Annotated in this window: 58 protein-coding genes, 1 tRNA gene and 1 other RNA gene (1 of these 60 only partly in view); 17 read left to right on the forward strand and 43 right to left on the reverse strand. The window is 61.2% G+C overall.

Annotated elements, in window-relative coordinates:
• On the forward strand, positions 1 to 175 hold a 175-nt coding region (locus CSQ93_RS24550; RefSeq protein WP_158301350.1), incomplete at its 5' end, for an integrase core domain-containing protein.
• A 175-nt stretch (positions 176 to 350) separates the two neighbouring features.
• Here the strand turns inward: CSQ93_RS24550 and CSQ93_RS24555 are convergent.
• A complete protein-coding gene (locus CSQ93_RS24555; protein WP_199534502.1) occupies positions 351 to 1,268 on the reverse strand; it encodes a transglycosylase SLT domain-containing protein in 918 nt (305 codons plus the stop codon).
• A 478-nt stretch (positions 1,269 to 1,746) separates the two neighbouring features.
• Between CSQ93_RS24555 and ubiD the strand changes: the two genes are divergently transcribed.
• From ubiD to CSQ93_RS24590, 7 genes are all read left to right on the forward strand, one after another.
• Entirely contained in the window at positions 1,747 to 3,231 is a 1,485-nt protein-coding gene (gene ubiD, locus CSQ93_RS24560; protein ID WP_099380300.1) for a 4-hydroxy-3-polyprenylbenzoate decarboxylase, read from the forward strand.
• 76 nt (positions 3,232 to 3,307) lie between these two features.
• Positions 3,308 to 3,406: signal recognition particle sRNA small type (ffs, locus tag CSQ93_RS24565), an RNA gene on the forward strand.
• A 238-nt stretch (positions 3,407 to 3,644) separates the two neighbouring features.
• Positions 3,645 to 5,951: a DNA polymerase III subunit gamma/tau gene (gene dnaX, locus CSQ93_RS24570; RefSeq protein ID WP_099380301.1), complete on the forward strand. Its 2,307-nt coding sequence runs from the start codon at positions 3,645 to 3,647 to the stop codon at positions 5,949 to 5,951.
• 42 nt (positions 5,952 to 5,993) lie between these two features.
• Positions 5,994 to 6,320: a YbaB/EbfC family nucleoid-associated protein gene (locus CSQ93_RS24575; protein WP_034759121.1), complete on the forward strand. Its 327-nt coding sequence runs from the start codon at positions 5,994 to 5,996 to the stop codon at positions 6,318 to 6,320.
• A 47-nt stretch (positions 6,321 to 6,367) separates the two neighbouring features.
• Positions 6,368 to 6,958, forward strand: a complete 591-nt coding sequence (gene recR, locus CSQ93_RS24580) for a recombination mediator RecR (RefSeq protein ID WP_034786598.1) — start codon at positions 6,368 to 6,370, stop codon at positions 6,956 to 6,958.
• Positions 6,959 to 6,968: 10 nt separating this feature from the next.
• Positions 6,969 to 8,189, forward strand: coding sequence for a CaiB/BaiF CoA transferase family protein (locus CSQ93_RS24585; RefSeq protein WP_099380302.1), 1,221 nt, complete (start codon positions 6,969 to 6,971; stop codon positions 8,187 to 8,189).
• An 88-nt stretch (positions 8,190 to 8,277) separates the two neighbouring features.
• A complete protein-coding gene (locus CSQ93_RS24590) occupies positions 8,278 to 9,411 on the forward strand; it encodes an esterase-like activity of phytase family protein (RefSeq protein WP_099380303.1) in 1,134 nt (377 codons plus the stop codon).
• Here the strand turns inward: CSQ93_RS24590 and CSQ93_RS24595 are convergent.
• The 4 genes from CSQ93_RS24595 to CSQ93_RS24610 form a co-directional block, all read right to left on the reverse strand.
• Positions 9,380 to 11,539, reverse strand: a complete 2,160-nt coding sequence (locus CSQ93_RS24595) for a putative bifunctional diguanylate cyclase/phosphodiesterase (protein WP_099380304.1) — start codon at positions 11,537 to 11,539, stop codon at positions 9,380 to 9,382. The genes CSQ93_RS24590 and CSQ93_RS24595 overlap by 32 nt on opposite strands.
• Before the next feature lies 1 nt (position 11,540).
• Positions 11,541 to 14,381 carry a hybrid sensor histidine kinase/response regulator gene (locus tag CSQ93_RS24600; protein WP_099380305.1) on the reverse strand — a complete coding sequence of 947 codons (2,841 nt, stop codon included), beginning with the start codon at positions 14,379 to 14,381 and terminating at the stop codon, positions 11,541 to 11,543.
• Between the two features lie 188 nt (positions 14,382 to 14,569).
• The gene (locus CSQ93_RS24605) at positions 14,570 to 14,770 is read right to left on the reverse strand and encodes a YbdD/YjiX family protein (RefSeq protein ID WP_010396213.1); all 201 of its coding nucleotides are present in this window, start codon (positions 14,768 to 14,770) and stop codon (positions 14,570 to 14,572) included.
• On the reverse strand, positions 14,770 to 16,830 hold the full coding sequence (locus CSQ93_RS24610) for a carbon starvation CstA family protein (RefSeq protein WP_099380306.1): 2,061 nt from the start codon (positions 16,828 to 16,830) through the stop codon (positions 14,770 to 14,772). Before CSQ93_RS24610 ends, CSQ93_RS24605 begins: the two co-directional genes overlap by 1 nt.
• 242 nt (positions 16,831 to 17,072) lie before the next feature.
• Between CSQ93_RS24610 and CSQ93_RS24615 the strand changes: the two genes are divergently transcribed.
• The 5 genes from CSQ93_RS24615 to CSQ93_RS24635 all read left to right on the forward strand — a co-directional run bounded on the left by CSQ93_RS24615 (position 17,073) and on the right by CSQ93_RS24635 (position 22,775).
• Positions 17,073 to 18,443 carry a cache domain-containing protein gene (locus CSQ93_RS24615; RefSeq protein ID WP_099380307.1) on the forward strand — a complete coding sequence of 457 codons (1,371 nt, stop codon included), beginning with the start codon at positions 17,073 to 17,075 and terminating at the stop codon, positions 18,441 to 18,443.
• Between the two features lie 28 nt (positions 18,444 to 18,471).
• A complete protein-coding gene (locus tag CSQ93_RS24620) occupies positions 18,472 to 19,101 on the forward strand; it encodes a response regulator transcription factor (RefSeq protein WP_099380308.1) in 630 nt (209 codons plus the stop codon).
• Positions 19,102 to 19,367: 266 nt separating this feature from the next.
• A complete protein-coding gene (locus CSQ93_RS24625) occupies positions 19,368 to 20,492 on the forward strand; it encodes an EAL and HDOD domain-containing protein (protein WP_324847603.1) in 1,125 nt (374 codons plus the stop codon).
• Position 20,493: 1 nt separating this feature from the next.
• The gene (locus tag CSQ93_RS24630) at positions 20,494 to 22,539 is read left to right on the forward strand and encodes a putative bifunctional diguanylate cyclase/phosphodiesterase (RefSeq protein WP_099380310.1); all 2,046 of its coding nucleotides are present in this window, start codon (positions 20,494 to 20,496) and stop codon (positions 22,537 to 22,539) included.
• 146 nt (positions 22,540 to 22,685) lie between these two features.
• Positions 22,686 to 22,775 (forward strand) — tRNA-Ser (locus tag CSQ93_RS24635).
• A gap of 129 nt (positions 22,776 to 22,904) precedes the next feature.
• Here the strand turns inward: CSQ93_RS24635 and CSQ93_RS24640 are convergent.
• From CSQ93_RS24640 to CSQ93_RS29065, 13 genes are all read right to left on the reverse strand, one after another.
• Entirely contained in the window at positions 22,905 to 23,924 is a 1,020-nt protein-coding gene (locus CSQ93_RS24640) for a tyrosine-type recombinase/integrase (protein ID WP_199534503.1), read from the reverse strand.
• 52 nt (positions 23,925 to 23,976) lie between these two features.
• The gene (locus CSQ93_RS24645; RefSeq protein ID WP_046682344.1) at positions 23,977 to 24,228 is read right to left on the reverse strand and encodes a DUF4224 domain-containing protein; all 252 of its coding nucleotides are present in this window, start codon (positions 24,226 to 24,228) and stop codon (positions 23,977 to 23,979) included.
• Positions 24,229 to 24,389: 161 nt separating this feature from the next.
• The gene (locus CSQ93_RS24650) at positions 24,390 to 25,241 is read right to left on the reverse strand and encodes a phosphoadenosine phosphosulfate reductase domain-containing protein (protein ID WP_099380313.1); all 852 of its coding nucleotides are present in this window, start codon (positions 25,239 to 25,241) and stop codon (positions 24,390 to 24,392) included.
• The gene (locus CSQ93_RS24655; protein ID WP_199534504.1) at positions 25,238 to 25,852 is read right to left on the reverse strand and encodes a hypothetical protein; all 615 of its coding nucleotides are present in this window, start codon (positions 25,850 to 25,852) and stop codon (positions 25,238 to 25,240) included. The genes CSQ93_RS24650 and CSQ93_RS24655 overlap by 4 nt, the downstream gene beginning before the upstream one ends.
• Positions 25,849 to 26,088 carry a hypothetical protein gene (locus CSQ93_RS24660; protein WP_099380314.1) on the reverse strand — a complete coding sequence of 80 codons (240 nt, stop codon included), beginning with the start codon at positions 26,086 to 26,088 and terminating at the stop codon, positions 25,849 to 25,851. The genes CSQ93_RS24655 and CSQ93_RS24660 overlap by 4 nt, the downstream gene beginning before the upstream one ends.
• Positions 26,082 to 26,234, reverse strand: coding sequence for a hypothetical protein (locus tag CSQ93_RS29270; protein WP_199534505.1), 153 nt, complete (start codon positions 26,232 to 26,234; stop codon positions 26,082 to 26,084). Before CSQ93_RS29270 ends, CSQ93_RS24660 begins: the two co-directional genes overlap by 7 nt.
• Positions 26,231 to 28,066, reverse strand: a complete 1,836-nt coding sequence (locus CSQ93_RS24665; protein WP_099380315.1) for a replication endonuclease — start codon at positions 28,064 to 28,066, stop codon at positions 26,231 to 26,233. Before CSQ93_RS24665 ends, CSQ93_RS29270 begins: the two co-directional genes overlap by 4 nt.
• Complete coding sequence (locus CSQ93_RS29560; protein WP_035820917.1) at positions 28,056 to 28,409, reverse strand: hypothetical protein; 354 nt, start codon at positions 28,407 to 28,409, stop codon at positions 28,056 to 28,058. Before CSQ93_RS29560 ends, CSQ93_RS24665 begins: the two co-directional genes overlap by 11 nt.
• Before the next feature lie 101 nt (positions 28,410 to 28,510).
• Positions 28,511 to 28,906, reverse strand: coding sequence for a hypothetical protein (locus tag CSQ93_RS24675; RefSeq protein ID WP_099380316.1), 396 nt, complete (start codon positions 28,904 to 28,906; stop codon positions 28,511 to 28,513).
• 120 nt (positions 28,907 to 29,026) lie between these two features.
• Positions 29,027 to 29,377, reverse strand: coding sequence for an ogr/Delta-like zinc finger family protein (locus tag CSQ93_RS24680; RefSeq protein ID WP_324847611.1), 351 nt, complete (start codon positions 29,375 to 29,377; stop codon positions 29,027 to 29,029).
• Positions 29,287 to 29,475, reverse strand: coding sequence for a hypothetical protein (locus CSQ93_RS24685; RefSeq protein ID WP_096234259.1), 189 nt, complete (start codon positions 29,473 to 29,475; stop codon positions 29,287 to 29,289). The genes CSQ93_RS24680 and CSQ93_RS24685 overlap by 91 nt, the downstream gene beginning before the upstream one ends.
• Positions 29,476 to 29,512: 37 nt before the next feature.
• Positions 29,513 to 29,716 (reverse strand): hypothetical protein, encoded by a 204-nt coding sequence (locus CSQ93_RS24690; protein WP_035820909.1) that lies wholly within the window; start codon positions 29,714 to 29,716, stop codon positions 29,513 to 29,515.
• Between the two features lie 10 nt (positions 29,717 to 29,726).
• Positions 29,727 to 29,930, reverse strand: coding sequence for a hypothetical protein (locus tag CSQ93_RS29065; RefSeq protein WP_158301351.1), 204 nt, complete (start codon positions 29,928 to 29,930; stop codon positions 29,727 to 29,729).
• An 80-nt stretch (positions 29,931 to 30,010) separates the two neighbouring features.
• Between CSQ93_RS29065 and CSQ93_RS24700 the strand changes: the two genes are divergently transcribed.
• Both CSQ93_RS24700 and CSQ93_RS24705 read left to right on the forward strand, forming a co-directional pair.
• Positions 30,011 to 30,457, forward strand: coding sequence for a helix-turn-helix domain-containing protein (locus CSQ93_RS24700; RefSeq protein WP_099380319.1), 447 nt, complete (start codon positions 30,011 to 30,013; stop codon positions 30,455 to 30,457).
• Positions 30,458 to 31,066: 609 nt separating this feature from the next.
• Positions 31,067 to 32,458, forward strand: a complete 1,392-nt coding sequence (locus tag CSQ93_RS24705; RefSeq protein WP_099380320.1) for a serine/threonine protein kinase — start codon at positions 31,067 to 31,069, stop codon at positions 32,456 to 32,458.
• A 165-nt stretch (positions 32,459 to 32,623) separates the two neighbouring features.
• Here the strand turns inward: CSQ93_RS24705 and CSQ93_RS29070 are convergent, their stop codons facing one another.
• The 25 genes from CSQ93_RS29070 to CSQ93_RS24820 form a co-directional block, all read right to left on the reverse strand.
• A complete protein-coding gene (locus CSQ93_RS29070; protein WP_158301352.1) occupies positions 32,624 to 33,535 on the reverse strand; it encodes a hypothetical protein in 912 nt (303 codons plus the stop codon).
• A gap of 173 nt (positions 33,536 to 33,708) precedes the next feature.
• Positions 33,709 to 34,941 carry a phage late control D family protein gene (locus tag CSQ93_RS24710; protein WP_099380321.1) on the reverse strand — a complete coding sequence of 411 codons (1,233 nt, stop codon included), beginning with the start codon at positions 34,939 to 34,941 and terminating at the stop codon, positions 33,709 to 33,711.
• The gene (locus tag CSQ93_RS24715) at positions 34,938 to 35,546 is read right to left on the reverse strand and encodes a phage tail protein (protein WP_099380322.1); all 609 of its coding nucleotides are present in this window, start codon (positions 35,544 to 35,546) and stop codon (positions 34,938 to 34,940) included. The genes CSQ93_RS24710 and CSQ93_RS24715 overlap by 4 nt, the downstream gene beginning before the upstream one ends.
• 14 nt (positions 35,547 to 35,560) lie before the next feature.
• Positions 35,561 to 38,401 carry a phage tail tape measure protein gene (locus CSQ93_RS24720; protein WP_099380323.1) on the reverse strand — a complete coding sequence of 947 codons (2,841 nt, stop codon included), beginning with the start codon at positions 38,399 to 38,401 and terminating at the stop codon, positions 35,561 to 35,563.
• Between the two features lie 30 nt (positions 38,402 to 38,431).
• Entirely contained in the window at positions 38,432 to 38,545 is a 114-nt protein-coding gene (locus CSQ93_RS24725; protein WP_071650284.1) for a GpE family phage tail protein, read from the reverse strand.
• 8 nt (positions 38,546 to 38,553) lie between these two features.
• On the reverse strand, positions 38,554 to 38,862 hold the full coding sequence (locus tag CSQ93_RS24730) for a phage tail assembly protein (RefSeq protein ID WP_099380324.1): 309 nt from the start codon (positions 38,860 to 38,862) through the stop codon (positions 38,554 to 38,556).
• Between the two features lie 39 nt (positions 38,863 to 38,901).
• Positions 38,902 to 39,411 (reverse strand): phage major tail tube protein, encoded by a 510-nt coding sequence (locus CSQ93_RS24735; protein WP_099380325.1) that lies wholly within the window; start codon positions 39,409 to 39,411, stop codon positions 38,902 to 38,904.
• A gap of 50 nt (positions 39,412 to 39,461) precedes the next feature.
• The gene (locus CSQ93_RS24740; RefSeq protein WP_099380326.1) at positions 39,462 to 40,637 is read right to left on the reverse strand and encodes a phage tail sheath protein; all 1,176 of its coding nucleotides are present in this window, start codon (positions 40,635 to 40,637) and stop codon (positions 39,462 to 39,464) included.
• Between the two features lie 37 nt (positions 40,638 to 40,674).
• A complete protein-coding gene (locus tag CSQ93_RS24745; RefSeq protein WP_099380327.1) occupies positions 40,675 to 41,157 on the reverse strand; it encodes a hypothetical protein in 483 nt (160 codons plus the stop codon).
• A 2-nt stretch (positions 41,158 to 41,159) separates the two neighbouring features.
• Positions 41,160 to 42,719, reverse strand: coding sequence for a phage tail protein (locus CSQ93_RS24750; RefSeq protein WP_099380328.1), 1,560 nt, complete (start codon positions 42,717 to 42,719; stop codon positions 41,160 to 41,162).
• Positions 42,716 to 43,336: a phage tail protein I gene (locus CSQ93_RS24755; protein ID WP_099380329.1), complete on the reverse strand. Its 621-nt coding sequence runs from the start codon at positions 43,334 to 43,336 to the stop codon at positions 42,716 to 42,718. The genes CSQ93_RS24750 and CSQ93_RS24755 overlap by 4 nt, the downstream gene beginning before the upstream one ends.
• A complete protein-coding gene (locus CSQ93_RS24760) occupies positions 43,329 to 44,240 on the reverse strand; it encodes a baseplate assembly protein (protein WP_099380330.1) in 912 nt (303 codons plus the stop codon). Before CSQ93_RS24760 ends, CSQ93_RS24755 begins: the two co-directional genes overlap by 8 nt.
• The gene (locus CSQ93_RS24765) at positions 44,237 to 44,581 is read right to left on the reverse strand and encodes a GPW/gp25 family protein (RefSeq protein ID WP_099380331.1); all 345 of its coding nucleotides are present in this window, start codon (positions 44,579 to 44,581) and stop codon (positions 44,237 to 44,239) included. Before CSQ93_RS24765 ends, CSQ93_RS24760 begins: the two co-directional genes overlap by 4 nt.
• A complete protein-coding gene (locus tag CSQ93_RS24770; protein ID WP_099380332.1) occupies positions 44,578 to 45,222 on the reverse strand; it encodes a phage baseplate assembly protein V in 645 nt (214 codons plus the stop codon). Before CSQ93_RS24770 ends, CSQ93_RS24765 begins: the two co-directional genes overlap by 4 nt.
• Before the next feature lie 236 nt (positions 45,223 to 45,458).
• Complete coding sequence (locus CSQ93_RS29075) at positions 45,459 to 46,370, reverse strand: hypothetical protein (RefSeq protein WP_158301353.1); 912 nt, start codon at positions 46,368 to 46,370, stop codon at positions 45,459 to 45,461.
• A 121-nt stretch (positions 46,371 to 46,491) separates the two neighbouring features.
• Complete coding sequence (locus CSQ93_RS24775; RefSeq protein WP_099380358.1) at positions 46,492 to 46,959, reverse strand: phage virion morphogenesis protein; 468 nt, start codon at positions 46,957 to 46,959, stop codon at positions 46,492 to 46,494.
• Positions 46,956 to 47,444, reverse strand: coding sequence for a phage tail protein (locus CSQ93_RS24780; protein ID WP_099380333.1), 489 nt, complete (start codon positions 47,442 to 47,444; stop codon positions 46,956 to 46,958). Before CSQ93_RS24780 ends, CSQ93_RS24775 begins: the two co-directional genes overlap by 4 nt.
• Positions 47,428 to 47,940, reverse strand: coding sequence for a lysis system i-spanin subunit Rz (locus tag CSQ93_RS24785; RefSeq protein WP_099380334.1), 513 nt, complete (start codon positions 47,938 to 47,940; stop codon positions 47,428 to 47,430). Before CSQ93_RS24785 ends, CSQ93_RS24780 begins: the two co-directional genes overlap by 17 nt.
• Positions 47,937 to 48,497 carry a glycoside hydrolase family 108 protein gene (locus CSQ93_RS24790; protein ID WP_099380335.1) on the reverse strand — a complete coding sequence of 187 codons (561 nt, stop codon included), beginning with the start codon at positions 48,495 to 48,497 and terminating at the stop codon, positions 47,937 to 47,939. The genes CSQ93_RS24785 and CSQ93_RS24790 overlap by 4 nt, the downstream gene beginning before the upstream one ends.
• The gene (locus CSQ93_RS24795; protein WP_035820867.1) at positions 48,497 to 48,868 is read right to left on the reverse strand and encodes a hypothetical protein; all 372 of its coding nucleotides are present in this window, start codon (positions 48,866 to 48,868) and stop codon (positions 48,497 to 48,499) included. The genes CSQ93_RS24790 and CSQ93_RS24795 overlap by 1 nt, the downstream gene beginning before the upstream one ends.
• 65 nt (positions 48,869 to 48,933) lie before the next feature.
• Positions 48,934 to 49,143, reverse strand: a complete 210-nt coding sequence (locus CSQ93_RS24800; RefSeq protein ID WP_099380336.1) for a tail protein X — start codon at positions 49,141 to 49,143, stop codon at positions 48,934 to 48,936.
• Positions 49,143 to 49,646 carry a head completion/stabilization protein gene (locus tag CSQ93_RS24805; RefSeq protein WP_099380337.1) on the reverse strand — a complete coding sequence of 168 codons (504 nt, stop codon included), beginning with the start codon at positions 49,644 to 49,646 and terminating at the stop codon, positions 49,143 to 49,145. The genes CSQ93_RS24800 and CSQ93_RS24805 overlap by 1 nt, the downstream gene beginning before the upstream one ends.
• A gap of 106 nt (positions 49,647 to 49,752) precedes the next feature.
• On the reverse strand, positions 49,753 to 50,469 hold the full coding sequence (gene gpM, locus CSQ93_RS24810) for a phage terminase small subunit (protein WP_099380338.1): 717 nt from the start codon (positions 50,467 to 50,469) through the stop codon (positions 49,753 to 49,755).
• The gene (locus CSQ93_RS24815) at positions 50,469 to 51,488 is read right to left on the reverse strand and encodes a phage major capsid protein, P2 family (RefSeq protein WP_099380339.1); all 1,020 of its coding nucleotides are present in this window, start codon (positions 51,486 to 51,488) and stop codon (positions 50,469 to 50,471) included. The genes gpM and CSQ93_RS24815 overlap by 1 nt, the downstream gene beginning before the upstream one ends.
• Positions 51,489 to 51,535: 47 nt before the next feature.
• Positions 51,536 to 52,324 carry a GPO family capsid scaffolding protein gene (locus CSQ93_RS24820; protein WP_199534506.1) on the reverse strand — a complete coding sequence of 263 codons (789 nt, stop codon included), beginning with the start codon at positions 52,322 to 52,324 and terminating at the stop codon, positions 51,536 to 51,538.
• A 136-nt stretch (positions 52,325 to 52,460) separates the two neighbouring features.
• On the opposite strand from CSQ93_RS24820, the gene CSQ93_RS24825 reads away from it, so the two are divergent.
• Together CSQ93_RS24825 and CSQ93_RS24830 are read left to right on the forward strand one after the other, a co-directional pair.
• The gene (locus CSQ93_RS24825; RefSeq protein WP_099380359.1) at positions 52,461 to 54,260 is read left to right on the forward strand and encodes a terminase ATPase subunit family protein; all 1,800 of its coding nucleotides are present in this window, start codon (positions 52,461 to 52,463) and stop codon (positions 54,258 to 54,260) included.
• A gap of 14 nt (positions 54,261 to 54,274) precedes the next feature.
• Positions 54,275 to 54,612 carry the 5' end (the start) of a phage portal protein gene (locus tag CSQ93_RS24830; protein WP_099380340.1) on the forward strand. The gene runs 706 nt beyond the window's last position, so only the first 338 of its 1,044 coding nucleotides appear in the window; it begins with the start codon at positions 54,275 to 54,277; its stop codon lies beyond the right edge, outside the window.

The following is a 54,612-nucleotide window of genomic DNA, read 5'->3' on the forward strand; positions in this document are numbered from 1 at the left end:
CGAACGTATCAACGGCATTCTGAAAGGCGAGTTCCTGCTGAATCGACCTGCGGACCTGAAACAGGCGAGCAAAATGGTGGCGCAATCGGTGCGGATCTATAACCAGGAACGGCCGCATACGGCCCTGCAATACAAAACGCCCGATGCGGTGCATCGGGCGTTTCTACAGCAATAAATACTGTCAACCTATTTTAGGACTGGACACGGAGTGTTGCGCATTAACGCATCGGCGCCTCTTCAAGCCGTAGCGAGCAAGCCCGATGTCGGGTTGAGTAACGCAGCTGTACTGGAGTACAGCGAGTAACGCCGACCCGAGAGCGGGCTGCGCAGTAGGTTGGAAGAACGCGCTACTACAGGCCGGCGATCTCGTTGTGGGGCAGCACTTTGATGGTGATGCCGCTTTCCGGCGCTGGCGCTTTGGCTGGCGCTGGCGTGTTCGATGCCATCACTGGCGTCGTGGTTGGCACGCGCTGGCCGGCGGACACTTGTTTCAGGCGGCGATATTCGGCCAGCACGCGCGAGCCGTAGCCCGAGTCGGTGGCGAAGTTGGCGGCGCCGACATAGGTTTTCAAGCCCGCTTCGACGGAACCGCCACGCGTGACGTAGTCTTTCAGGATCAGGGAACCGACGCGGATGTTGGCGACCGGATTCAAGGCTGCTTGCACGCCGCCCATTTCCTGGAAGCGCTCATGGTGCACTTTCGACATGACCTGCATCAAGCCTTGCGCGCCGACGGGGCTTTCCGCAAACGGATTCAAGCCCGATTCGATGGCCATCACGGCCAGGATCAGCAGTGGGTCCAGCTTGATTTCACGGGCCGTCAGGTAAGCCGTCGAGACGAGCATATTGGTCGCGTCGTTGGCCACGCGGTAGCGCTTGGAAAGCCAGTTGGTGACCCATTGCTGCTGCTTTTGCGTGCCCAGCAAGGCTTTTTCTTCCTTGCTCAGCGGCGCGTCGCTGGCGGCGGCCGTTTGCACGGAAGCGGGAGCTTCCATCAGTGCCGACAGGGCCGGCGCTTCAACGGCTTGTGCCTCTGCCATCGGCAGCGGGAACAGGCTGTGCGTCAGTTGCTTGCCCAGGTCGGGGCGGAACATCAGCAGGGCGATCAGTGCCAGGGCGGAAATGCCGAAGACTGTCAGTGTGTGTTGTGCCGTGGTCAAAACGCCACGTGCCGAAATGGCTTGTGCGCGGGCGCGCAAACGCGCCAACGCTGGCTGGCCAGCCACGGTTGAAGCAGGCAATGCTGCTTCAGTGCTACGATGAGTCATAGAGTTCCCCGAAATGTCGCGTCAACAGGCAGTCCCTCCGCGGTGTCGCGGTGTTGTGGGTACTGCCAATGCCGTGCATCAGAAATATCATCGTTTCCGCCGCGTATGGATGCGTGCGAGAAACGCCGTCATTGCTTGCTTGAGCTGATCGGTCCCGTTTTGGTATTGGATCAGTCGCAATACAACTTTTACCGGGGGTAAGGCAGACGCCTTTTGAAAACACTCCTTAAAATGTCATGTGGAGCCCCGACTCCGTGAATGAAAGAGAAACGCTAAAATCAAGCTCTGGGCCGGCGTGCTCTTTCAAGTTGGGCGAATTGTAGAAGCCGTTTTATATCAAGTCAATACTAACGAATCGTTTCTTTATTACTTTTATGTCTTACTTTTTGACTTGCATTGTGCCAAAAGCCAATAAAATCAATTACTTGGCATAGATCCTTCAGCAACGGCGTCCGACGTCAAAAAAAATTAAAAACACATGAAATATTCAGATTTGCGAGATTTTATTTCTCAACTGCAACAAATGGGTGAACTTAAGCCCATTTCGACCCCCATTTCACCGATTTTGGAGATGACGGAAGTTTGCGACCGTACCTTGCGCGCAGGCGGGCCGGCCTTGCTGTTCAACAATCCGACGGGATACGACATGCCAGTGCTGGGCAATCTGTTCGGCACCACGCGCCGCGTGGCGCTGGGCATGGGCGCGGAAGATGTCAGCGAGTTGCGCAAGATCGGCCATGTGCTGGCGCGGCTGAAGGAACCGGAGCCGCCGAAGGATTTCAAGGACTTGCTGGGACTCGGTTCCCTGGTGAAATCCGTGTGGGACATGTCGCCGAAGGAGTTGCGCGGCGCGAAATGCCAGGAAATCGTCTGGGAAGGCAATGACGTCGACCTGGCGCGCCTGCCGATCCAGCATTGCTGGCCCGGCGATATCGCCCCCCTGATCACCTGGGGCCTGGTGATCACCAAGGGCCCGAACAAGAAGCGGCAAAACCTGGGCATCTACCGCCAGCAAGTGCTGGGGCGTAATAAGGTCATCATGCGCTGGCTGGCGCACCGGGGCGGGGCGCTGGACTTCCGCGAACACGCGATCCAGAGCAAGGGCAAGCCGTATCCGATCGCCGTCGCGCTGGGCGCCGATCCCGCTACTATATTAGGGGCCGTCACACCGGTGCCGGACAGCCTGTCCGAATACCAGTTCGCCGGCTTGCTGCGCGGCAGCCGCACGGAGCTGGTGAAAGCCATCGGCAGCGAGCTGCGCGTGCCTGCGTCGGCCGAGATCGTGCTCGAGGGCCATATCTACCCGGATGAAAACCATCCGAGCGGCTATGAGCACGCGCTGGAAGGGCCGTATGGCGACCACACGGGCTACTATAATGAGCAGGACAGTTTCCCCGTGTTTACCATCGACCGCATCACCATGCGCCGCGACCCGATTTACCACTCCACGTATACAGGCAAACCGCCGGACGAGCCGGCCGTGCTGGGCCTGGCCCTGAATGAAGTGTTCGTGCCGCTGCTGCAAAAGCAGTTCAGCGAAATCACGGACTTCTATCTGCCGCCCGAAGGCTGCAGCTACCGCATGGCCGTGGTGCAGATCAAGAAACAGTACGCGGGCCACGCCAAGCGCGTGATGTTCGGCGTGTGGAGCTTCCTGCGCCAGTTCATGTATACCAAGTTCATCGTGGTGGTCGATGAAGACGTGAATATTCGCGACTGGAAAGAAGTCATCTGGGCCATCACGACGCGTGTCGACCCGATCCGCGATACGACCCTGGTCGACAACACGCCGATCGATTACCTGGACTTTGCCTCGCCGGTCAGCGGCCTGGGCAGCAAGATGGGTATCGATGCGACGAATAAGTGGCCGGGCGAAACGACGCGCGAGTGGGGCACGACGATTGCCATGACGCCGGAAGTGAAGGCCAAGGTGGATGGGATCTGGCAAGAGCTGGGCTTGTAGGGCAAACCAGGGGCTGGGGGAGTCCGGTTTTTGCGTGACTTCCCCAATCTTGCGCAGGTCGGTTATAATTGTCCCCGGCGGGCCCCTGCGCATCGTGGCATGGCTAACCTGGTCAGGTCGGGAACGAAGCAGCCACGGCTATTAACCATGAGTGCCGCAGATCAGGCTCGCCTCCTTCGGGAATGTTTTATCAGGATCAACAATCAAGCTGCCATGGGCAGCTTTTTTGCTTTTACGGCCCCGTTTTCTTTCCGATCCGCAGCATTGCCGGACTTGCCGTGTTTTCCCTGTTTCTGCCGGGCCATGTTATACAATTGCTGCTTTGCCGCGTTTGCCATATTGGAATGGCCCGGCCATGAGGCTTGCGCCCGCCGCGCAGGATCACCCGCAAAATCGCATGGTAAAATCTCAGCATGTCCTATCAAGTCCTCGCCCGTAAATACCGCCCCAAGAATTTCGAGACGCTCGTCGGCCAGGAGCACGTCGTGCGCGCGCTCACGCATGCCTTGCACAGCGGCCGATTGCATCACGCCTACCTGTTCACGGGCACGCGCGGCGTCGGCAAGACGACCCTGTCGCGCATCCTGGCCAAGTCGCTCAATTGCATCGGCCCCGACGGCACGGGCGGCATCACGGCCCAGCCTTGCGGCGTGTGCGAAGCGTGCACGGCGATCGATGCGGGACGCTTTGTCGACTATATAGAGATGGATGCGGCGTCGAACCGCGGCGTCGATGAAATGGCGCAGCTGCTCGAGCAAGCCGTGTATGCGCCAAGCAATGCGCGCTTCAAGGTCTATATGATCGATGAGGTGCACATGCTGACGAACCACGCGTTCAATTCCATGCTGAAAACCCTGGAAGAACCGCCCGAGCACGTCAAGTTCATCCTGGCCACGACGGACCCGCAAAAAATTCCCGTGACCGTGCTGTCGCGCTGCCTGCAGTTCAATCTCAAGCAGATGCCGCCCGGCCACATCATCAGCCACCTGGACAATATCCTGGGACAAGAGGGCATCGCCTTTGAACAGCCGGCCTTGCGCCTGCTGGCCCAGGGCGCCCACGGTTCCATGCGCGACGCGCTGTCGCTGACGGACCAGGCCATCGCGTATGCGGCCGGTGAAGTCACGCTCGACGCCGTGCAAGGCATGCTGGGTGCGCTCGACCAGTCCTACCTGGTGCGCCTGCTTGACGCGCTGGCGCAGCAGGATGGCGCCGATTTGCTGGCCGTGGCCGACGAAATGGCCTCGCGCAGCCTGTCCTACAATGGCGCCTTGCAAGACTTGGGCACATTGCTGCACCGTATTGCGCTGGCGCAAACCGTGCCCGCCGCCTTGCCGCAGGATTTGCCGGAATACGCGGATATCGTGCGTCTGGCCGCCGCGTTTGACGCGGAAGAAGTGCAGCTGTTTTATCAGATCGCCGTGCATGGCCGCAATGAACTGGGCCTGGCGCCCGACGAATATGCGGGCTTTACCATGACCTTGCTGCGCATGCTGGCCTTTCGGCCCGGCATAGGCGGCGCCGATGGCGTGCCAGCGGCACCAGCCTCCGTGTCGGGCAATCGTCCCGCTGCCGTGGCCGCCGCGCGCGCCGCGGCAGGGGCATCGGCACCGGCAGCCCGCGCCGCCACGAACAGCGTGGCTAGCCACGCCGCCGTGACCCCGCCCGCCGTGGTCGCTGCCGCAGCCGCCAGCATGGCGCGCAGCGAAGCGCCGCCGCCACGCGCGGCTGCTCCGGCACCCGCACCGGCACCTGTAGCCGCCCCGGCGCCAGCACCAGTGCCGCCGCCTGCCGCTGCTCCCGCTGCGGCTGCCCCGGCAGCCTCGGGCGCTCCGATCAGTTCCGCCCGCGCCGCCATCAATGCGGCGCTGGAAGCGGCCCGCGCCGCCTCGAAAGGCCGTCCGGGCAGCGCGCCATCGGCGCCATCGTCGGCGCCCAAGCCAGCTGCACCGGCAGCGGAACCTGTCGCCGCGGCGCCAGCCCCGGCTGCACCCGTCCAGGCCGCGCCGCCACCGCCACCGCCCGCCGCCGCGAAAGCACCTGCGCCGTGGGACGATGCGCCACCGGTCGCCGTGATGGAAGCTCCCGTGCAGCAGGCGCGTCCCGCCGCCGCGCCGCCACAGCAGGCGCCCGCCGACGACGACTTGCCGCCGTGGGTCACCGAATTTTCCGACGACAGCGCCTCGGCTGCCGTGTCGGTGCCCGCCGCGCAAAGCAGCGAGCAGCCGGCCGTCATCATGCCGCAGCGTGCCGCCAAGCAAGCCGCACCCAGCGGGCCGTACGTGATCACGCCCGTGCCGGGCCTGGACTGGGACGGCAACTGGCCGGCCGTCGCTGCCGTGCTGCCCCTGCGCGGCATAGCCCAGCAATTGGCCGTGCAGGCCGAGCTGATCGAATGCCTGCACGACGGCCACAGCACCACCTTCCGCCTGCGCGTGCCGATCGATACGTGGCGCAGTCCGGCCAACGTGGAAAAACTGGCGGCCGTGCTCAGCGAGCGTTTCGGCCGCAAGGTCAATGTCGACACGGAACTGGGCGCCGTCTGGTACACGGCCAGCGCGGAAGCGCAGGCGCACCGCGAGGCGTGCCAGCTGCAAGCGGAAGAAACCATTGCCAGCGATCCCTTCGTGCTCGACATGAAGCGTGCATTCGACGCTTTTGTTGTGCCGGGAACGATTACCCCTGCACCGGCGGGCTCCGCCGCGCCGACCCTGCATTAATGATTAACAAAACTCACAAACTGAATTGAACGGAGCATTCTCATGATGAAAAATCAACTGGCTGGCCTGATGAAGCAGGCGCAAGCAATGCAAGACAACATGAAAAAAGCCCAGGAACAACTGGCGCTGGTGGAAGTGGAAGGCCAGTCCGGCGCCGGCCTCGTGAAAATCGTCATGACGTGCAAGAACGACGTCAAGCGCGTGTCCATCGACCCGTCGCTGCTGGCCGACGACAAGGACATGCTGGAAGATCTGGTCGCCGCCGCCTTCAACGACGCCGTGCGCAAGGCGGAAGCGACGTCCGCTGAAAAAATGGCAGGCTTGACTGGCGGCATGAACTTGCCAGCCGGCTTCAAAATGCCATTCTGATGCACTACCGCATGCGCTCGATCTGTGGCACGGGGCAGGGTTGATCCATGTCCAAGTCGCTTGAATTTTTGACCGAGGCGCTGCGGCGCCTGCCCGGCGTCGGCCCCAAGTCGGCGCAGCGGATGGCGTTTCATTTGTTGCAGCACGATAGGGAAGGCGCGGCCATGCTGTCGCGCGCCCTGTTCCAGGCCGTCGATGCCGTGCATCACTGCGGCCTGTGCAATACCTTTACCGAACACGAAGTGTGCGAGACCTGTCTCGACGAAGAGCGCGACAAGCGCTTGCTGTGCGTGGTGGAAACGCCCGCCGACCAGCTGATGATCGAGCAGACGCTCACCTACAAGGGCCTGTATTTCGTCCTCATGGGACGACTCTCTCCGCTGGACGGCATCGGCCCGAAAGATATCCACCTCGAAAAATTACTGAACCGCGCTAATGATGGCGTGGTCGGTGAAGTGGTGCTGGCCACCAACTTTACGAATGAAGGCGAAGCGACGGCCCATTACATCAGCGAAATGCTGAAGGCGCGCGGCTTGCGCGTGAGCCGCCTGGCCCGCGGCGTGCCCGTGGGCGGCGAACTGGAATACGTCGACGCGGGCACGATTGCCCGCGCGATGCTCGACCGCAGGGCAACCTGAACTGATCTCTATGACAGAATCCTCCGCGAATACTGGTCCTTTAAAAGGTATCAAAGTCCTTGAACTGGGCACCCTGATCGCGGGGCCGTTCTGTGCCCGCATGCTGGCCGAATTCGGCGCCGACGTGATCAAGATCGAAGCGCCCGATGGCGGCGACCCCATCCGTACCTGGCGGGTGCTGAAGGATGGCACCTCTTTGTGGTGGTCGGTGCAGGCGCGCAACAAGAAAAGTTTAACCCTGAACCTGAAGTCGCCCGAGGGCAGGGCGATTGCCCGCCAGCTGGCCCTGGAAGCGGACATCATCATCGAGAACTACCGCCCCGGCGTGCTGGAAAAGTGGGATCTCGGCTATGAACAGCTCAAGCAAATCAAACCGTCCCTGATCATGGTGCGCCTGTCCGGCTTTGGCCAGACGGGGCCGATGAAGGACTTGCCCGGTTTCGGCGCCATCGGCGAATCGATGGGTGGCTTGCGCTATGTCTCCGGCTTTGCCGACCGTCCGCCCGTCAGGGTCGGTGTGTCGATCGGCGACTCCGTGGCGGCCCTGCACGGCGTGATCGGCGCCATGATGGCCTTGCGCCACCGCGACGTGACGGGTGGGCGCGAACATGGGGAAGGGCAGATGGTCGACGTGGCCCTGTATGAATCCGTGTTCAACCTGATGGAGTCGCTGGTGCCCGAATACGACCAGGCGGGCGTCGTGCGCGAGCGCACGGGCGGCTCGCTGCCCGGCATCGTGCCCTCGAATACCTACACGACGTGTGATGGCGAAAATATCGTGATTGCCGGCAACGGCGACGCCATCTTCAAGCGATTGATGCTGGCCATGGGCCGCATCGACTTGGCGGGCGACCCGCAACTGGCGCGCAACGATGGCCGGGTGGCGCGCACGCAGGAAATCGACGACGCCATCGGCGCCTGGTGCGCCACGCACACGATCGACAGCGCGCTGGCCGTGCTGAAAGCGGCCGACGTGCCATCCGGCAAAATCTACTCCGTGCGCGACATGCTGAGCGATCCGCAATTCCTTGCCCGCAATATGTTCGAACAACACCATTTCGCCGACGGCACGCCCGTCAAATTGCCCGCCATCAGCCCGAAACTGTCCGCCACGCCGGGCAAGACGCAGTGGCTGGGACCGACCCTGGGCCAGCATAACGACGAGGTGCTGGCATCGCTCGGCTATGACGCTGCGGCCATCGCGCGGCTGAAGGCCGGTGGGGTGGTGTAATTCGCTATTAACCCACAGAATTAAAGCTGGGGTCAGACCCGGCGGGTCTGACCCCTGAATTTGCTTCCCGACTTACTTGATACCGATCATGCCTCCATTGTTCCGCACCGCGCTTGCCCTGGCGTCCGCCGCCATCCTTCTTTCCGCCTGTGCCAGCTTCCCGCACGATGCGCCGGTCGCGGGCCTGCGCCTGATCGGCGAACAGCGCATCGCCTTGAAGCATCCGTTCCAGGGCACCACAGTGGGCGGCCTGTCCGGCATCGATTACGATGCGGCCAACAACAGCTGGGTGATGGAAAGCGATGACCGCTCGGAAATCAATCCGGCCCGCTTCTACCGCGCCACGCTCGATTACGACAGCCGAGTATTTTCCGCCGTGACATTAAAAAGCGTGCATTTCTTCACGCAGCCCGACGGCAGCCGCTACCCGAACCTGGCGCACGCCAAGCTGGATCGGGGCGACCAGGTGCCCGACATCGAAACCATCCGCGTCGATCCGCAGGATGGCAGCCTGTGGTACGGCAGCGAAGGCAACCGCAAGGTGGGTCTGGATCCGTTCGTGCGCCACGCTGATAGCGGCGGCCATTACCTGAGCACCTTGCCCACGCCCGTCATGTTCAAGGTCTCGCAGGAAGCAACGGGCTCGCGCAACAACATGAGTTTTGAGGCGCTGTCGTTCTCGTCGGATGGCAAGAGCTTGTGGCTGGGCATGGAAGCGGCGCTGTACCAGGATGGCCCGCTGGCCACGCCCGATAACGGCTCCATCGTGCGCATCACGCGCCTGGACCGCGCCGGCACCGTGCTGGGCCAGTACGCGTATCCGATTGAGCCGGTGGCGTCGCGGCCGGCGCCGGGGAAGGAAGCGGACAATGGCGTGTCGGAAATCCTCGCCGTCAACGGTCACCAGTTGCTGGTAGTGGAGCGGGCCGGCGTGGAACACGCCGATGGCGTGTATACGAACCATGTGCGCATCTACGCGATGGAAACGGATGGCGCCACCGATATCCAGGCCATGCCGGCGCTGGCGGGCGCGGCCTATGTGCCAGCGCGCAAGCGCCTGCTGCTGGACCTGGAAAAGATCGGCCTGGCCAGGATCGACAATATCGAAGGCATCAGCTGGGGCCCGCGCCTGGAAAATGGCCGCCGCAGCCTGGTGATGATTTCCGACGACAATTTTAATCCGCAGCAAGTCACGCAAATCCTTGCCTTCGAAGTGCTCTAGTTTCCAGGCTGGCCAGCTGGCCCCTCTGCCTGGCCAGCATGGCCGTGATCGTGTCGTGCGGCGACGGGTGGCCTAAAAAGTAGCCCTGCGCCATGTCGCAGCCGTATTCTTCCAGCATCAGCAGCTGCTCGTCCGTTTCCACCCCCTCGGCCACTACCACCATCTTCAAGCCATGCGCCATGGCGATGATGGCGCGCGTGATGGCCGCGTTTTCCGTATCCTGCGGCAAGCCGGCGATAAAGCTCTTGTCGATTTTCAAGGCCCGCACGTCGAAGCGTTTCAGGTAATTCATCGACGAATACCCCGTGCCGAAGTCGTCGATGGAGAGATACACGCCGATGCCGCGCAATTGCTCCAGGGTCACCATGGTGGCGCGCGCATCGTCCATCAAGGTGCCTTCCGTCAATTCCAGTTCCAGCAGGCGCGCATCGAGGCCCGTGTCGGCCAGGACCGACAGCACGATCTGCATCAGGTTTTCATCCTTGAATTGCTTTGCCGACAGGTTGACGGCCATGCGGATGGCCCGTCCGCCATCGCTTTGCCACGCCTTGGCCTGGTTGCATGCCGTGCGCAGCACCCATTCGCCGATGGGCACGATCAGCCCCGTCTCTTCGGCCAGCGGGATGAATTCCGTGGGCGAGATGATGCCCCGCTCGGGATGGCGCCAGCGCACCAGCGCTTCCACGCCGACGATCTGCGTGCTGGGCACGTCGATCTGCGGCTGGTACAGCAAGTACAGCTCGTTGTTCTGCAAGGCTTTCCTCAAGCCGACTTCCATCTTGACGTGGCTCATGATTTCCATCGTCAGCGAAGAGCTGTACAGCTTGGCGTTGTTCTTGCCGCAATTCTTCGCGTGGTACATGGCCGTGTCCGCATATTTCAAGAGCGAATTGCAGTCCTCGCCATCTTCCGGATACAGCGAGATGCCGATGCTGGCCGTGACGAAAATCTCGTGTCCTTCGATCATGAAGGGCCGGCGCATGGCTTCCTTGACGCGGTGCGCCACGTTCAGCGCGTCTTCCACCCGCTCCAGGTCGGGTATCAAGATCGTGAATTCGTCGCCGCCCAGGCGCGCCAGGTTGCTGCCGCCGAAGGTGGCTTCAAACTCGTGTTCGGCGCGCAGCACCAGGTCGCTGGGGCGGATGGTTTCGCGCAGGCGCTCGGACACCACCTTGAGCAAATGGTCGCCCACGTCGTGGCCCAGGGTGTCGTTGATGCGCTTGAAGGCGTCCAGGTCCATGAACAGCACGGCGAATTTCTTGTCGTGTTCTTTCGAACGCAGCAGTTCGCGTTCCAGCGTTTCCAGGAACGCTTGCCGGTTGGGGATGCCCGTCAGGCTGTCACAATAGGCGAGGCGGCGGATCTGCTCCTCGGTGCGCTTGCGTTCGCTGATGTCGCGCACCAGCCCCAGTACCTCGTCGGCCCCCGTCGCCACCAGGCGCGCCTCGAAATGGCGCGTGCTGTCCTCGTGCGTGAGCGTGTAGTCGACCGAGCCGATATGCTGCGTGGCCAGCACGGCGTGCGCCTTGTCCAGCAGGCGCGCGGCGATTTCGGGCGGCAGCACGTCGCGGATATGGCTGCCCACGCAGTCGCTGAGGGAAAAACCGGCGCTGGCGTCGTGCCCCTGTTCGTAGTCGAGATAAAAGCCTTCGCGGTTCAGGCGGAAGAAGGTGTCGGGGATGGCGGCCAGCACGGCGCGGTTGTGCGCGTCGGCGATGCGCAAACGGGCGATGGCGTCGCTGGCGCGCAGCACGTACAGCACGCGGTGGCCGAGGATGGGCCAGTTGATGGGCTTGGAAATGAAGTCGGTGGCGCCCACCTCGTAGGCGCGCGTGACGGCTTCCAGTTCGTCGCCGCCCGTGACCATGATGATGGGCACGGTGCTGCCCACTTCCTGGTGGCGGATTTCGCGGCACACGGCAAAGCCGTCCATGGCCGGCATGTCGACGTCGAGCATGACCAGGTCCGGCCCGCTGTGCTTGTAGCTGGCCAGCGCCTGCACGCCGTCTTCGGCCTCGATCACGTCCAGGCCCACCTGCGTGAGCATCTGCCGCATCAGCAGGCGCATCACGGGATCGTCGTCGGCCACCAGCACCAGGCCGCGGGGAGGGGAGAGGGGCGCTGTCATGTCAGTGTTCCTTCACGAGGATGGCGTTCAGCGAGTCGCGTACGGACAGGAAGGCTTGCTGCATCTGCTGCAACAGGGGCGCCGCGCCCTCGGTGCTGCCGGCACGGCCCAGTTTTTCCATCTCCTTGCACAGCTGCGCCAGGCCGTCGGCGCCCACGTTGGCGCTGCTTGACTTCAGGCTGTGCGCCACCTTGCGCAGCGCTTCCGCATCCGCGCCGGCAATGGCTGCGCGCATGGCGCTCAACTGGCGCGGAGTCTCGCCGACGAAGGCCTGGATGACCCTTTCGAGCAGCGCATCGCCATCCGTGCCGGACAGGGCGCGGATGTTTTCCAGCGCCTGCCGGTTCAGCGGCAGGCCCGCTGGCGTGGGCTGCGGCGCGGGAGGCGTCTCTGGCGGCGCTTGTTGCTCTGGCACTTCGCTGTGGTGCATGGTGGCCGCGCGCGGCAGGGTGATCCAGCGCGCGATCGTGTGGCCCAGGTCTTGCTGCGTGAACGGTTTGCTCAGGTAATCGTCCATGCCGGCCGCCAGGCATGCTTCGCGGTCGCCCTGCAGCGCATTGGCCGTGATGGCGACGATGGGCAGCACGCGCGCGTGGCCGCAGTGCTGTTCGTGGCGGCGGATTTCCGCCGTGGCGGCAAAGCCATCCATCACGGGCATCTGGCAATCCATCAGGATCAGATCGAAATCCTCGGCCTGTGCCGCCTGCAAGGCTTCTTCGCCATTGCGCGCGCAGACCACGTCCAGGCCCAGGCTATCGAGCATGGCCAGCGCCACTTCCACGTTGACGGGATTGTCCTCGGCCAGCAGCACGCGGCGGCGCTGGCGCCGGCCCACCTGACGGGGGGCGTGCGGCGGATGGATGCGCAGGCCCTCGCTGGCGCGCGGCGGCGTGACGATGCAGTCGAACAGGTCGCATTCGCGGGCCGGCTTGATCAGCTGGAAGGCCACGCCCGCCTCGCGCCGCTGCACGGGGTCGGCCGCCGCCTGTTCCGTACTCAGCAGCAATAATTTGAGGTCGGCCAGCAGCGGGTCGCTCTTGATGTTGGCGGCCAGGGCCAGGCCGCTGGTGCGCGGCAATTCCATGTCGAGCAGGGCCACGGCATATGGCGTGCCCGCCTGGGCGGCCGCGCGCAGCTTGCCCAGGCAGTCGCTGGCCGTGCCGGCGCTGTCGCTGACGATGTGCCAGCTGGCCAGTTGCCGCTCCAGCACGGCGCGCGTGGCCGGTGTGTGGTCGACGATCAAGGCGCGTAACCCTCGCGTGGTTTTCAGGTTGAAGGACGGGTCGTCGCTGTCGACCCGCCGCTTATCGAAATTTACTTCGAACCAGAAGATCGATCCTTGCGTTAAAGCATTATCAACGCCGATAGTGCCGCCCATCAGCTCCACCAGCTGTTTCGAGATCGTCAGCCCCAGGCCCGTGCCACCGTGCTTGCGCGTGGTCGAACCGTCCGCCTGCGAGAACGATTCGAAGATGCGCGTCTGCGCTTCGTTCGAGACGCCGATGCCCGTGTCGTGCACCTCGAAACGCAAGCCCACGCTGGGCGCGTCTTCGCTGCAGACGGTCACTTTCACGGTGACCTTGCCCGTTTCCGTGAACTTGATGGCATTGCCCAGCAGGTTGACGATGATCTGGCGCAAACGGTTCGGGTCGCCGCAGATGGCGATCGGGATGTCGTAGGCGACGTCGAATTCCAGGCTGATGTTTTTCGCTTCCGCCTGCGGCGCGAACACGTGTTCTATGTCGTCGAGCAATTCGCGGAAATTGAAGCGGATGTATTCCACGCTCAGCTTGCCCGCCTCGATCTTGGAAAAGTCGAGGATGTCGTTGATTATCACCAGCAAATTCTGTCCCGAACGCTGCACCATGCTCGTGTAGTGGCGCTGCTGCGGCGTCAGCTGGCTGGCCAGCAGCAGTTCCGTCATGCCCAGCACGCCATTCATCGGCGTGCGGATTTCATGGCTCATGGTGGCAAGAAACGCGCTTTTCGCCTGGCTGGCCGCCTCGGCCGCGTCCTTGGCCTTTTCCAGCTGTGCCGTGCGCACGCCCACCTGGCGCTCGAGCTGGTCGCGGTAGTTGGCCAGGGTGCTGTCGCGGCTGTCGATCTGCGCCAGCATGTCGTTGAAGCTGTCGATTAGCACGCCCAGTTCGTCGCTGCGCTGGTGCGCGATGCGGTGACTGTAGGTCTGGCTGCTCGACACTTTTTGCGCTGTATCGATCAGCTTGGTGATCGGTTCGGCGATCACGCTCTTGAAGCGCCGCGCCAGGAAGACGGCGATCAGGAAGGACAGCACGGTGGCGCCGCCGATGGCGCCCACGTGGCGGCCGATGTCGCGCCACATGTGGTTCAGGTCCGCCTCGATCAGCACGGCGCCGATGATCTGTTGCGGCTCGCCTGGCCGGTAGACGGGACGGTACAAGCGCATGGCCGGCGCCAGGGGCGTGCCCGAGCCTTGCGTGACGGGCTGCACGGCCATGTCTGCCAGCAAGGCGGGGTCCATGTCTTCCGGCGCCGCCAGGCCGTCCGCGTGCTGTGGCGCGCGGTACAGGGCGAACAAACGCCCGCCCTTGTCGAACAGGGCCGCCTGGGCCACCTCGTCGCGCGCGGCCAGCGCGGCCAGCACCTGTTCCGCCTGCGCCGATTTTCCCGCCAGCAAGGGCGCCGCGCTGGCCGCGCCGATCACGCCCGCCAGCGACAGCAGTTGCTTGTCTTCATCATTCTTGTGACTGAGCACGGACGTCAGCGCAAACGCCACGAACACCAGCAGCAGCGCGCAGCCCGACGACAGTACCGAAATCATGGTCAGCTTCTGGCTGATGCTGGAGCGTTGGAAATTGAACATGAATTCGCAGCTTCCCCGGTCGCCCGTTGACTGTTATTTAATTCCTATTGGAAAAATATAGACGCGAAGACACACCCTGATGTTGATGTGGGTCTAAGGGAAGAGAGGGGAGGGGAACTTACTGAAGATGAAACAACGAGGGCGCAACAATGGGGGCAGACCCGGCGGATCTGACCCCAGCACTTACATTAGCAACACCCTCCGCGTTTTCCTGCGCCACCGTAACGGGCTTCCTGCCGTTCGCGGAAGAACTCTTCATACGTCATCATCGGCTCGCCGGGATGGGTCACTTCCCGATGCGCCACATAGGTGTCGTACTCGGGCAAGCCGCACATGAGCCGCATGCTTTGCCCCAGATACCGTCCAGCCTTGATGATTTCGTCGATCATCATTGCACCGTGGGCATGGCCTGGAACGGCGTTTCCTTGGTGCTCGGCTTGCTGTCGGCGCGCGCCTTCAAAATCGTGCGGACGCCGAAGAACAGCACGCTGACGACGACGATGACGAAGAAGGCGGCCAGACCAGCGTCCAGGTAATCGTTGAAGATGATCTGCTGCATCTGCGCCACCGACTTGGCTGGCGCCAGCAGGGTGCCTTCATCGAGTGCCGCCGAGTATTTCTTGGCATGCGCGAGGAAGCCGACGCGCGGATTGGCGTCGAAAATCTTTTGCCAGCCCGCCGTCAGCGTGCACAGCAGCAGCCAGATGGTTGGCGTGATGGTGACCCATGCATACTGGCCACGCTTCATCTTGAACAGCACGCAGGTGCCGAGGATCAGCGCGATCGCGGCCAGCATCTGGTTGGCGATGCCGAACAACGGCCAGAGGGTGTTGATGCCGCCCAATGGATCGACCACGCCCTGGTACAGGAAGTAGCCCCAGGCCGCCACGCACAGGCCCGTGGCCAGCAGGTTGGCGATGACGTTTTCCGTTTTTTTCAGGCTAGGCACGAAGCTGCCCAGCAAGTCTTGCAGCATGAAGCGGCCGGCACGCGTGCCCGCATCGACGGCCGTCAGGATGAACAGCGCTTCGAACAGGATGGCGAAGTGGTACCAGAAAGCCATCATGGCCTTGCCGCCGATGGCGCCGGACAGGATCTGTGCCATGCCGACCGCCAGGGTCGGTGCGCCGCCGGCGCGCGAGATGATGCTGTGCTCGCCAACGTCCTTGGCCGTCTGCGTCAGCATTTCCGGCGTGACATAGAAGCCCCATTGCGAGATCGCCTGAGCGGCGGACTCGGCCGTGGTGCCGATCAGGGCGGCCGGGCTGTTCATGGCGAAATAGATGCCTGGCTCGATGGTCGAGGCGGCCACCAGGGCCATGATGGCAACAAACGATTCCATCAGCATGGCGCCATAGCCGATGAAGCGGGCGTGGCTTTCGTTTTCAATCATCTTCGGTGTGGTGCCCGAGGAAATCAGCGCGTGGAAGCCGGAGACGGCGCCGCAGGCGATCGTGATGAACAGGAAGGGGAACAGATTACCCGACCAGACAGGGCCGGAGCCGTCGATGAACTTGGTCATGGCCGGCATTTTCAGGTACGGCGCGACGACGATGATGCCGATGGCCAGGCCCAGGATGGTGCCGATTTTGAGAAAAGTAGACAGGTAATCGCGCGGCGCCAGCAGCAGCCACACGGGCAGCACGGACGCGATGAAGCCGTAGCCGATCAGCATCCACGTCAGTTCCGTGCCCGTGAACGTGAACATCGGACCGAGCACGGCGTGTTCCTGCACGTACTGGCCGCCGATGATGGCCAGCATCAGCAGCACGAAGCCGATGATGGAAATCTCGCCGATGCGGCCCACGCGGATGAAGCGCGAGTACACGCCCATGAACAGGGCGATGGGGATCGTCGCCATCACGGTGAAGCTGCCCCATGGGGAACCCGTCAGCGCCTTGACGACGATCAAGGCCAGCACGGCCAGGATGATGACCATGATCATGAAGCAGCCGAGCAAGGCGATCATGCCGGGAATTTCGCCCAGTTCAGCCTTGATCAGGTCGCCCAGCGAGCGGCCATCGCGGCGCATGGAAATGAACAGCACGATGAAATCCTGCACGGCGCCGGCAAACACGACGCCGGCGAGTATCCACAGCATGCCGGGCAGATAGCCCATCTGCGCGGCCAGCACGGGGCCGACCAGGGGGCCGGCGCCGGCAATCGCCGCGAAATGGTGGCCGAACAGCACATATTTGTTGGTCGGCACGTGGTCGAGGCCATCGTTGTGCTTGAAGGCAGGCGTCATGCGGCGGGCATCCAGGCCCAGCACCTTGTCGGCGATGAACAGGCTGTAGAAACGGTAGGCGATCAGGTAAACGCAGACGGCGGCGATGACGATCCAGATCGCGCTGATCGGTTCGCCACGTTGCAGGGCGACGACGCCCAGGGACCCGGCGCCTGCCAGCGCAAGCGCTGCCCAGCCGAGCTGTTTGAAAATGCGGTTCATGCTTCCTCCAGAGATTGACGGGCGCTGTGCCGTGCGATGATGTGTGCTGCCGAGCCTGGTCGTCGCCAGTTTGGGTGTGAATTGGTGTATCTGCAGCTTATGGCGAGTATTCAGGAATCGTATAATTGCCGCAAGCGCACGACTACGCAGTAACGCTCAGTATTACTACGCAGACTGATCGCCACGCCGCGACGTAAAATCACGCATTCCCACCAGCATCGACGCCGCCGGAGCGCCAGGACATGAAACTCAGACAGAAAGTCATCTTCCTGGCCCTCACGCCGCTGATCCTCGCCCTGTGCGCGATCGCGTTTGCCGTGCGGCACCAAGCCATCACCCTGGCCGAGCAGCAGCGCGCCACCATCCAGCAAGCGTACTTGGCCAGCAAGGAGGCCGAACTCAAGCATTACGTGACCCTGGCCAGCCATTCCATCGCTTCCCTGTACCAGTCGGGGCGCAAGGATGACGCCACGCAAGAGGAGGCCAAGCGCATCCTGTCCGCCCTCAGCTATGGCGACGATGGCTATTTCTTCATCTATGATTTGCAGGGCAAGTCGCTGATGCATCCGCGCCAGCCCGAGCTGGTGGGACAGAATCTGTGGCAATTGCGCGACGCCGAAGGCAATCTCACCATCCAGCGCCTGATGCAGCGGGCGCAGAGCGGCGGCGGCTTCGAGCGCTATAACTGGATCAAGCCGTCGACCAACAAGTCCGCACCCAAGCTCGGCTATGTGATCCTGATGCCGGAGTGGGGCTGGATGATGGGTACCGGCATCTACATGGATGACGTGGACCAGGCGCTGGCCAAGGTCGACGCCCAGCAATCGCGCAATATCCGCTCGACCATGGAACTGATCGCCGCCATCGCCATCCTCGGTTCCCTGCTGGTGGCCGCCTGCGGCCTCGTGCTGAACCTGCGCGAATTGCGCGTGGCCGACGCCAAGCTGAAAGTGCTGGCGCAACGCGTGGTCGAGTCGCAGGAAGAGGAGCGTGCGCGGCTGTCGCGCGACTTGCATGACGGCATTAGCCAGTGGCTGGTGTCGATCAAACTGCAGATCGAGGCGGGCATCGCGCGTCTGGCCGGCAATGCCGAGCAGAAAGACAAGGCGCCCGCCACCTTCGAACGGGCCGCCGAGCAGCTGAACAAGGTGCTGGGCGAAGTGCGGCGCATTTCGCACAACCTGCGCCCGGCCATTCTGGATGACCTGGGCCTGGCCGCCGCGCTCGACCACCTGGTGCATGAATTTAACGACAGCAGCAGCGCGCAAGCCAGTTTCACGGCCAGCCCGGCGGCGGCGGGCGAGGGCTTGCCCGACATGGTGAATACCGTGCTGTTCCGCATCGCCCAGGAAGCGCTGACCAATTGCGAGCGCCATGCCCACGCCCGCGGCGTGGAAGTGAGCCTGCACGAGGCAGGCAAGGCCGTCGAGTTGCGCATCCAGGATAATGGCGGCGGCTTCGATTTCGACGGCATCGCCCTGCATCCGCAGCGCGGCATCGGCCTGCGCAACATGACGGAACGGATGGAAGCCATCGGCGGCAGCCTGCACATCACTTCGTCTGCGGCCGGCACCCTGGTGCTGGCGCGGCTCGCCCTTCCACCGACACACTGATGAATAGATACCGAGAAGATACTGAGACATGAGCGAGAAGATCAACATCCTGCTGGTGGACGACCACCCCCTCGTGCGCGACGGCTTGCGCGCGCGCCTGGAAGCGGTGGCGCATTTTGACGTGGTGGCCGAGGCGGGCGGCGCCGATGAGGCGCTGTCACAGGCGCGCCTCCACCAGGTCGACCTCGTGTTGATGGATATCAATATGCGCGGCATCAACGGCATCGAAGCGACGGCGCTGTTCAAGCAGGCGTTTCCGCAGATTGCCGTGCTGATCCTGTCCATGCATGACAAGCTCGAATATGTGTCGCAAGCCATCGCCGCCGGCGCGCGCGGCTATGTGCTCAAAGATGCCCCTGGGAAAGATATCGTCTTCGCCATCGAGACGGTGATGTCCGGCGGCATTTATTACAGCGCGGCGCTGGCGCGGCAGCTATCGCGCCCGCAAGTCCACGATTCCTTCCTCACCACGCGCGAGCAGCAGGTGCTGCAGCACATCGCCGGGGGCCAGTCGAACAAGCAGATCGCCCGCGCGCTGGACCTGAGCGTGCGCACGGTGGAGACGCACCGGCTGAACATCAAGCGCAAGCTCGGCATCGAAGGGCAGGCTGAATTGATCAAATATGCGGTCGAGCACGCGCATGGCGGCAGCGCCTGAGCAGGCGCGCGCCGTGCCGGGTTTTTGTCACACCCGCATGACAGGCGGGTCTCGCGGGGGAATGTTCTTTTTGAATATTTATTGCCAAAATTAAACTGTTTCATGGGTGAGATTCGGATAGAATGATTCTCGCTGTCGAAATGGCATCCCTGACGGGCCAGGGTTGCCAATGCTGGTCAGTTTATTTACTATGGCGCCCTACCCACACTGAGATACCGATGTCAGCGTCTGAATCAAACCTGTTTCCGTTGGTGGGATTGCAAGCAGTGGCCAATGCTCATAACGAGTGGGTCGCTGTCACCTTGCATGTACCGCAGGCCTCGACGGCGCCGCTGCTGGCGGCGCTGGCCGCCGCCGATGCGTATGCCTTCCTGGCGCCGCTCGACTGCATCATTCCCCTGGCCGACCCGCATGACGTGGACGAGGCCGTGCTGGCGCAACTGGCGCCGCAACGCACCATCTTCCGTTTGCCGGCCCATCTAGCCGGCGATAAACATATCCAGAAAAAGTGCCAGCAATGGCGCGATGCCGGCTATCGCCTCATCCTCGATGGGGCCGAAGCCGGTCCCGTGACGGCGGCGCAAGTCGACGCGCGCGCGCTGAGCTTTGACGCGTCCGGCCCACGCCCGGCCCTGCACCAGTTGCTGCCCCTGGCGGGGCCGCACCTGGCCTACAACATCGCCGACGCGGGGCAGTTTGTTGCCTTGCAAGAACTTGGCATCAGCTGGTTTGCCGGCGACTACGCCCTGCACCATGCGCGCCAGCAAAGCGAGCCGGAAGACGCCACGTCGCGGCGCCGCCTGCTGGCGCTGCTGGGCTTGCTGGCCCGCGATGCCGACGCGCACGAGCTGGAAGTGCCGCTCAAGCAAGATCCATCGCTCAGCTATCATTTATTGAAACTGGTCAATTCAGCCGCCTTTGGTTTCACGGCGCCGATTACCAGTTTCAGCCAGGCCATCACTTTGCTGGGCCGGCGCCAGCTGCAGCGCTGGCTGCAGCTGCTGCTGTATGCGCGGCAACAGGACGACGGCAAGCTCCACGCGCTGCTGCCGCTGGCGGCCGTGCGCGCGGCGCAGATGGAAGCGCTGTGCCAGCTGCGCGGCGGCGACCGCGACGCGCAAGACCTGGCCTTCATGGCGGGTGTGTTCTCGCTGCTCGACGTCCTGCTGGGCATGCCGATGGAAGAGATCATCGCCACCCTGAACCTGGCGCCGGAAGTGAGCGTCGCCTTGCTCGAACGCAATGGCGAGCTGGGCACCTTGCTGGCGCTGGTCGAAAGCGCCACGCCGCCGCCCGAGGGCTTGCGCCGCGCCGGCATCGATGGAGAAACCTATTGGCGCAGCCTGCTGCAGGCCTACCAATGGGCGATCCAGGTCAGCCGGAACCTCTAGCATGACCCTGTTTCCGGTGTCGGATTTCCTTGGTGACAGTGCCGCCCTGTGCGACGCCGTCGTGCGTTTGCGCGGCCCCGCGCTGGTCGCTGAGCTGGGCCGTATCGCCAGCACCGTGATGGCCAGCCCGCACGGCCAGTTCCTGCCCGCGGCCAGCGCCGATGGCGGCGCTCCGCCCGCGCCTTTCCCCCGCGATACGCCTGCCTTGCTGCAGGAAATCAGTTTCGATGGCCATTGCTTCGGCCATTACAGCGTGGCGGGACGCAGTCTGTACAGCGACGCCGACCGCCGCCACCTGGCCAGCCTGGCATCGCTGACTGCCGGCGTCTTGCAAGTGCATTCGCTGGCGCAACGTTCCACGCATGCCTACGCGCAAGTGGAAGCCTTGCTGGCGCAGCAGACGCAAATCCTCGACCAGTTGCACGAATCCGTGCTGACGATGGACTTGACGGGCTACATCACCAGCTGGAACAAGGGCGCCGAGCGCCTGTTCGGCTACACCTCGGTGGAAGCCGTGGGGCGCAACATCCTGTTCCTGTACGACGATGAAGACACGGGTTTCCACGACGCCTTCCTGGAGCAGGGAGGGCGCCTGATGGAGGTGCGCCGCCGAAAGAAGTCAGGCGAGATATTCTGGGCCAGCCTGTCCCTGTCGCCGCTGCAAGACCTGGACGACAAGCCCATCGGACTCATCGCCTACCTGACGGACATCACCGAGCGCAAGCTGGCCGAAGAGCGCTTGCACCACCTGGCCTATTACGACCCGCTGACCAGCCTGCCCAACCGCACCCTGCTGGCCAAGCTGGTCGACCAGGCCCTCTCCGTGGCGCAGCGCAGCAAGATGCTCGGCTGCGTGCTGTTCATCGACCTGAACCGCTTTAAACTGATCAACGACACCCTGGGCCGGCGCATCGGCGACGAACTGCTGCGGCAAGTGTCGCTGCGTTTCCGCCATGCCTTGCGCGACCAAGACCTGGTGGCGCGCCTGGGCGGCGACGAGTTCGCCGTCGGCCTGTTCGATATCGGCCAGCACTTCGAGGCCAGCATGGTGGCGCAAAAGCTGCTCGCTTCCCTGGTGGAACCGTTTTTGATCGAAGGCCACGACTTGCGCGTGGGCGCCAGCATCGGCATCAGCGTGTATCCGCAAGACGGGCAGGATGCGGAAACCCTGCTGCGCCTGGCCGACATCGCCATGTACCGTGCCAAGCAGGACAGCGGCGGCGAAGCGGAAAGCGTGGCCTTCTACAGCCAGGACATGAACCTGGGCATGCAGGCGCGCATGCGCCTGGAAACCGGCTTGCGCCAGGCTTTGTCCGAGCAGCAACTGTTGCTGCACTACCAGCCGAAATACGCGCTGGGCAGCGGGCGCATCATCGGCGCCGAAGCGCTGGTGCGCTGGCACCACCCGCAGCACGGCATGATCCCGCCGGCCGAGTTCATCCCCCTGGCCGAATCGACGGGCCTGGTGGTGCAGGTGGGCGAATGGGTGCTGGAAGCGGCCTGCGCCCAGGCGCAGGCGTGGAAACTGGCCGGCCTGCCGCCGATCCGCCTGGCCGTGAACGTCTCCGCCCGCGAATTCACGGCAGCCTTGCCCGCCAGGGTGGCGGCGACCCTGTCCCGCTACGGCCTGGAAGCGGCCTGGCTGGAGCTGGAAATCACGGAAAGCACCCTGATGCACAACATCGAGCGCGTGATCGGCATCATGGACCGCATCACGGCGCTGGGCGTAGCCCTGTCCTTGGACGATTTCGGCACCGGCTACTCAAGCCTGTCCTATTTGAAACGCTTTCCCATCGACACGTTAAAAATCGACAGGTCCTTCACCACCGGCATCCCGACCGACGCCAGCGACTGCGCCATCGCCAGCACCATCATCAGCATCGCCCAGCAGCTGCACCATAAAGTGATCGCGGAAGGCGTGGAAACGGCCGAGCAACTGGCCTTCCTGAAGAGTTCTGGCTGCGACGAAGTGCAAGGCTATCTGTTCTCGCGCCCCTTGCCGGCAGGGGAGTTCGAGAAGGCGCTGCGGGAAAATTGGGGTCTGTAGGCTTAGCTTTGGTGTGTCAGCACAGATATTGAAGCTATAGGCGAAGAGCCGTGGGTGTTCTCCTGTCCGCTTCGCTGGGGGAAATAAGGCCACGGGAGTGCTAGCCATTGGTAAGCCACTGACCTTTATGTATAATGCTGCCATCTGGAAGCGTGGCCGAGTGGTTGAAGGCACTAGTCTTGAAAACTAGCGACGGGTTAAACTGTTCGTGAGTTCGAATCTCACCGCTTCCGCCAGAACTATGAAAATAAGCCCTTGATTATCAAGGGCTTATTTTTTTTGTGCCTTCGCCTAAAAAATCCCTGATGTAAAACTTCATTTTCAACTTAGCGCTAATTTGCGGAAATGGTTTCCGCAACTCGCCGCTAGCGGGTAGGGCGGACAGCCTGGCCAATGCGCCGATAGACCTTTTCCGTGATAACTTTTTCACTATGCCCCAGCAGAGAGCTGGCGGCGCCCAGGTCGGCAATGTCGCTGGCGGAGCGCGCCCGGATATCGCGGAACTGGAAGGCCTTGATGCGGCTGGCCAGCTCCTCGTCGCCAGCTTTTAGCGCCAGTTCCGCTGCAGCTTTCCGGGCGCCATCGAAGCGCAGGCGCAAATGCCACTTCTTGACCTGGCAACCATTCGGCAGCGCGACGATGAAGGTGGTGCGCGGCCGGTGCGGGCGCGCGTGGATGCGCTCGATGACCTTCGCCAGTTCGGACTTGATGCCCTCGTGCTCGAGCACGATGCGCAGCAGCTTGTTGCTCTTGCCCTGGCGCACCTGCAGCGCCCCGTCCTTCAAATCGCCGTCGCGCATCTTGAGCACGTCCGCAGGCCGCTGTCCGGTCAGGTAGTTCAGGTCCATGGCGTCCTGCAGCTCTTCACAGCCTGCGTTCCGTACCGCATCCCATACGGCCTTGTCGGCATAGAAGTCGCGCGGTATCTCCTTATTTTTGCGTACACCGCGGCATGGATTTTCGCGCTTCGTGTAGCCCCATTCCCTTGCCATATTGAACACATGCGACAGTAGCGCAATTTCGCGGTTGGCGCGTACCTTGGCGCTGCGCGCATCGCGGTAGCGGGCAATGTCCTGCGGCGTGATGGCATCGATGGGCGCACTGTCAAAGACCGGGCGCAGCTGGCTTAGTGAACTGGCGTTCTCTTTTTGCGTGCCTGGCGCCTTACCGGGCAGGACGTCTCGAATGTACTGCGCAAACACGTATTCCATAAGCGTGGCGTCGGTCGGAACTGGCTTGCACTCGTATTCCGCCCACAGGCGCTTGGCTTCGACCAAATCCGTGCCCAGCGGGTATTCCTTCCGGTTCCCGGCGTCGTCCCGGCCGTTGTAGTAGTAGCCAGTCCATGTTTCGCCCGATTTCAGCTTGCGCACGCGGCGCAGCATGCGCGGTGGAAGTTTGTAGCCAGTGCTCTTAGGTCGCATTGTTTTCTTTCTATTAACGTACTTTGGACAGGTCTGGCGCCCAGGCCGGCGTGCTCACCAGGCTGGCGGGATTGATGCCGCTCAAGCGCAACCTGGCGTACAGGCGCCCAATGATGGGTGCGCCGGCCCGGTTTTTGATGAAGGTCCAGCCGTTCTGCTGCAGCCATTTGATCTGATCCACCTTCCGGCAGCAGCCGGAAATGGTTTCCAGTTCTTCCGCAGTCAGGGTTTCGGACTGGATCGAATTGTCAAAAAGGTTATTCATTGGGGTGCCGCTTTCTTTATGGCCGGGCTGCATGCTTGGCATTTGTTCGTGGCCAAGGCGAACGCTTCTGCCTCCGTGTATTGAGGGACTTCGGCGCCAGGCTTGCGGTAATCGCGCAGCCGGCAGAATTCTTTGTACTGATCCATTTTTTTATGCCCCTTCTAGTCTGTGCAGCCGCAATCCGTCAGCGCATCATCGAACGGGAACAATTCACCGTGATTCATCGCCATGTCATACATCGCCTGATAGCTGGGCCTATCCTTGCGGAACCAGCCGCCAGCACCCGATCCGGCCGTTTGGGCGTTCTTTTCTTGCTGTATCCACCACAGCGCGCGGCTTGGCTTTTCGCGGATCAGGGATAGCACCTGGTTGCCGCCTTTCAGGAAGCACAGGTCGCAGTTGCCGTGCATCGTCTTGCCGCTCATATTCGGCAGGCCCAGGTCAAAATCTTGTCCCGCCCAAAACGCGCTGACATCGGCCACGGTCAGGCCGGCCGCCGCCAGCGGCGCCTCTTTCACTTCGTGCTTGCCATAATCCTGATTCGCCAGCCGCGCCACGCGCATGGGCTCGTCGGCGCGCATGCCGATAAACGTGGTCCACTCGACCAGGCCTATCGATTTCAAATAGCGCTGCATCGGGCGCACCTTGAGTTCCGCCGTGCAAAAACGCGCGACAGGGTTCGGCAGGAATTTCTTTTCGTCGTGCAGATCGGCGAACGGCTCGCCGCGGCGGCTGGCCGTTGCAAAGTCCACGACGGCAAATTCTTTGCCTCGCTCGGCATTGCGCGGCCGGTTTTCAATCCAGACGATGGGAACGCCCCAGCGCTCGCCGCAGTCGCGCACGAATTCAAGGGTTGCTTCCTCTTCTTTGCCGGTGTTGGCGAAGCACACCACGACGTCAGCCGGCAGCGTGCCGCCGTAGGCTTGAAGCGTCATCCACAGCATCATGCCGCTGGTACGGCCGCCGCTGAACGAAATGACGCCCGGGCCGTCGAACAGGAATGGACTGTTCATGCGGACACCATGCAGCGTCGCGCCAGGGCCACCAGCCAATGCGCCAGCTCGGGCGGCGTGTGCTCGCGTTCCGCCTTGCCGCATTCCGGCCGCCAGCCCGGATCGCCTTTTCGGCGCCGCTCGCCGGCGCGGTTGCGGCCGGACGGGGCGATCACATGCGAGGCGTCGCCCAGGACGATGGGCATGGCCGGTATTTGAGCCGGCGCACAGCCGACGATGTACAGCAAGGTGGCCTTTTCCGCGCGGTGGCCAAACGAGCTTTGGAAAATCGGCAGCGTCCAGCCGCCAAATTTGTCCCGCTCGCCGATCGCTGGCAAGCCGCAGTGTGGCCAGAGGGTAGAGCGCTTCGGGTGCTCGAGCACGCCGCCGAACTTGCGCACTTGGGCGACGGCCCACACCGCCAGTTCCTTTTCGTCCGGGCGCGGCTTGGCCAGATGGCGCAGCGTGCTCCAGGAGCGGCAAGGCGGATGCGCGACCACCGGCACGCCACCCGGCCAGGCGCGGGCGTCGCGCTCCGCGTCCCAGGCGTCCACCGCCGGCATGGCTTTGTAGATCGAATTGGCGCGCACGAACAGGGCCGCCACGGCCGGTAATGTGCGTTCCGCTGTCATGCTGGGCACCCGACAGGCGCGGCTGCTTTCTTGACCGCCTCGATGGCGGCCAGCGGTACGGCCCGGAACATGCCCGGCCACTGGTGGTCCAGTTCCACCCAAGCGTGCAGCTCGCCATTGCCCACGTCACGGCGCAGGTCGTTGACGGTGCCGGCCTGGTAGCCTTCATCGGTATCGAATGTCACGCGGTCGCCCAGGGCGATTTGCCGCGGCGAATTGGTCGAGGTGTTCAGCATTGCGGTGCTCCTTTCAGTTTGGCGGTAACGCCACACACGCCGAAGCGGTCGATGGCAGCGTCGATTACGTCGCCGCTGGACGCGGCATCATCAAAAAATTCAAAGCGTTCGGTTTGGGTGCGAACGATCACGGCAAAGGTTTTCATGTGGTAGCTCCTTCATGCGATGGGTTGTCGTGGACGATCAGCCGGGGATACGGGCAGGCGTTGACGGCCGCCCAGGCTGCAATCAGTGCTGTTTTTGCCTCGTCAGGCAGGTCAGGGATGGGCGCCGCCGGCGGCGTGGCCGGGGCAGGGCGGTCGGGGTGCGTACAGTTATTTACACGAGTCCGAGGAACGGCAACCCCGACAGCCACCCCGCGCCCGCCTGTGGCCTGTACCGGCGTCCACGTATGGCGCACGGACTTGAAGACCACGCCAATGAGGTCGCTGCAGCGCACGCCGTAGGGCATGTTGCGTTGCGTTTCGCCGTAGCGGCCGATGACGGTTTTTTCGTCCTTGGCCAAGGTGACGACCAGCTCCTTGCGCGGCACCAGTGCACCGCCCTGGGCGCGCAAGTATTCGGCCCAGCAGGCGCGCTTTTCGCCGTCGATCTTTTGCACGGCATCCCAGGCGCGGCGCATGGCGGCCGGCGCCTCATTGAGCATGTTTTCCTCGATGCGGCGCAGTTCGCGCCACACGGTAACGGGGGCGCCGCCCCATTGCTGGAATTGGCGGATGCCCCAGCACGCAGCCCAGGATTCGACGCGCGCCGACGGTGTCAGCTCGACATCGCCTTCGGTATCGGCCGTGACGACATAGCCTTCTTTCGTCTTGTGCTCGGCCACGCCGTCGATGTTCTTGGCCACGTACTTGGCGATATAGCCGGCGGCGCTGCCCTTGGCCCAGTCGATGCGTTTGACGTCCAGGCGGCGCGCGAAGGCGCCCGGTTCGCCACGGTCCACACGCCAGGCGTAGCGCTTCATGATGCGGATGGCGCGGCCCGCCACGTCCTGCAGGTGGGCCGTCTTGTATTTCGCGGTCGGGCGCACGAACAGCAGCAGATGCCAATGCGGACAGCCATCGTGATGCGGCTCGGCGATGCGGAAGCCATACAGGCCGATGCCACGGCGCGCCAGCGCGGAGCGGCACAGCGATGTCATCTTGCCCAGGTAAGCATTGGCCTCGCGCGGCGTGGAGCCGTCGAACTTGTCGTTCGGCTTGCCGCTGTGCTGCATGGCGTGGAAACGCGATGGGCACGTCCAAGTAATAAAAATGCCCTGGTCGCCGCACTCGCGGGCGATCTGTTCAAAGCCGTTGATGCGCAACATCAGCTCGCCGCGTCGGATGGCTTTATTCGCAGTGGTTTTCTCGGCCAGCTCGGCGATGCTGAATTGCTGGCCGTTCTCGTTTTGCACTAAGGTGGCGGCCAGTGCTGCCGCGTTGCGCCGATTTTGTGCCAGGCGCGACAGCACGGCGTCATTGCTGGCGTAAGGTTCGCCGCTGTATTTCACATAGCCCAGGTGGATATTGCCCGCTTCAAATGCGCGCTTGACGCGCTTGCGCAACTGGCGGCGCCACCAGCGGGCGTCCACCAGGCGAGCGATGGTGTCGGTCAGCGCTTCGAACTCGGGCAGCTCGATGCCATACGAAGCGCATTCGTCTTCCATGATCTGCAGGGCGTGCGTTTCAGATATGGCCATCCACAGCATTCTGGTGACGCCAGAGGCAGCGCGCTCAGCGGTGGCCACGATGTCGGCGTCGCTTTGCGACAGGTCGACGCCGGCCGGCACGTACTGCTCGGCGAACTCGCGCACAAAGCTTGTGGCGATGGATTCATAGACTCTGTACCAGGACGACCAGGCCATCTTGGCCATGGCGGCGGTGATGACGCGGTTGCGCCACTTGAACGGGATGCGGGCCAGCTCGGGTGCGAAGTACGGGGATCGCAAGAACGCCTCGTGGCGTTGGGCTGGCTTGAGAATTTCTTTAGATGGCATTCAACAGTCTTTCGTACACACGGATAGCGGCAGAGGTGGCGGCTCGTAGCTCGATGCGCTCTTCCTCGGTAAATGAATGAATGGGCGATTCCCAGCGGTCGGCGTCCAGGCCGGCGGCGATCAACACGGAACGGCGCGCGCCACGCGGCGACAATCCCCACGCCTGGGCCATGAAGGGCGCCAGATTGCGCGGCTTGATGCTGCGTAGCTGGGCCTTGGCTTCGGCGATGGCGGCCAGCGCATGCCCGGCGCCCGGTGGCGTCGGCATGTCCTTGTCGCGCGCGGCCAGAATCTCGGCGGCAGGCTGGAAGGACAGGTGATTGTCGATAAGGGACGCCGGCATGGTTCAGTCCTTGATGGCGCCGATGGCCCGCAGCACGTCAGGGGTAAGGACGATCAGGAGCGACAGCAGCCAGATGCCGCAGATTTTGGCCAGGCGCAGCATCAGCGTGCCCCACTCTTTGGGAAATACTTGGCCCAATCAGTCAGAGTTCTTGACGAGCTGATGTACGGCACGACGCCCGATTCGCTGGCAAACAAGTAGCGCAAATCGATTTCCAAGCCGCCGAGCAGAACACGTTGGTGCTCAGGAGTAAAAAAGCCCGCAACGCTCAAGGCTTGCGCATTGCTGACGATGAAGGTGAGATTGGTTGCACCATAGGCGTGATATGTCTTGGCAATTTCATGGATGTAGGCGGTCAGCCCCCCGATGTCGGCGTGGACGTGCAGCAGAAAGCAGGTCGGTGCCACAGGCTCGAAGCATTTTTGCAGGGCCTGTCGCGCGGTGTCGGTCGCAAGAGAGTTGTCGATATGACTAGTGGCGTGCAGCGTGTTTTCCATCGGTTTTCCTTATTTCAGGTTGAACGAATCCCGCACGCTCAAAAGGGAGCGCTGCAGGTCACAGCAAAAGAGGGGAGTTACAGCGGCCGGGTTACGGCGGCGCGAGGATCGGGATAGTCATCAGCAGCCCGCAGTCAGGTCCAGGGCCAGCTGGCTGGTGGCTGACGCGCGCGCATGCTGGGACATCGGGATGCGGATATCGGCCTTGGGCATGGCGGACAGCGAGAGGGTGCGCAGCACTTCCAGGCCTGCCACGAAGGAGTGCCCGCATTCGGGGTTCTGGCACATGTAGGTGATTTCCTTGAACATGGCGGACATCATGCGGCTCTTAACAGCGCGGACACGTTTATCGCAATGCGGGCAGGGCAGGCCGATGACTCTCATTTCAGCTTTCTTTCCACTTGGTACAGGGCGCGACCGCGACCTGTCATGTTTTTTGACTGCTTGCGTAAGCGCGACTTGACGAGCCATTCAGCCGCCTGATCGATACTTGCCAGCCCCTGGCGTTGGCGCACGAGTTCCAGCACCGCGCGCTCTTCGTCATTGAGGTGAATTTGATGGTCTGGCATTTTCTGTAACTTTAGAGTTGCTCAAAAGTGACTCGGTTTAAACGCTGCGACGCTGTACGCTGTCGATAGTGGCGTCATCCAAGGCGATCACGGCGAGGGCTTCACGCATCACGATCTGGCGCACCAGCACCGCAAGCTCTTCGCCTTGGTAATTGGCGATCGAGGAGACAAGCTGGTGCTCGTAATCGTCCAGGCGCAGCATGACGCGGTGGCTGCGGATACGTTTTGCATCGGGGTACATGACGTTGTCCTTAGTGGGTAGGTTTGGATGCGAGTTCGCGCTTGTAGTCGTTGAGGCCGCGCAGGATCAGGAAGCGGAGGAACCAGGCACGGGAGCGCTCGAGTTTCTTTGCATAGCCCTCGACCTCGTCTACCTCATTAGGCGTCAGGCGGACGCCGAGTGGCCGAGAAGTGATGCCCTTCGCAATACGTCCGACTTTTGACAAATTATTCATAATGTTATGATCTGTAATCGCTACGGAATGGCGTAAATATATCACTCATTTGAGTGATTTGGAAAGGTATTTGTACTCAAATGAAGTATTTTTTTGATCGTCTCAAGGAAGAACGAAAGCGCCTCGGCCTCAATCAGGATGAGTTTGCGGCTCTCGGTGGAGTAAAAAAGGGTGCCCAGTTCAACTATGAAAATGGCTCCCGCACGCCAGATTCAGACTATTTGGTGGCCGTTGCCGCGGCCGGGGTAGATGTGTTGTATTTGCTGACCGGGGAACATGCGCTCTCAGCGTTGCCTCCGGACGAGCATGAATTGTTGACTGGCTATCGCAAACTGGATATTCGTGCGAAAGCGCGGGTTCTTGGTGTAGTTGAGGGAAGTATTGAGCCTACAGCCGCCCCTGCATCCAGATCAGTCGAACGCAATACGCAAATGGTTTTCCACGGCAAGGTTGGCCAGCAAATCCATGGCGATGTTACGGCACCACAAACGATCAACGTTGGTCGCAAAAAAAAATCACCGTCGTAAAGCGGAGCGGAATGTGCTATTTTCGTTGCTAAAAAATGCCTGCAGATGGAAAGTTGCGGTTCTTGTTCCTTTGATTTTTGCTTGTTTCTGGTCGCAACAAAGATATGAAATGATGACCGCTATTGCGAACGGGTTCATTAGAAATTCCTGTTATTACGATGGGAAAGCTTATACCGTCGGTGTGGTTATCGAGTCGACACAAGGTGTCAAGTGCGAGTGTGCCACCGTAATTTCTGATGGTTTTCCTACATGGGTGAGGGGGAACTGGAGTTAACAACTTCCGCTACGGCCGATTACAGTTTCCTGTCCGACGGCAATGTCCGCCATCCGAGAGAAGCTTACTTCCGAAATGATTATATGTAATTATTTGGACGAAATATGAAATTCAAAGTTAGAGTTTTTATTTTCACCGAAAGCTGACCGAAGTTTGACACATAATCGTATTTATCAGAATGAATCGGGGCTTGGAGTAATTGGCGTGAAGTTACTAAGAATTAATAGACTCTGCTATCTTCGGGGCCTAGTTCCGTTGAAGGAAATTGCCAAGCGCTTCGACACCTCACGAAAAATATAATATCTCATAAATTCAGGTGAAACAGGAATAAGCTTATGAAACTTGAAGGTGCTAGTGTTTGGGAAGCCGTCGTTGGGGGAAGAATTTTTCGAGGAGGAAACAGCATTGTCTACGAAGTTCGTCGAGCGGGTGACGAGTCGCTATATGCTGCCAAGGTTTTTAACCGGGATGCCGATGAGCAATCACTTTCTCGGTTTAATAACGAAATAATACTTGTGAAGGGATTGGTTGATATAAAAGGATGCGTCAGTTATATAGATCATGGCATGATTGAGGAGAAACCTTTCTACATAATGCCGCTCATGGAAAATGGCACCTTCCGGACGAAATACATCACTAATACCAGTTCCATCGATATTGTTCAGATCATTGACGATTTTTCAGCTATTCTCGTGACCGTCGCTTCTATCCATGATTTGGGACTAGCAATCAGAGATATTAAACCTCAAAATATCCTCTTGGACGTTGAGGGACGCCCGGTGATCGCCGATTTTGGTCTCTCAATGTGGGCCGATACACCCGATGATGAGAGGCAAACAAGGATTGAGGAAGCTATCGGGTCACAGGGTTATAGACCACCTGAGTGGCATACAAAATATCCAAACCCGAATCACCGGTCCGGTGATATTTGGTCACTTGGTAGGACGCTATGGGCCATGGTGGCCAGAGAAAATGCTCCGAATAATTATGAGACCCTAGGTGGGGCAGGAAATCACCTGAAAAATTATCTTCCGAAAGAGCAGGCGTTAATCCTGCAAGGATTGATTACGTCATGTACTAGCCAGGAACCGGAAGGGCGGCCACCAATTGGCGAGTTGATTGATATGTGCGCAGATGTTAGAAAACAGATACTAGAGCTAAGCAATCCGCCAAGTCAGCGGCAAACACTTCAGGATATGCTCAAAAAGTTTTCTCAGAGTGTCGAAAACAGTGATGTATATATCGACATGGGACGGCGCGAATCAGAAAGAAACATTCTAGTACAAGAATTGGATGAGACCGTCGGTAGTCTCATTGAGATATTGCAGGAGAGGGCTAAATATATCAATGAACATACACCAAAAGGAATAGGAAATTGTCGTGTTTTGTCTCGGGGCGAAGGTGATCCATTTCTTGAAAAAAAGGATCTTAGATTCAAGCCGGTGGATAACGAAGCTCTAAAACGATATTTGGCGCTTCGATTTGATTATTCAGCAAGTATCATGCAGCACACTGGAGCCAGGTACGCACATTTGTATTTTTATATTGGTTTCACTCAATCGGGAAAATTTTTCTGGGTCGTACAGTTGAGTGACTATCCAGGCAAAAAGTCGGAAATTCTTGATTCTTTAGAGGTAAGAAGTTTGACGACAGTGGCTGGACAAAAAGTTATGCAGATTAATCAATTTATTCAGAGATTTCTCGAAACTATTCAAAGCCATTTTTAATTTTTCTAGAGTGCGCGCGAGTACCTGACGCCGGCTTGTTCCAAGAAGTAATCTATGCTGGCGACCAGGTTGGACTTTTATGGAAATATTTTTTTATGCAACATATTTTCTGCTAAACAGTCATTTGGAATATTTGAGCTGTTGTTAGTATGGCTTGAGGTAATCTTACCTACCATTTTGAGCGAACTCATAGGAAAATTCGACCAGTGTCTTACTCGTCATACTACTAGTTGCTGCATTTATCTTTACTATTTCACCGGTTCCAAATTCGCATGTAAATCCCGATGTTGGAGTAAGAAAGAAAGCGCTAAACGTCCCAAATAATTGAACACCCGTATAAATTTGTTTGCCTATATGAATGGAAAATATAAGATGTTCATGTTTCTCGACAGGTGTTTCGAAAGGAGGCGGAAGGTTGTTCAGGGAGCTGCCAATTATACCTGTTTCTATTATAGCCTCTGTATTGGGGGCAAGCATAGCAGCTCTAAAAATAGCTCCACTATCACTGTCAATGGCTACATCGCCAAAAACTCTTACTGACATCAGATATGCAGTTTTAATTAATTCTGCTCGTATTATGTGAAGATCACCAACGATGCTCATGTGGATCCAAGGACTTTGTTGGATCTGTACTTCTCCAATTTCTATAATTTTCCCTTTTTTTTCACTGTTCTTTTTAATTGTATTTGCTTGCTTTACCGCTTGTTCGCCGAATCCCCGAACTCCTTTTATTTCACCATTTTCAATATCTACTGGTTTAATAAATTTCAGATCGATTTTGTCACTACTGAATGATGCCTGAACTGATTCGCCGCTACCTTCAATCTTTCCATTTACCTCCGAACATACTGTTCCTGAGCGTCCCTTTACTCCAGCGGCCATAGCAATAAATCTTAAAAGTGGATCGTTTGATGCAGGGGAATCGATTAGCTCATTCATCCGAGAATTCTCTTCTTCGGTTGCCCGAACATAAAATGACTTTGGCGCTCCGAGGGCAACGGGTAAGATATGTTCATCATTGACGTTGTTGGTTTCTGTCAAGAGATTTGTAGTGTAAGGACATAATAATTGAATCATTCTTTCTCCTGTAATTTATTTGTCATTCTTGTTGGATTTTTATTGTTAATGTAGATTTTTTATGAATTTTTTTCTCAGAGATTGCAAATCTTTCTCTATTCGTGTTGGTGTAGTTGTTAATGTTAATACGTTTCTTACTTTCGGACCCCTTGGTTGAGTATATTATCTTAGATTTAATACTCCTCTCTATTTTCCCGGATGATTTCTCGCACCTCTTTGATATGTTGCCACGAATGCAGGGCCGCTCGCTTTGCGGCCTGCTTGCTGTTGTAAACATGGTCCAGCGTCTTGAGCGTGCCAGCGGCGCCAGCCTGTTCCTGCCCCGCCTTTTTCTTCTTCGCCGCCACATCCTTCCACTTGGCCACGACGCCCGTGATGCCTTCGTCCGGGTCTTTCTCGTCCTCGCGTTCTGCCTCGACAGCTTCCGTCTTCGTTTCAAACTCCACGCGCGTGGTAAAGCCGTTGCCGCCCAGGCTGTGCGTGACCTTGACCGATAGCCATTCGGTGGCGTCGATCTCGGGCTTGAAGCCTTGCACGGTCACGGGCGATTGCGGGAACACGGCCGGGTTGCCCAGGGCCAGGCTCATTTCGAAGGTGGCCAGGCCGCGCAGGATGCGCTGCCATTCGGCTACGGCCGCCGCGCGCGCGTCGGTTTCATTGGCGAAGGTGGTGCGCAGGCGCTTGCTGTTGCCCGGCACGCCGGCCACGACGCTGCGGCGGCGCGCATAGCGCTCGTCATGCCAGAAGGCGCGCACGCCTGTGTAGGCGTCGCTTTCGGCACTGTGGTAGCGGTGGCTGTCGCCCAGGGCGCGCGTGATGGGGGTGACGGGTAGCGCCTTGCCGCTGGCGGTGCGGCTCTGGTTGATGGGGATGAAGAGTAAGGTGTCGTTCTTGACGGTGGCCACCGCGTCGTATTTCCTGCCCAGCCGGCGCAGGAAGGCCGCATCGCTCTCGTGGGTCTGGTCGATGTGCTCGACGGCGGTGTCGCGCAGGCGCGCCGACACGCCCGACGCCAGCTCGTTGCGAAAGGCGATCGCCTCGATGATGGCGCCCAGGGTGGTCTTGTGAAAGCTGTGTTCCTGCTGCTGTTTAAACGTGTCGATCAGGTTGGCTGACCTGGCGCGCAGGGTGATGGTGTCGGGCGCGCCGCTGTGCTCCACCTCGTCGACGGTGAACTTGCCCATGTCCACCAGGCCGGACGATTGCCAGCCCAGCGCCAGGGCGATCTGCGCGCCGCGCGGCGGCATGGCCAGCTTGCCGTCGCTGTCATCGAGCGAAATGTCGAGCTGGTCGCTCTCGTCGCCACGGCACAGGGTCAACGTCAAATTGATCAGCCGCGGCGACACGATAGCCGTCAAATCCTTGTCCTCGATGCTGACCTTGAAGGCGGGGATATGCTCGCTCATTTGAACTTGTCCGCCGCGCTGCCGATGGCGCCGCTGATGCTGCCGCCGATCTTGTCTTTTATTTCGCTGACCACCCCGCCGTATTTCGAGGTGATGCCGCCGACCACATTGCCCACCACGGTGCCGACGGCATTCTTGGCTGCACCTGCAATGCTGCTGGTCATGCCATCGATGCTGAGCATGTTTTTCAGGTCGCCGATGTCGCCCAGGCCCACCATGGCCAGCACGCCGTCGTCGTCGCGCTTGAGCGCAATCGAGAACTCGACGCGGCGCGCACCGCCGCTGCCGCCCAGAATGCTGCGCCCCTCCGTCATGCTGGTGATGCGGTAGGAGCCGAGAATGCGGCCCGTGCCCTGGATCAGAATCCACGATTTACCGGTATCGGCCATCATGCGCAGCGCATCGAGCGAGTACAGGGAGCCGGTCAGTTCCGGCGCCACCCAGCCCGACAGGGTGATGGTGTCGTCGCCGGGCCCCACGTACTGGTGCGCGTCGCGCAGGCCCACGCGGGCCGTGCTGGCGTGCTTCCATTCCGTTTGTCGCTGCAGCTCGTGATAGGCCAGGGTGGGCAGGCTGAACACGAACATTCCTAAAATCATCATCATGGTGTGGTTCTTTCTTAATCGTGGTCGCGCAGGGACGAGCGGATGCGTGCCGCCTTTTCGCGGTCGCGCTGTTCTAACGCCACGCTTACCGCGCGCGCGATGGCCTGCGGATCGGTGCCGGCCTGCACGTGGAAGGTGATTTCAATCTTGTCGCCCTGAATCGTCATGCCGGCGCCGAACCCGCCTTGTGACAGTGACGCGCGCGTGTCGAAGGCGCTGGCGGGTAACGCCGTGGCCGTGCCGATGGCGATGCCGGCGCCCAACTGCGTCAGGCGCTGGGCCAGGCCCGATACCTTGGCAATCGGTGCGCCCTCGCTGCGGTTCAAGCCCACGGCCAGGCCTTGCATGGTGTAGTCGCCGAGCTGGGCAAACACGCGGCTGGGGCTGTGGATGCCCAGCTTTTCCTTGAACCAGGCAATAGTGCTGGAACCGGCATTGCTGATGGCGTCCTTGACGGCGCCCATGGAACCCGTGATGCCGTTGACCAGGCCGCGCAGGATGTTGGCGCCGAACTCCGTGAACTGGGCCGGCAGCTTGATGCCGAACCAGCTCATGACGCCCGCGAATGCCTGATAAAACACGCCGACCGGTGACCAGTTGATAATCAGGGCAGTGATACCGGCCATGCCGCCGCTGAAGGTGGTTCTCAGCTGCGACCACAGGCTGGCAATGAAGCCTGTCAACGGCGCCAGTCCCTCGACAATGCTGTGCCGGATAGTGGCGGCAAAGTCGGTGAACTTGGCCGGCAGCGCGATGCCGAACCAGCCCAGCACGCCCGCGAAGGCACGATAGAAGAGGCCCAGCGGCGACCAGTTGGCGATCAGGCTATTGATGCCGGTAAAGCCGCCGGAAAACGCCGTCTTGACGTCCGACCACAGGCCGCCAAAGAATGCCGTGATCGGCTCCCAGTATTTGTAGATCAGGAAGGCGGCGCCGGCGATGACCGTGACGGCGATGCCAATCGGGTTCATCAGAAGAGCGCGGCCCAGCCATAGTACGGCCCGGCCTGCCCACATGAAGGCGCGGCCCAGGTTGCGTAAGATGGGCGTGAGCACGCCGCCCGTCACGCCCATCTTTGCGAACATGACGTGCAGCATGGCATACGGGCCGATCACGGCGGCGATGCCCAGCATCAGGGGGCCGAGCACCAGCAGCAGGCCGGCCAGCACGGCAAAAGCTGTAATCATGACCTTGGCCACGGTCGGGTTGCGCTCCATGAAGCCATTCAGGCGCTGCACGGCGCTGATGGCCAGTTCCAGCCCCTGCGCGTACAGCGGCAGGATTTTTTCGCCCATGGTGAGTTTCAAGTTGGCCAGCTTGGACTGCGCCTCCAGTTCCTTGCCGGCGGCCGAGTCGCGCCCCAGTTTTTCCAGCTTGCCGATATCGGCGGCGCCACGGTTGAGCTTTTCATTCTTGTGGATCTGCACGCGCTGCAAATACATCTGCGAGTACAGGTTCGACGCCGTGCGGTTGGAAAAGATGCTGCCGATGGCGTCGAGCACCTGTTTCTTTTCCGTGATGCCCTTCTTGGCCAGTTGCGGCAACAGCACCTTTTCCAGCCATTCGAACTGGTTTTCGCGGAACAGTTCGGCGCCCAGCAGCGCACCGGGATCGAGGAATGAGACTTGCCCCGCCTTGTCGTGCTTGACCTTGCTCTTGTCGCCGATCAGGCCGAACTCTTCCAGTTTTCGGGCTGAACGCTTGGTGGTGCGGCCCTGGTACAAGTTCTGGTAGGCGCTCATCAGGGACGTGCCGACGCGGTTGCCGCTCATTTCCTGCACCAGCGGTTCCATCTGGTAGTAAAAGGCGTCATCTTTCAAACCCTTGGCCGCGATGCCGCCCGTCTTGATCATGTTCAGCCACTCATTCGGGCCGACGCGCCCGCCTGTGGCGGTGATGACTTGCTGCACGATATTGGCCTGGGCTTCAAACTTTTCCTTGCTCTCCAGACCGCCGCGCAGCTCGATCACCTTGAGCATGTCCATGAACTTGCGTTCGTTGTCGGCGCCTTCGGCCTCGCCAAAGAAGGCGTGATTGGCAAACTTCATCTTGGCCAGGGTAGGGGCGACCATTTCCGCGTGGTGGACGTCGGCAAAGGCGCTCATGCCGTCGCGCATGAGCTGCAGGTTGTCGAGCTGACTGGTGCCGTAGGTCTTCATGTTGCGCGCAAAGGCAACGGCCTCGGCTGACACTTTGTCGCCCAGGCCCAGGGCGTTGACGCGGCCCACTTCCGTTTGATAGTGCTTGGCCTCGTTCAGTCCCTTGACGACGGGCGCGCCGATGATGGCGCCCGTGGCGGTCGCCCCAGCGCCGGCCATGGCCATGTTGCCCGCCTTGTTGCGCAGCTTGTCGGCATGCTGGGTGGCGTTGGTGACGCGTTGCTGCTTGGCGGTTGACGCGGCCAGGCGCTTTTGTTGCGACGCCAGCTCAACGTTGGTCAACTGGATACTGTTCTTAAGCCACTCCTGGGCTTTGCCCAGTTGGCGCGTGTCAATGCCGGCTTCCTTGAGGCTGGTACGCAGGACGCGGAATTGCTGGCTCTGTTCTCGGCCTTTCAGTGTCAAGTCCTGCGTGACCTTCGTCGCCGCCTTCAAATCACGCGTCATGGCGCGTGTAGGAGACTCGGTCTGTTTTATGCTTGCGGCCAGCTCTTTTACTTTTTTTTGAGCTTCTTTCAGCTCAACCCCCGTTGTTCGAATACCGCTATGTAGTTCGCGGAATTTCCCAAGGTTCCTTTGCTGCGTGTTCAGGTCGCGCAAGCGGTCGCTGGTGGCCTTCAAGGCCTTGGCCGTGTCGCTGGAACCTCCCATGATTTTTTTCAGCGGGCCGGTGATCTTGTCCAGCGCTGCAAACACTACCTGTAACCTCAAATCCCGACCAGCCATCTATTCCGCTCCGCTTCGCTGCCGGGCGCGTTCGCGCCAGGCCATCAGTTCATCAATCGTAAAGCCGTCCATTGCTGCCGGCGTCCAGTGGAAGACGCCGGCGATGTCGGCCATGGCATCTTCTACTTCGCCGGGGATACCGAAAGGCGATCTGCTTTGCTCGCCAAAAAACCGGCGACCTCGGCGCCCACGGCCAGCAGGTCGGCCGGGTCCATGTTGGCGATGTCGTGCGAGGTCAAGGTCGGTTCGGTGATGCGCGGCAGCACGATCTGCAGGGCCGACACGTTCAGGTTGGCCAGCTCGATCAGGGAAATGCCGCGCAGCGCGCCCGCCTTGGGCTTGCGCACGGTCAGCGAGGTGATGAAGGTGTCGCCGCGCTTGATCGGCTCGTCCAGTTCGATGACGGCTTGATTGTTGTTTTCGGTGTTCATGGTGTTGTCCTTGTGTGTGGGTAGTGAATAAAAAAGGGATTACAGACCGCTGGCCTTGCGGATGGCGGCATTCGTGTCGACGCCGCCGATGTTCTCGATGCCGCTCATGAAGTCCAGTTCGATGACCGTGGCGCCGTCGATCATCAGCTTGTAATAGCTGCAGGCCATGGTGTATTTGTGCGTGGTGTCGTCGCCCATCTTGGCGCCGCCCATGTCGATTTCCTTGTAGCGGCCGCGCACGACAACCTCGACGGCAGCGACGTTGCCATCTTCGTCGTTCTGGTACGCGCCGGCGAAGCGCAGCATCACGGCACCGTGCGCATGCGCGCCGTATTGCTTCAAGGCTTCGGCGATCAGGCCGCCGCTGGTCCATTCCAGCGACAGTGCCTCGTTGCCGAAGTCGACGGACACGGGGCCGCTCATGCCGCCGGCGCGGTAATCTTCCATCTTGCGGCTCAGCTTGGGCAAGGTGATTTCGGGCACCATGCCCATGAACAGCACGCCGTTTTGAAATACGTTGAATTGCTTGAGTTTGTGGGGCATGCCCATAGCGTTCTCCAGTGGTCAGTTGCGCCCGCGCACGGCGGGCACGGGGTCGGTTAAGCGGCGATGCGTGAGGCGAAGTCGGCCAGATAGCGGTCGGTAATGCGTTGCTGGAAGCGCAGGTTTTCCAGCGGCGGCACGGGCGTGTAGTCGTAATCGATGGCCAGCTTGCCGTCTTTCAGCGCCGTCTTGTCGTTGTACTGCTCGTCATACCAGGCGTGGCCGTCGATGATGTAGCCCTGCAATTTCAGGTCGCGGAATTTGGCGTTGATGCTTTCCAGCAGGTCGCGGACCAGGGACGGGTGCAAGGGCACGTCGACATAGGCGAAGTGCGCCTCGGCGATGGTATCGGCCAGCACCTGGGCCGTGCGCGTGTAGCTTTCGAAATAGAAGAAGCCGCCCGGTTCCTCGCAGGTGCGCGAACCCCAGAAACGGTAACCGCCCATGTTAATCAGGGTGGTCACTTCCTTGGCGTTGAGCACGCCGGCATCGGTGGCCGGGTCTTGCAGGTCGAAAAATACATCCTTGGTGATGCCGGTCGGGCCGTTGACGACCACATTCGACAAAGTCTTGTGCCAGCCCGTTTCCTCGTCGATCTTGGCGCGCAGGCCCATGGCGTAAGCTACGGCGGAAATGCTGGCCTCTTCGTCGGTGGCGGTATTCCAGTTCACGAAGTCGGGCCAGATCATCATCACTTCCCGCTGGCCGAACTGGCCGCGATAGGTGGTGGCCGCCGGGACGGTGGCGCAGCCATAAGCGGACGCATACACGAAGCCGCGCAGGCGCTGTGCCACGCTGGCCAGGGCATTGGTGACGGCCTGGGTATCCAGTCCCGGCGCGCCCAGGATGCGCGGCTTCACGCCCAGCTTGCTTTGCGCGGCCAGCAGCGCCTGGGCACCCAGGTACTTGCCGTCCGGCGACACGCCGCCCACGGCATTGGTGGTGGTTTCCGCTTCTGTCTCACCCTCGGCCACGCGCACCACGACCGTCAGCGGTTTTGTCTGCGCCGCAATCGCCTCCAGCGCGCGGTACAAGGTGCCGGTCTTGCCGGCCTTGCCCATGGCGGCCAGCACGTTGGTAACGAGCACAGGTGTGTCGAGCGGGAAGGCGGCCGGGTCGGCATCGTCGGCCGTGGCGATCAGGCCCAGCACGGCGGTGGACACGGTGCGGATAGGGCGCGAACCCTCGTTGATTTCAATGACGCGCACGCCATGGTGGTAGTCGGTGGGCATTGCTGGCTCTCCTGGTAGGTAGTGAATGTCGGGGGTGTTACTGGGTGTTGCCTGCATCATCGAAGGCGCGCCGGGCCTCTTGCGGCAAGGCGTCGGCGATGCGCTGGAATTCGGCGCTGACGGCCGCTTGCAGGGCGTCCATATCCTGCGCGGCGACGACTGTCGGGCAGATGGTGATGTCGAGCAGGCAGGTGCGCGCCGTGGCGATGGCTTGCGCGGTTGCCGCATCGCCGCTGGCCATGGCAGCAAAGCCGATACCGGCTAGGCGGTTGAGGATGCCGTCACGGCGCGCGCGAACGGTATTGAGGTAGACGGCGCACACCTGGCCATAGGGAATGGCAGGGGCCGGCGTGATGCGCAGCGCCCCTTTGACAAACTTGAACGATCCGCCGGATGCGCGGGCGGTATGGGCGGCCAGGTGGTCCGCCTCGGATACCTCAAACACATCGGACGGGATGTCCTGGTACTCGATGTTGACGGGGTAAAAAAAACCTGTGCTCGGGGAATATCTGACGGGCATGATTAGTTTCCAATCGCAAAATAGGAGGGGGTGATGCCGGCCGAAAGCGCATTCCCGTTGTAGGTGTACAGGCGGAAGCCCGTTTTTGTCCTCATACCGGCGTTGATATTGCTGGGCAGACTGGACCCGCTTCCACCTTGCCCTTCATATCCAGTGAAGACGTGAAAACACGCGTTTGGAAACGGAATCGGAAAGATCACGTCGACATAGCCAGATTCCGGTGTCTGCGCTCCGCCGCCCCATTGCAGGATCATGCCGCCGGGTTGTTTCTGGTAGCCACTCGAAGACAACATTGCCGCAAAGTCGGCATTGCGCCACAGCTCGGCGGTCGATTCGATGACTTGCCAGACTTTTGGCCCGGTCGCCATGAGGGTCAGGAATTGCCCAGGCTTGATCGTGATGCTCGGCACACTGCCGACATCAAATCCAATGGTCACGCCTGGCGCGGCAAGAATGGTGCCGCTATTGAACAGCCCGAAGAACTTGACGCACTTGCCGGAATTGTTGGGAATGCCAAGCGATACCGGGTCGGGAATGGTGATGGCCTTGCCCGCAGTCGGGAAGTACAGGGCGCAGCCCATGTCTTCGGCGGTGAGTGAACGGCTTTCAGTGACGTCGGCATAGCGCACCATGTTTCCTTGCGCGCGCTGCACAAAGTCGGCATTGACCAGCTTGCTCGACGCGTCGAACTTCGGCAGTGTCGCCACTTCCTTCATGCTGTATTGCGGATGCGGATCTGCCGCCGCTGCGTGCTTGGCCAACTGCTGATCGCCATAGGTGCGTGTGCTGGTGTCCTGCTGATCGACGTAGGTGACTTTTGCCAGGAGCGGGTGCGGGTCGGCCGCCGCCTGGTGCTTGGCCAGTTGCTGATCGCCATAGGTGCGTGTACTGGTGTCCTGTTGATCGACGTAGGTGACCTTCGCCAGCAGTGGGTGCGGGTCAGCGGCGGCCTGGTGCTTGGCCAGTTGCTGATCGCCATAGGCGCGTGCGCTGGTGTCTTGCTGATCGACATAGGCGACCTTGGCCAGCAGCGGGTGCGGGTCAAGAGCCGCCAGGTGCTTGGCCAGTTGCGCATCGCTGTAGGCACGCACGGTAATGTCCTGGTCATCGACATACTTGCGCGTGGCCAGAACGATGGACGGGTCGATTTTCAGCTCGATAGCGGCCGTGCTGGCGACGATCAGCACGATGCGCACCACCTGCATGCGGCCGCTACCTTCCGCCATCAGTGGCTTGTAGCTGGGCGGGCAGTTGGCCACGGCGCACAGATCGCCAGCCTCGTCATAAATGCCGAGTTCGCGCATCCACCAGCCGCCCACGTTCTCTGGCAAGACTTGCTCGGCAATGATCTGGCTGGTGTTGTCCGGGTCTTTGTCCAACTTGTTCAGGTCGGCGCGGTGCACCTCGCGCACAAGCGCCCTTTGTCCTCGGTCGGGAACCGGTAAGGTGCCGTTACCGTCACCTACGCCCATTTTTTTGAGTTTCAGGGTTTGGCCCAGGGCGATGGCATTGGCCAGCTTGGCCTCTCCCACCTGCGTCAGAATTGCGAAATATGTGCTCATGGATAGATGGTCATGGTGTCGATGGTATGGGATGCGCCGGCCTGCAACAGCGTGCCGCGCACTTCGATGGTTTCCGCGATCCACGGATACACGGTCATGACGTCGCCGTGGTACGCGGCAACGCCGGTGTAAACCGTGCCGCGAGTTTCCAGATACAGCGCCAAGCCCGTCATGTGACGGCTAACGGGTTTGGCGTCGGCAATCAGGCGCTCCATTTCCTGAAACATGGCGTCCGTGATGCCCGTGTCCAGCACGCCCACGTCGAGGCGGAAAGTACCCGGCACGCCCGGTGGCGTGGTTTGCCACCATTCGGTAATGCGGATCAGATAGCCCAGGGACTCGACCACGCGGCGCACGGCGGCAATCGTGCCCTTGTGCTTGTGGATGAAGTAGGACGCCTTGATGGTGCCGCGCTTGGTCGATTCGGGCCAGACATCGTCCCAGCGGTCAACGGAACAGGCCCAGGCCAGAAACGGCAGCAGGGCAACCGGGCAGCGGTCGGCATTCCACAGGTCGCGCAGCGGCACGGGCACGTTGACCAGCTCGGCGCAGGCAACGGCAATGGCACGCTCCAGCGCCGTGGTGTTGGGCGGAAGGGTGGCCACGTGCTTATTCATCGAGCACCACCACATTCAACTTAATGGCCGTGCAGCGCGCGGCCTGGGTGGCGTTCAGTTCGATGTCCGCCGCCGGGCTGGTCAAGACGACCTTGCGCACGCCTTCAACGTGGACGGCGGCGCTGCAGGCGGATCGATAAATGCTGTGGCCCAGCGGGCGGCGCGGCTGCGAGACGCGCGCGGCGTTGGCGTGCGCGGCGTCCAGCAGAATCGGTACTTCCGGGCCGACGCCGATAAACAAGGTGGCCTCGATCTGGTAATCGATGACCTGGGCGGCCTGCACGCTCAAGCGGTCGCCCAGGGGGCGCACTTCCTCGGCATTGAGCGCGCGCGCCACAGTGGCCAGCAGCGCGGCGTCGGCGATGCCGGTGTCGTTGTTGGCCAGCACCGTGACGATGACATGCGCCGGCGCGGGGCTGGTGGCGCTGGCGTCCTTGACCTGGCCGTCCGCACTGCGGGCGTGAAATTCATACGACGCTTTCGGGCCGGCCACGGACAGTCCATCCGGCGCTTCCTGGATGCGCAGGCGGTAGGCGTCGTTGTCTTCCATGACGGCGGCCACGGGCGGCAGGGCGTTGGGATTTGCCGGCGTGATAACCAGGCGCGCCACGTTGACGTTGGCGCCCAGCTGGTCCAGGTCGCCATCGAGGGCAAACGCCAGCATGACGGCCTTGCCGGCCTCGTTGACGCGGTTGCGCAGGATGGTTTCCTGATACGCGTTTTCTTCCAGCAGCTTGGTGGCCGGTTCCGATTCCAGCTCCAGGAGGGCCGTGACAGCCGCGCGCTCGGCTTCCGGCAGCAGGCTGACCAGGTGCGCCTTGCGCTTGGCCAGAATGGCTTCGAAGTCGAGCACCTCGACCACGCTGGGCGCCGGCAATTGGGTCAGGTCGATGGGCGTGCTCATACGACGCCCCCTTGCTTGACGGGCACGGACAGGGTGATGCCCTGGCCGTTCGCCGTGCCATCGAGCAGCAGCGCGATGGCGCCGTCCGTGTCGCGCGTGAGCTGCACGCTGGACAGTTGCAAACGCGGCTCCCAGCGGCGCAGGGCAAAGGCGGTAGCCGCGTAGATGCGCAACTGCGTGGCGCTGTTCAGTGGCTGGTCGATCAGCTCGGGCACTTCGGAGCCATAGCGGCGGCGGCGGATGCGCGAACCCATGGGCGTGGTGAGAATGTCGGTCACGGACTGGCGCAGGTGGCCCAGGCCCGTCAGGCTGCGCCCGGTGGCGGCGTGCATGCCCATCATGCTTGCGGCCCGCCCGACTGGTCGCCGCCGGCCTTGACGCCGCCGTGCGGATGCTTGGCCAGGCTGATGGCGCCGGCCAGCACGTCGTCGCTGGCTTTGATCGTGCCTTGCACGGCCATGGCCACGCCGCCAGCGGCGCCGGCCTTGGCGTTCACGCCGCCGTTCAGGCCGGTGGCGCCGTTGACGATCAGGTTTTTCATCACGGTCAGGTCGCCCGTGCAAATGGTGCTGGGCGCGTTCGACGTCACCTTGTCGGCCGTGATGGTGGCGGTGCCGCCGGGGAGCGTCGCCGTCAGGGCATGGGCCGCGTGGTCGTACTGCACCACGGCGCCGTCAGGATAGTGCGTGGTGTGGATGCTGTCGCTGGTGTCGGGCGCGTCAAACGCCTGCGAGTACAGCGCCGGCACAATGATGCCGCGCGTCAGATCGCCGCCGGGGGAAAAGACGATCACTTGTTCGCCGACAGTCGGCGCCGACCAGGTGCGCGTGCTGCCGGCGCGTCGGGTGGCCCATTTCAGCCATTCGGTGGTGAGTGTCGGCCCCAGCCGCACGCGCGCCTTGGCCCCTTTGACCTCGGCGATGGTGCCAAGGCGGATCAGGTTTTGCAGCAAGCGGAGGAGGTCGGACAGGTCGGCGTTCATGCAGTGCATGTTGCCGAAGTCCGCGTGCGGATGCACGCGGGGGCGGGTTGATATAAAGCTTAGTGACTATGGAAGCCAGCGATACATAAATCCACATTTCCCAAGCAAGGTCAATCTGGCGCGTGACCGATTGAGTCCTCAGTCGACTTCAATTTCTTCCGTCTGACGCTCAATTCCATCGACGGGCTTTCATCCCTTGTATCTCTCAAATGCTGTATGTGGCTCGCCTAATTGTCTCAGCCGTCGATGGCATGCAGCCAGCTCGGTGGGGACTGTCCTGAAAATTGCGCAAAAAAACGGATGCCTGCCGCTTGAAGGATGTCAGGCAACTGCCCGGTTAACCTCAAGTTCTCACCAGTAGGGTTAATGCCCTGATTACCGCGGGGATCCGGATGTTGCCGCTGCATTAGATCGATCAATATGCCCTTTAATCCGTCCGGATGGTGCATTGGCTTACCAAATTTGCATTTCGAAAGGTTCCACAGCGCACTCCGGATTGAGGCTTTTTCGGGAAGTGGGATGACCGTATTTTCTGTCCATATACCATTTTCAGCAATGGTTGGACTAGCTACCGTGTAAGGCGGGTTGGGATAACCTGATGGCGTCACAAGGTTTCGGGCAAGTTCATGCAGAACGCATGTGCTGCCGTATTCGAGAAAGCCGTTAGCAGCAGTGAAGGGCGGTGCAGGCGGTCGCAAATCAATAAAGAACTCTATAATGGACAACTCATTGGCGACAGTCTTCCACCAGTGCTGTCGGCCTAATTGGTCGGCGAAGTGCGAGTGGGCTGGTGGTGGTGGGGTATTATATGACCAGATGGCCCTAGGTGTCGCTTTGGATTGTGCTCTATCCATTCCAATAGGTTTAAGAACTTTTGCCTCGAACAGCATCAGCTTGTACAAATCCAAAGAAGGATCATGTAGCGCGATCAAACCGTCGCAGCCAAACAAAGTTTCTTCGGATTTGTTCAGCGTTTGCAGGACGGTGAAAGCCGAACCTCCTAGCATTTGCCATTGGTTTTTTGTCGTAGTCAGCCAAGTACTGACGTAATCTTCTTCGCAGACTACTCGGCCATCAATTGCATCGAGGCGAGTAGCAACATCGGCTGCATATGCCATGTTCGGCAGCAGAAACAAAGGTAGTGTCATGCCCCTCCCTATATCGTTTATATTTCTTTTTGGATGACCGCAATTGGCCGGCTGCGATCGGTATCATGTGACTCTAACTCATTTGATAACTAATGTCAGGATAAGTTTGCATTGAAAAAAGTTAGCTTTTTTCTATAAAACGCAGCAGCGATTCGCGTATCAACGTCCGATCCGGCTCACTTAAGCCCAGTATCGGCCGTTCAGGGTACTTGTAGACGGTGCCTCTCTTGTTTATGCGATCTTCTTCCCCGAACTGGTGAACTCGCGCTATGCGGGCGACACGGCCAACGAAGCCAACTTCGATATGATTGCCGGTTGCCTTAATCTTCAAAAACTGTGCGGTGCGAATCTTGGCGAACATGGCGGCCTTCTGGCGCTTGATGCGTCCGTTCTTCCCCTTGAATTCCTTGCGTCGCTTGCGCGCCGGGTAGGCCGCGCCATCCGGCCCCTGCTGCGCCTTGATGCGCTGGGCCTGGCTGCGGCGCAGGTCGATGGCCACCTTGTGATTGATGGCGCGGCGCTGGGTTGGCTGTAGCTTGGCTAGCAGGGCTCCAGCCCATGCTTCCAGCGCGTGCAGGTCGTCGCTCATGCTGTGGCCTCTGGCGTGCGCCATTCCGCCAGCAGGGTCTCGCCTGCATACAGCTTCCAGAACTCGTCCGCGTAGGCTGGCATGTGCTGTATCTCGGCCAGATGCTTGATGTCCAGACGACCCGCCTCGCCGGTCTTGACGGCCACGCGTTCGGTCAGGTCCAGCTTGATGGAGATATCGACCGTTTCATGGTTATTAAAATCCACCTCGAAGGCGATACCGTGCTTGCGGGTTTCCTCATTGGCCATCAGGTCGAGCTGGTGGACTTTCAGCCAGGCGATCAGGGCCACCATGATGGCGTCGGCGTCGCCCGCGTAGTCGGTGACGATCAGGTTGAGCTTGAAGCGGTATTCGAAGGAGAGGGAGGCGGTGGCCGACGCCACTACGTTGCCTTCGTCGGCGAAGACTAGCAGGCGGTCGGGGTCGCGCTGCAGCTGGGGAATTGCGGCGGCCAGGTGCTGGCGCAGGCTATTCGGTTTGTACATGGTAGGTGTCTCGCACGGTGTTGTAGGCGTCGATGCAGGCGTTCAGCTGGCGGGTGGCGTCATCGCCGTCGCCGGCAATGGCGTCAAGAGCTGCCGCAGTCGCTGGGTCAAGTTCGGCGCGCGCCTCAATCCGATGGCCTGCGGCAGCGGAGGTATCTGCAGTGGCGGCGCACTGGCCGCTGGCGATGGGGATTGACAGGCGCACAGTGCCGCTGCGCACGTCATTGTTAAAACGGTCACGTTCAGTTTTCGCATGGGTTTGCTCCTGGGTGAGGTGGTCGGCACGCTGTGCCAGGGCGGCGCCGGCGGCGCGCTCCAGGGTGAGCACGCGGGCCGTGGCCTGGGCCAGTGCGGTGGCGGCCGTTGTCTTGTTGGTGGACGCCTGCCGCTGCAGTTCGGCGATGCTGGCGTCCTTGCGCCAGCCCTGCGTCGTCCAGCCTGCGATGGCGCCGCACAGCAGGCAGGCGGCCAGCGGGCGCCAGGTGGTTGTGGTCATATGGCCACCCGTTCCTTGATCCAGCCGAACAGAAACCGGCGCTGGCTCTTGTTAGCCTCGGTGATTTCCAGATAGCGCGCGGCCTGCAGGCCGTTCAAGGCACGCAGCAGCACGGCGGCGCCATCCTGGCCGCGCCATTTCAGGAAGGCGGCCAGCGCGCCCAGCGACTGCGTGCCCAGGCGGCCATCGACGAACAGGGCTGGGTAGCGCGCCCCCGTGTCGTTGAACCCGTTCAGCCAGCGCTGCAGGAACTCGGCCGCGCGATGCGGTCCCATGTTGACGCCCGTGTCGATCAGCTCGGCGCCGATGCCGGCATGCAGGGCCAGCACCTGGTCGAACTTGGGTTCCGTGATGTAGCGGGCCGTATAGATGGCGCGCGCCATCGTCACGGGCAGCTCGCGCATCTGCCCCGTGTAGCCGTTGGCGCGCGCCACGGCCACGGTGACGCCGTAATTGGTTTCGCCGCCTTTGTCGGCCAGGTCGTTCACATAGCCGCCTTCGGCGCGCAGGATGGCGTCGATGGTGCGCGCGATCAGTGGATTTTCTGTGGTGGCCATCAGTGTTCCTTTGCGTCTTTGACCAGCTCGGCGATGTCCTTGTCGCTGCGGCGCTGGAACCACAGGGCCACTGCGCGCGATACCCACCAGCCGGGGGCGCCGACGATCAAGTCGATGGCGGACGCGTTGACCATGGCGCCGATGGCCGGGAGCTGGGCGCACAGCAGCTGGTACACGGTGCCGCCCAGCAGGCACGAGAACACGCCCGCGCAGGCGAGGCGGGCGACGAATTCGCCTTTGTTGAAGGTGCCGTCGCTGTTCAGCGGGGGCAGCACGATGTACAGCATGGCCGCGCCGACCATGCCCAGCGCCGCCTTGAAGCCGTACAGTTTGACCAGGGTGGCGAAACCACCAAACGATTCTGCGGACATTGTTTGATACTCCGGGGTGAAGTTAGATAGATTTTTCATGAGGGTAAAAATGGTGGATTGCTGCATTAATCCCATAGCTGCACGATGTCCGCGGCCTGGCCCATGCTGGGCGCCGGCTCGGGCAGGGTGACGACCAGGCCGGCGGGCAGCACGGCGCCGTGGCGCGCCAGCGCGGGATTCATTTCCAGGGTTTGCTCGACGTATCCCGCACCGTCGCCCAGGTAGCGCCACACCAGGGCGTCTACCGTGTCGTGCTGCTGCGTGCGTACCTGCATCAGATCAGTTCCACGGTCAGGTGCGTGCGCCCGACCATATCGGCGATGGCCCATTGCGCATTGCGCCGCTGCGCGCCTGGCGCCTCGTCCAGCCATTCCATGCTTTTCTTGTCGCTGACGGACGTGGCCGTGCTGTCGTAGTCGCGGTAACGCTCGATCAGATCGGCTTTCGCCGTGCTGTAGACGGCGCGCCGGTACTGCGCCAGCAAGCGGGACTCGCGGTTGATGCGCGTGGCCGGCACGTCCACCAGGGAGGTGATGCCGGCAGCGGTATGCTGTCCCTGCCAGTCGGCCAGCTCGCGGTTGACCTGCAGGATGGCATCGACCACGGCTTGTACCAGGCGCGCGTCGGTGACGGTGCCATCCAGGCGCATGGCGTCGCGCATATCGGTGAGCAGGATGTCGGGAAACCAGCCGTCGTTTTCGATGATGCCAAGGACTTGTGCTGGCGGCGCCGGGGTGGTGCCGGGCGGGATTGACGGGGGCAGGGCCATGAAGGACATACGGGACGCTTTCAAAATGGGGCGGTGGACGGGGTTCATCAGGCCGAGATTGTTGCCAATGCGTTGGCCAGAATCCCCCCGTGCCGCCGTGCTGCGGGGGATGCTCTTACGCGGAACCGGCCGCGCGCTTGAGGCGCCGCTCCAGCCGTTCCATATCTTTCTTGACGCCGCAGGACTCCGACAGGGAGCGCGCGCGTTTCAGCTGGCCCATGGCCGTTTCCGCCTGCGCCACCAGCGCCGGGGCGATGTCGGTATCGTCGGCCTGATCGAGCACGGCGATCATGGCCAGGCCGATGGCCTTGTGCAGCTTGGCACGCGCCTGGTCGGGCGCGTCGCTGGCGGCCGTCAGTTGTTCCACCTGGCCCAGCACCTGAGCCGCGTGCTGCGGATCGGCGGCCAGCTTGCCGTGCAAATAGCCTTCGGCAAATTCGTCCAGCATCAGCGTGGCGATGTCGCGGCTGTACGTCTCGGGCAGGGTGAACTTGTGCGCCAGCGCGTATTTGGCCATGACCAGGGCGCGCGCATACTCGCCCGTGTCGATGTGCCACACCAGCAGGGTGGCAAACACGTCATCCTGGGCGCCCTTGCCGCCGGCCAGCACGCCGTCGATCCACTGCGCGTAATCCGGTAGCAAGGTGGCCTTGACCTCGATCTTGCGTTCCACGGATTGAATCGACTTCAAGCGCCGCCGGTCGTCGGCCAGCTTGTAGAGCATCATTTCGTAGGCCGTGCCGGTGGTCACGCCCTGCGGCGCGGCGGCGCCGGCCGTGCGCTCGGCCAGCATGCGTGCGCGGTGGCGCAGGGCGGGGGATTGGTTGGCCATTACTTGTCTTTCAGCTCGATGTTTTCCACCAGCGCGGCCAGGCCCAGGTCTTCGATCACGTAGGCGTCGTTGGACGACTCGTAGTTCTCGATGCGGTCGCGCTTGGGCACGTCCTCGACGCGGCGGCGGCGCGCGCCTTCCTGGAAATAGATCGACAGATTGTCGAAGCGGGTAATCAGGATCGCGTTGTCGGGGAAGAAGGGCACGCGCGCCGCTGGCAAGCCGCCAATGCGTTTCTGGCTGATGATGATGTCGGCCGCCAGGGTTTCCGTGGGCGCCTGCTTGGTGTTGACCAATGGGAAATACTTGTCGTTCAACAGCTTGCGCCCGACGATGGCCACCAGATTGGTGTCTTCCTGATACCAGGGATCGAGCAGGTTGACGGCATCGGTGACGGCTGCGTCCAGGTTGGCATAGTCGGCGCCGTCCACGTCGCCGATGATGACCTTGCCCGGCATGCCATTGGCCACCAGACCCAGCACGCGCTCGGGCGCCAGCTCGCGCAGGTGCTGCAGCCAGCCCTTGTTCACGTCCTGCAGCAGCGGGTTGGCGTCCAGATCGGTGTCGGCCATGGCTTTGACGCCATTAAAGCCGATGACGATGCGGTCGAGCGCCTGGCGAGTCAAAATGGCATTGGCCACGCGCGACTGGAAGTCCTGGAACTTGGCCCAGGCGTCCAGCTTGGCATAGTTCAGATGCGTATCGAAATTGGTTTGTTCGCAGCGGTACTTCGTGCCGTCCAGGGTGGACAGGTCGCGCGTCTTGCGTTCCTTGTCCTTGGTGTTGGTGCGGCCGGCAATCGGGCCGGAGACGCCCAGGCCCAGCTTTTCGCCTTCCTGCTCGGTGACGCCGATGATGTTCACTTTCGTCAGGAACTCGCTCGATTCCTGCATTTTCGTTTCCAGCTTTTGCTGCACGCTGGGCGTGACGCTGAAGGTCTTGGCCACGTTGTCCGTGTCGTTCAGTTGGCCCAGGCGGGTTTCATACTGGCCAAAGACCTGGCGCGTTTGCTTTTTCATAAATCAGTGCTCCGTTGTTGAATTGGGTAGGTGGATAGCGCGGGCGCTTAAAACTCGGTCTGCACGGCGCCGTCGTTGCCGGTGGCGGCCGGGCGGCGCGGGCCGTTGCCGGGCGCCTCATCCATCTGCGCCTTGAAGGCGGCCAGCTCGTCCTGTGTGGCCTTCAATGCCGTTTCGGTTTTTTCCAGGCGCGCCAATGTGCCCGCGTAGTTGTCGTTGGCGGTGACGACGTGGCCGGCCAGCGCCTCGACGGCTTCGCTGATGTCTGCGAACTGCGCGGCGTCGGTGCCGGATTTATTGGAGAAGCGCGACAGCAGGTTTTTCACGGCATCGGCCAGCTTGGTGCCTTGCGGTTCTTCGAATTCCAGCGTCACCTCGACGGCCGAGGTGAACAGGTTGTCGGTTTGCTGCTTGCGGCCGGCGGAGAATTTCAGCGCCTCGGTGCCCAGGCTGGCCGGGCTGTCGGTGACGCCCAGGCCGACCAGGTAGGGCTGCGACGAGTCGGCAAAGTCGGGCTGAATTTCCAGGCTGGTGTACAGCTTTTGCTTGGCCTTGTTGATGGCCACCAGTTCCGGCGTGGGTTCGATCTGCGCGAACAGCGCCAGTTTCTTGCCGCTGTCGGTGTCCACTTCCTCGGCTTTCACGGCGATCACGTCGCCGTAGGCCTTGAACTGGCTGTCGGGCAGGATGCCGCGAATGTGCTCCAGCCAGATGCGCGCGCCGTAGGTCTTCGGGTTGTAGGTGGCGGCGATCTGCTCGATGGTGGCGCGGTCGATGTTGCGGCCGTCCGTGGTCGCGCCTTCGGTGGCGACGCGGAAGAATTGGGATTTAGGCATGGTGGCGTGTCTCGGTTGATCGGATAACGCCATGGTCAACGTCTTGGCGCTGCGATTCAATGCGGTGCGGGTTGCTATGGGCTATAGCGACTTTTGCCTTTCCCCGCTCCGCGCGCGCGCGGCCTACGCTGGCGGCATGTTAGGAATCCATCAAACCCCTGAAGAAAAAATCGCCGAACTGGCCGTGCCCGAATCCGAGCCGCGCCGCGCCGCGCGCGCCCTGTACTGGAAGGGCTGGCGCATTTCGTCCATCGCCCGCCACCTGGGAATCAAGCGCAGCACCATCAATAGCTGGAAAGAGCGCGACGAATGGGACAAGGCGCAGGGCATCGAGCACGTCGAAAACGCGGTCGAGCTGCGCATCATCAAGCTGGTCGAAAAAGAGGTCAAGACTGGCAGCGACTACAAGGAAATCGACCTGCTGGCGCGCACCATCGTGCAGATGGCGCGCGTGCGCCGCTATGAGCAACCGGGCGGCAACGAGGTCGATCTCAACCCCAAGCTGGCGAACCGCAACGCCGGCCCGAAGAAGAAACCGACCCGCAACGATTTCAGCGACGAACAGCGCATTCAGTTGCTCGACGCCTTCCAGGATTCGCTGTTCGATTATCAAAAGGTCTGGTATCGCAACGGCGACCAGCGCACGCGCGCCATTCTCAAAAGCCGCCAGATCGGCGCCACCTGGTATTTCGCCCGCGAAGCGCTGGCCGACGCAATGGCAACGGGCCGCAATCAGATCTTCCTGTCCGCCTCTAAAAGCCAGGCGCACGTCTTCAAGCAATACATCGTGCAATTCGCGCGCGAGGCGGCCGGCATTGAGCTGACGGGCGACCCCATCGTGCTGCCGAACGGCGCACACATGTACTTCCTCGGCACCAATGCGCGCACAGCGCAGGGCTACCACGGCAATTTCTACTTCGATGAATTCTTCTGGACGCAGAATTTCCAGGAGTTGAACAAGGTGGCCTCGGGCATGGCCATCCACAAGAAGTGGCGCAAGACCTACTTTTCCACGCCATCCTCGACCACGCACCAGGCTTACCCGTTCTGGACGGGCGAGCTGTTCAACAAGCGCCGCGCCAAGGCCGACCAGGTCAACATCGACGTGAGCCATGGCCGCCTCTCGTCGGGTTTTACGGGCGAGGACAAGATCTGGCGCCAGATCGTCACCATCCTGGACGCCGAGCGCGGCGGCTGCAATCTGTTCGACATCGACGAACTGCGCAACTTCGAATACAGCCCCGACCAGTTCGACAACCTGCCGATGTGTAATTTTATTGACGACTCGGCCTCGGTGTTTCCGCTGGCCGAGCTGCAGCGCTGCATGGTCGATTCCTGGGTGGAGTGGGACGACTACAAGCCATTAATGGGGCTGCGTCCGTTCGGCAACCGGCCCGTGTGGATCGGCTACGACCCGGCCTTGAACGGAGACAGCGCCGGCTGCGTCGTGCTGGCGCCGCCCATGACGGCCGGCGGCAAGTTCCGCATCCTGGAGCGCCACCAGTGGCGCGGGCAGAGCTTCGAAGATCACGCCGACGCCATCCGCCAGATGACCCAGCGCTACAACGTCGAATACATCGGCATCGATACCACGGGCATGGGCATCGGCGTGCTGCCGATCGTGCGCGGCTTCTTCCCGGCCGTGACGGCCCTGAATTACTCGCCCGAAGTCAAAACGCGCATGGTCTTGAAGGCCAAAAACATCATCAGCAAGGGCCGGCTGGAATTTGACGCCGGCTGGACGGACATCGCGCAATCCTTCATGGCCATCCACAAGACCCTCACCCCTAGCGGGCGGCACGTGACCTATGTCGCCGGCCGCAGCGACGAAACCGGCCACGCCGATCTGGCGTGGGCCTGCATGCACGCCCTCGATCACGAGCCATTCGAAGGCACCACCGACAACCACCAATCTTTCATGGAGATTTATTCTTGAGCAAAGCACGACACATGCGCGCGCGTGGCCGCCAGGCCGAGAGCGCACCACCAGCGGCCACGGCGCCGGCCGCCGCCGGCATCGAGGCGTTTTCCTTCGGCGACCCGACGCCCGTGCTCGAGCACGCCGACATTCTCGACTGCTTCGAATGCTGGAAGAACGGCCACTGGTATGAGCCGCCCGTCAACCTGGCCGGCCTGGCCAAGTCCTTCAATGCCGGCGTGCACCACAGCAGCGCCATCCACTTCAAGGCCAATGTGCTGACGTCCACCCTGATGCCGACGAAATACCTGTCGCGCGATGGTTTCAAACGCATGGCCCTGGACTATCTGACCTTTGGCAATGCCTACCT

It is taken from the genome of Janthinobacterium sp. BJB426, from assembly GCF_002735705.1.
Lineage (GTDB): Bacteria > Pseudomonadota > Gammaproteobacteria > Burkholderiales > Burkholderiaceae_D > Janthinobacterium.

Excerpts from the sequence above, each read along its gene's own strand:
- ubiD (WP_099380300.1), top strand. The coding sequence starts at position 1,747 with ATGAAATATTCAGATTTGCGAGATTTTATTTCTCAACTGCAACAAATG.
- CSQ93_RS24745 (WP_099380327.1), bottom strand. The coding sequence starts at position 41,157 with ATGCCCGTCAGATATTCCCCGAGCACAGGTTTTTTTTACCCCGTCAAC.
- CSQ93_RS24605 (WP_010396213.1), bottom strand. The coding sequence starts at position 14,770 with ATGATCGACGAAATCATCAAGGCTGGACGGTATCTGGGGCAAAGCATG.
- CSQ93_RS24640 (WP_199534503.1), bottom strand. The coding sequence starts at position 23,924 with ATGCTGCGCCGCGTGCGCAAGCTGAAATCGGGCGAAACATGGACTGGC.
- CSQ93_RS24705 (WP_099380320.1), top strand. The coding sequence starts at position 31,067 with ATGAAACTTGAAGGTGCTAGTGTTTGGGAAGCCGTCGTTGGGGGAAGA.
- CSQ93_RS24620 (WP_099380308.1), top strand. The coding sequence starts at position 18,472 with ATGAGCGAGAAGATCAACATCCTGCTGGTGGACGACCACCCCCTCGTG.
- CSQ93_RS24820 (WP_199534506.1), bottom strand. The coding sequence starts at position 52,324 with ATGCCTAAATCCCAATTCTTCCGCGTCGCCACCGAAGGCGCGACCACG.
- gpM (WP_099380338.1), bottom strand. The coding sequence starts at position 50,469 with ATGGCCAACCAATCCCCCGCCCTGCGCCACCGCGCACGCATGCTGGCC.
- CSQ93_RS24730 (WP_099380324.1), bottom strand. The coding sequence starts at position 38,862 with ATGAACACCGAAAACAACAATCAAGCCGTCATCGAACTGGACGAGCCG.
- CSQ93_RS24680 (WP_324847611.1), bottom strand. The coding sequence starts at position 29,377 with ATGGCTCGTCAAGTCGCGCTTACGCAAGCAGTCAAAAAACATGACAGG.
- CSQ93_RS24755 (WP_099380329.1), bottom strand. The coding sequence starts at position 43,336 with ATGAATAAGCACGTGGCCACCCTTCCGCCCAACACCACGGCGCTGGAG.
- CSQ93_RS24785 (WP_099380334.1), bottom strand. The coding sequence starts at position 47,940 with ATGACCACAACCACCTGGCGCCCGCTGGCCGCCTGCCTGCTGTGCGGC.
- CSQ93_RS24610 (WP_099380306.1), bottom strand. The coding sequence starts at position 16,830 with ATGAACCGCATTTTCAAACAGCTCGGCTGGGCAGCGCTTGCGCTGGCA.
- CSQ93_RS29070 (WP_158301352.1), bottom strand. The coding sequence starts at position 33,535 with ATGATTCAATTATTATGTCCTTACACTACAAATCTCTTGACAGAAACC.
- CSQ93_RS24790 (WP_099380335.1), bottom strand. The coding sequence starts at position 48,497 with ATGGCCACCACAGAAAATCCACTGATCGCGCGCACCATCGACGCCATC.
- CSQ93_RS29075 (WP_158301353.1), bottom strand. The coding sequence starts at position 46,370 with ATGACACTACCTTTGTTTCTGCTGCCGAACATGGCATATGCAGCCGAT.
- CSQ93_RS24590 (WP_099380303.1), top strand. The coding sequence starts at position 8,278 with ATGCCTCCATTGTTCCGCACCGCGCTTGCCCTGGCGTCCGCCGCCATC.
- dnaX (WP_099380301.1), top strand. The coding sequence starts at position 3,645 with ATGTCCTATCAAGTCCTCGCCCGTAAATACCGCCCCAAGAATTTCGAG.
- CSQ93_RS24650 (WP_099380313.1), bottom strand. The coding sequence starts at position 25,241 with ATGAACAGTCCATTCCTGTTCGACGGCCCGGGCGTCATTTCGTTCAGC.
- recR (WP_034786598.1), top strand. The coding sequence starts at position 6,368 with ATGTCCAAGTCGCTTGAATTTTTGACCGAGGCGCTGCGGCGCCTGCCC.
- CSQ93_RS24715 (WP_099380322.1), bottom strand. The coding sequence starts at position 35,546 with ATGATGATGATTTTAGGAATGTTCGTGTTCAGCCTGCCCACCCTGGCC.
- CSQ93_RS24775 (WP_099380358.1), bottom strand. The coding sequence starts at position 46,959 with ATGAGCGACGACCTGCACGCGCTGGAAGCATGGGCTGGAGCCCTGCTA.
- CSQ93_RS24740 (WP_099380326.1), bottom strand. The coding sequence starts at position 40,637 with ATGCCCACCGACTACCACCATGGCGTGCGCGTCATTGAAATCAACGAG.
- CSQ93_RS24815 (WP_099380339.1), bottom strand. The coding sequence starts at position 51,488 with ATGAAAAAGCAAACGCGCCAGGTCTTTGGCCAGTATGAAACCCGCCTG.
- CSQ93_RS24735 (WP_099380325.1), bottom strand. The coding sequence starts at position 39,411 with ATGGGCATGCCCCACAAACTCAAGCAATTCAACGTATTTCAAAACGGC.
- CSQ93_RS24595 (WP_099380304.1), bottom strand. The coding sequence starts at position 11,539 with ATGACAGCGCCCCTCTCCCCTCCCCGCGGCCTGGTGCTGGTGGCCGAC.
- CSQ93_RS24675 (WP_099380316.1), bottom strand. The coding sequence starts at position 28,906 with ATGGAAAACACGCTGCACGCCACTAGTCATATCGACAACTCTCTTGCG.
- CSQ93_RS24760 (WP_099380330.1), bottom strand. The coding sequence starts at position 44,240 with ATGAGCACGCCCATCGACCTGACCCAATTGCCGGCGCCCAGCGTGGTC.
- CSQ93_RS29270 (WP_199534505.1), bottom strand. The coding sequence starts at position 26,234 with ATGAAAACCTTTGCCGTGATCGTTCGCACCCAAACCGAACGCTTTGAA.
- CSQ93_RS24555 (WP_199534502.1), bottom strand. The coding sequence starts at position 1,268 with ATGACTCATCGTAGCACTGAAGCAGCATTGCCTGCTTCAACCGTGGCT.
- CSQ93_RS24655 (WP_199534504.1), bottom strand. The coding sequence starts at position 25,852 with ATGACAGCGGAACGCACATTACCGGCCGTGGCGGCCCTGTTCGTGCGC.
- CSQ93_RS24645 (WP_046682344.1), bottom strand. The coding sequence starts at position 24,228 with ATGAATAACCTTTTTGACAATTCGATCCAGTCCGAAACCCTGACTGCG.
- CSQ93_RS24825 (WP_099380359.1), top strand. The coding sequence starts at position 52,461 with ATGTTAGGAATCCATCAAACCCCTGAAGAAAAAATCGCCGAACTGGCC.
- CSQ93_RS24805 (WP_099380337.1), bottom strand. The coding sequence starts at position 49,646 with ATGTCCTTCATGGCCCTGCCCCCGTCAATCCCGCCCGGCACCACCCCG.
- CSQ93_RS29560 (WP_035820917.1), bottom strand. The coding sequence starts at position 28,409 with ATGCCGGCGTCCCTTATCGACAATCACCTGTCCTTCCAGCCTGCCGCC.
- CSQ93_RS24575 (WP_034759121.1), top strand. The coding sequence starts at position 5,994 with ATGATGAAAAATCAACTGGCTGGCCTGATGAAGCAGGCGCAAGCAATG.
- CSQ93_RS24780 (WP_099380333.1), bottom strand. The coding sequence starts at position 47,444 with ATGTACAAACCGAATAGCCTGCGCCAGCACCTGGCCGCCGCAATTCCC.
- CSQ93_RS24700 (WP_099380319.1), top strand. The coding sequence starts at position 30,011 with ATGAAGTATTTTTTTGATCGTCTCAAGGAAGAACGAAAGCGCCTCGGC.
- CSQ93_RS24630 (WP_099380310.1), top strand. The coding sequence starts at position 20,494 with ATGACCCTGTTTCCGGTGTCGGATTTCCTTGGTGACAGTGCCGCCCTG.
- CSQ93_RS24600 (WP_099380305.1), bottom strand. The coding sequence starts at position 14,381 with ATGTTCAATTTCCAACGCTCCAGCATCAGCCAGAAGCTGACCATGATT.
- CSQ93_RS24660 (WP_099380314.1), bottom strand. The coding sequence starts at position 26,088 with ATGCTGAACACCTCGACCAATTCGCCGCGGCAAATCGCCCTGGGCGAC.
- CSQ93_RS24665 (WP_099380315.1), bottom strand. The coding sequence starts at position 28,066 with ATGCCATCTAAAGAAATTCTCAAGCCAGCCCAACGCCACGAGGCGTTC.
- CSQ93_RS24750 (WP_099380328.1), bottom strand. The coding sequence starts at position 42,719 with ATGAGCACATATTTCGCAATTCTGACGCAGGTGGGAGAGGCCAAGCTG.
- CSQ93_RS24770 (WP_099380332.1), bottom strand. The coding sequence starts at position 45,222 with ATGAACGCCGACCTGTCCGACCTCCTCCGCTTGCTGCAAAACCTGATC.
- CSQ93_RS24800 (WP_099380336.1), bottom strand. The coding sequence starts at position 49,143 with ATGCAGGTACGCACGCAGCAGCACGACACGGTAGACGCCCTGGTGTGG.
- CSQ93_RS29065 (WP_158301351.1), bottom strand. The coding sequence starts at position 29,930 with ATGAATAATTTGTCAAAAGTCGGACGTATTGCGAAGGGCATCACTTCT.
- CSQ93_RS24795 (WP_035820867.1), bottom strand. The coding sequence starts at position 48,868 with ATGTCCGCAGAATCGTTTGGTGGTTTCGCCACCCTGGTCAAACTGTAC.
- CSQ93_RS24710 (WP_099380321.1), bottom strand. The coding sequence starts at position 34,941 with ATGAGCGAGCATATCCCCGCCTTCAAGGTCAGCATCGAGGACAAGGAT.
- CSQ93_RS24725 (WP_071650284.1), bottom strand. The coding sequence starts at position 38,545 with ATGGCCGACATCGCCGGCGTCTTCCACTGGACGCCGGCAGCAATGGAC.
- CSQ93_RS24765 (WP_099380331.1), bottom strand. The coding sequence starts at position 44,581 with ATGATGGGCATGCACGCCGCCACCGGGCGCAGCCTGACGGGCCTGGGC.
- CSQ93_RS24685 (WP_096234259.1), bottom strand. The coding sequence starts at position 29,475 with ATGCCAGACCATCAAATTCACCTCAATGACGAAGAGCGCGCGGTGCTG.
- CSQ93_RS24615 (WP_099380307.1), top strand. The coding sequence starts at position 17,073 with ATGAAACTCAGACAGAAAGTCATCTTCCTGGCCCTCACGCCGCTGATC.
- CSQ93_RS24690 (WP_035820909.1), bottom strand. The coding sequence starts at position 29,716 with ATGTACCCCGATGCAAAACGTATCCGCAGCCACCGCGTCATGCTGCGC.
- CSQ93_RS24585 (WP_099380302.1), top strand. The coding sequence starts at position 6,969 with ATGACAGAATCCTCCGCGAATACTGGTCCTTTAAAAGGTATCAAAGTC.